General features: G+C 69.1%; 47 protein-coding genes and 1 tRNA gene. 30 read left to right on the top strand and 18 right to left on the bottom strand.

Features of this window, described 5'->3' with window-relative positions:
• Positions 1-178: 178 nt before the first annotated feature.
• The 15 genes from eno (at position 179) to AC507J_RS18955 (ending at position 12,807) form a co-directional block, all read left to right on the top strand.
• Positions 179-1,462 carry a phosphopyruvate hydratase gene (gene eno, locus AC507J_RS19025; RefSeq protein ID WP_496290510.1) on the top strand — a complete coding sequence of 428 codons (1,284 nt, stop codon included), beginning with the start codon at positions 179-181 and terminating at the stop codon, positions 1,460-1,462.
• 29 nt (positions 1,463-1,491) lie between these two features.
• Entirely contained in the window at positions 1,492-2,118 is a 627-nt protein-coding gene (locus AC507J_RS19020) for an FtsB family cell division protein (protein ID WP_496290509.1), read from the top strand.
• A 16-nt stretch (positions 2,119-2,134) separates the two neighbouring features.
• The gene (locus AC507J_RS19015) at positions 2,135-2,692 is read left to right on the top strand and encodes a DUF501 domain-containing protein (protein WP_496290508.1); all 558 of its coding nucleotides are present in this window, start codon (positions 2,135-2,137) and stop codon (positions 2,690-2,692) included.
• 26 nt (positions 2,693-2,718) lie between these two features.
• Positions 2,719-3,228, top strand: a complete 510-nt coding sequence (locus AC507J_RS19010; RefSeq protein WP_496290566.1) for an amino-acid N-acetyltransferase — start codon at positions 2,719-2,721, stop codon at positions 3,226-3,228.
• A gap of 35 nt (positions 3,229-3,263) precedes the next feature.
• The gene (locus AC507J_RS19005; RefSeq protein ID WP_496290565.1) at positions 3,264-4,202 is read left to right on the top strand and encodes a Ppx/GppA phosphatase family protein; all 939 of its coding nucleotides are present in this window, start codon (positions 3,264-3,266) and stop codon (positions 4,200-4,202) included.
• Positions 4,203-4,344: 142 nt separating this feature from the next.
• Entirely contained in the window at positions 4,345-4,866 is a 522-nt protein-coding gene (locus tag AC507J_RS19000) for an LppU/SCO3897 family protein (RefSeq protein ID WP_496290507.1), read from the top strand.
• A gap of 209 nt (positions 4,867-5,075) precedes the next feature.
• Complete coding sequence (locus AC507J_RS18995; protein ID WP_496290506.1) at positions 5,076-5,762, top strand: dienelactone hydrolase family protein; 687 nt, start codon at positions 5,076-5,078, stop codon at positions 5,760-5,762.
• A gap of 19 nt (positions 5,763-5,781) precedes the next feature.
• Complete coding sequence (locus tag AC507J_RS18990; protein WP_496290564.1) at positions 5,782-6,495, top strand: uracil-DNA glycosylase; 714 nt, start codon at positions 5,782-5,784, stop codon at positions 6,493-6,495.
• A gap of 82 nt (positions 6,496-6,577) precedes the next feature.
• Positions 6,578-7,306 (top strand): DUF4129 domain-containing protein, encoded by a 729-nt coding sequence (locus AC507J_RS18985; RefSeq protein ID WP_496290505.1) that lies wholly within the window; start codon positions 6,578-6,580, stop codon positions 7,304-7,306.
• Between the two features lie 58 nt (positions 7,307-7,364).
• Positions 7,365-7,952, top strand: coding sequence for a hypothetical protein (locus AC507J_RS18980; protein ID WP_496290504.1), 588 nt, complete (start codon positions 7,365-7,367; stop codon positions 7,950-7,952).
• Entirely contained in the window at positions 7,952-8,959 is a 1,008-nt protein-coding gene (locus tag AC507J_RS18975; protein WP_496290503.1) for an AAA family ATPase, read from the top strand. The genes AC507J_RS18980 and AC507J_RS18975 overlap by 1 nt, the downstream gene beginning before the upstream one ends.
• 169 nt (positions 8,960-9,128) lie before the next feature.
• Positions 9,129-10,448 carry a DUF58 domain-containing protein gene (locus AC507J_RS18970; protein ID WP_496290563.1) on the top strand — a complete coding sequence of 440 codons (1,320 nt, stop codon included), beginning with the start codon at positions 9,129-9,131 and terminating at the stop codon, positions 10,446-10,448.
• A gap of 58 nt (positions 10,449-10,506) precedes the next feature.
• A complete protein-coding gene (locus tag AC507J_RS18965) occupies positions 10,507-11,070 on the top strand; it encodes a hypothetical protein (protein ID WP_496290562.1) in 564 nt (187 codons plus the stop codon).
• A 188-nt stretch (positions 11,071-11,258) separates the two neighbouring features.
• Complete coding sequence (locus tag AC507J_RS18960) at positions 11,259-12,572, top strand: NAD(P)/FAD-dependent oxidoreductase (protein ID WP_496290502.1); 1,314 nt, start codon at positions 11,259-11,261, stop codon at positions 12,570-12,572.
• A gap of 154 nt (positions 12,573-12,726) precedes the next feature.
• Positions 12,727-12,807: transfer RNA gene (locus tag AC507J_RS18955), tRNA-Leu, on the top strand.
• On the opposite strand, the gene AC507J_RS18950 is transcribed toward AC507J_RS18955, so the two are convergent.
• The gene (locus tag AC507J_RS18950; protein ID WP_496290561.1) at positions 12,759-13,403 is read right to left on the bottom strand and encodes a TetR/AcrR family transcriptional regulator C-terminal domain-containing protein; all 645 of its coding nucleotides are present in this window, start codon (positions 13,401-13,403) and stop codon (positions 12,759-12,761) included. The genes AC507J_RS18955 and AC507J_RS18950 overlap by 49 nt on opposite strands.
• On the opposite strand from AC507J_RS18950, the gene AC507J_RS18945 reads away from it, so the two are divergent.
• Together AC507J_RS18945 and AC507J_RS18940 are read left to right on the top strand one after the other, a co-directional pair.
• Positions 13,372-13,506, top strand: a complete 135-nt coding sequence (locus AC507J_RS18945) for a hypothetical protein (RefSeq protein ID WP_496290501.1) — start codon at positions 13,372-13,374, stop codon at positions 13,504-13,506. The genes AC507J_RS18950 and AC507J_RS18945 overlap by 32 nt on opposite strands.
• A 116-nt stretch (positions 13,507-13,622) precedes the next feature.
• Positions 13,623-13,931 (top strand): hypothetical protein, encoded by a 309-nt coding sequence (locus AC507J_RS18940; RefSeq protein ID WP_496290500.1) that lies wholly within the window; start codon positions 13,623-13,625, stop codon positions 13,929-13,931.
• 21 nt (positions 13,932-13,952) lie between these two features.
• On the opposite strand, the gene AC507J_RS18935 is transcribed toward AC507J_RS18940, so the two are convergent.
• The 8 genes from AC507J_RS18935 to AC507J_RS18900 all read right to left on the bottom strand — a co-directional run bounded on the left by AC507J_RS18935 (position 13,953) and on the right by AC507J_RS18900 (position 23,039).
• Entirely contained in the window at positions 13,953-14,930 is a 978-nt protein-coding gene (locus AC507J_RS18935) for a fatty acid desaturase family protein (RefSeq protein ID WP_496290499.1), read from the bottom strand.
• A 120-nt stretch (positions 14,931-15,050) separates the two neighbouring features.
• Positions 15,051-16,316 carry a lysine N(6)-hydroxylase/L-ornithine N(5)-oxygenase family protein gene (locus tag AC507J_RS18930; RefSeq protein WP_496290498.1) on the bottom strand — a complete coding sequence of 422 codons (1,266 nt, stop codon included), beginning with the start codon at positions 16,314-16,316 and terminating at the stop codon, positions 15,051-15,053.
• Between the two features lie 69 nt (positions 16,317-16,385).
• Positions 16,386-17,594 (bottom strand): ATP-grasp domain-containing protein, encoded by a 1,209-nt coding sequence (locus tag AC507J_RS18925; protein ID WP_496290497.1) that lies wholly within the window; start codon positions 17,592-17,594, stop codon positions 16,386-16,388.
• Positions 17,591-18,301, bottom strand: coding sequence for a hypothetical protein (locus AC507J_RS18920; protein WP_496290496.1), 711 nt, complete (start codon positions 18,299-18,301; stop codon positions 17,591-17,593). Before AC507J_RS18920 ends, AC507J_RS18925 begins: the two co-directional genes overlap by 4 nt.
• A 32-nt stretch (positions 18,302-18,333) precedes the next feature.
• A complete protein-coding gene (locus AC507J_RS18915) occupies positions 18,334-19,557 on the bottom strand; it encodes an argininosuccinate synthase-related protein (protein ID WP_496290495.1) in 1,224 nt (407 codons plus the stop codon).
• 131 nt (positions 19,558-19,688) lie between these two features.
• A complete protein-coding gene (locus AC507J_RS18910; RefSeq protein WP_496290494.1) occupies positions 19,689-20,936 on the bottom strand; it encodes a hypothetical protein in 1,248 nt (415 codons plus the stop codon).
• 358 nt (positions 20,937-21,294) lie between these two features.
• Entirely contained in the window at positions 21,295-22,011 is a 717-nt protein-coding gene (locus tag AC507J_RS18905; protein ID WP_496290493.1) for a B3/B4 domain-containing protein, read from the bottom strand.
• A 101-nt stretch (positions 22,012-22,112) separates the two neighbouring features.
• Entirely contained in the window at positions 22,113-23,039 is a 927-nt protein-coding gene (locus AC507J_RS18900) for a 50S ribosomal protein L11 methyltransferase (protein ID WP_496290492.1), read from the bottom strand.
• Positions 23,040-23,292: 253 nt separating this feature from the next.
• Between AC507J_RS18900 and AC507J_RS18895 the strand changes: the two genes are divergently transcribed.
• On the top strand, positions 23,293-24,165 hold the full coding sequence (locus AC507J_RS18895) for a class I SAM-dependent methyltransferase (protein ID WP_496290491.1): 873 nt from the start codon (positions 23,293-23,295) through the stop codon (positions 24,163-24,165).
• Positions 24,166-24,169: 4 nt separating this feature from the next.
• Here AC507J_RS18895 and AC507J_RS18890 read toward each other — a convergent pair whose 3' ends face one another.
• Positions 24,170-24,631, bottom strand: coding sequence for an NUDIX hydrolase (locus AC507J_RS18890; RefSeq protein WP_496290490.1), 462 nt, complete (start codon positions 24,629-24,631; stop codon positions 24,170-24,172).
• Here AC507J_RS18890 and AC507J_RS18885 point away from each other — a divergent pair.
• The 6 genes from AC507J_RS18885 (at position 24,587) to AC507J_RS18860 (ending at position 31,777) form a co-directional block, all read left to right on the top strand.
• Positions 24,587-25,780 carry a zinc-binding dehydrogenase gene (locus tag AC507J_RS18885; protein WP_496290489.1) on the top strand — a complete coding sequence of 398 codons (1,194 nt, stop codon included), beginning with the start codon at positions 24,587-24,589 and terminating at the stop codon, positions 25,778-25,780. The genes AC507J_RS18890 and AC507J_RS18885 overlap by 45 nt on opposite strands.
• A 98-nt stretch (positions 25,781-25,878) precedes the next feature.
• Positions 25,879-27,078, top strand: a complete 1,200-nt coding sequence (locus tag AC507J_RS18880; protein ID WP_496290488.1) for an aminotransferase class I/II-fold pyridoxal phosphate-dependent enzyme — start codon at positions 25,879-25,881, stop codon at positions 27,076-27,078.
• A gap of 46 nt (positions 27,079-27,124) precedes the next feature.
• Complete coding sequence (locus AC507J_RS18875; RefSeq protein ID WP_496290487.1) at positions 27,125-28,021, top strand: hypothetical protein; 897 nt, start codon at positions 27,125-27,127, stop codon at positions 28,019-28,021.
• Positions 28,018-29,058, top strand: coding sequence for a scyllo-inosamine-4-phosphate amidinotransferase (locus AC507J_RS18870; RefSeq protein WP_496290486.1), 1,041 nt, complete (start codon positions 28,018-28,020; stop codon positions 29,056-29,058). The genes AC507J_RS18875 and AC507J_RS18870 overlap by 4 nt, the downstream gene beginning before the upstream one ends.
• Positions 29,055-30,707, top strand: coding sequence for a thiamine pyrophosphate-binding protein (locus tag AC507J_RS18865; protein ID WP_496290485.1), 1,653 nt, complete (start codon positions 29,055-29,057; stop codon positions 30,705-30,707). The genes AC507J_RS18870 and AC507J_RS18865 overlap by 4 nt, the downstream gene beginning before the upstream one ends.
• Positions 30,708-30,964: 257 nt before the next feature.
• Positions 30,965-31,777, top strand: coding sequence for a fatty acid desaturase (locus AC507J_RS18860; RefSeq protein WP_496290484.1), 813 nt, complete (start codon positions 30,965-30,967; stop codon positions 31,775-31,777).
• A gap of 18 nt (positions 31,778-31,795) precedes the next feature.
• On the opposite strand, the gene AC507J_RS18855 is transcribed toward AC507J_RS18860, so the two are convergent.
• On the bottom strand, positions 31,796-32,632 hold the full coding sequence (locus tag AC507J_RS18855) for a hypothetical protein (protein ID WP_496290483.1): 837 nt from the start codon (positions 32,630-32,632) through the stop codon (positions 31,796-31,798).
• Positions 32,633-32,904: 272 nt separating this feature from the next.
• Here AC507J_RS18855 and AC507J_RS18850 point away from each other — a divergent pair, with 272 nt between their 5' ends.
• Complete coding sequence (locus AC507J_RS18850) at positions 32,905-34,671, top strand: carbamoyltransferase family protein (RefSeq protein WP_496290482.1); 1,767 nt, start codon at positions 32,905-32,907, stop codon at positions 34,669-34,671.
• Positions 34,672-34,687: 16 nt separating this feature from the next.
• Here AC507J_RS18850 and AC507J_RS18845 read toward each other — a convergent pair whose 3' ends face one another.
• The gene (locus AC507J_RS18845; protein WP_496290481.1) at positions 34,688-36,028 is read right to left on the bottom strand and encodes a phosphotransferase; all 1,341 of its coding nucleotides are present in this window, start codon (positions 36,026-36,028) and stop codon (positions 34,688-34,690) included.
• A 40-nt stretch (positions 36,029-36,068) separates the two neighbouring features.
• On the opposite strand from AC507J_RS18845, the gene AC507J_RS18840 reads away from it, so the two are divergent.
• Positions 36,069-37,397, top strand: a complete 1,329-nt coding sequence (locus AC507J_RS18840) for an MFS transporter (protein ID WP_496290480.1) — start codon at positions 36,069-36,071, stop codon at positions 37,395-37,397.
• 9 nt (positions 37,398-37,406) lie between these two features.
• On the opposite strand, the gene AC507J_RS18835 is transcribed toward AC507J_RS18840, so the two are convergent.
• The 3 genes from AC507J_RS18835 to AC507J_RS18825 all read right to left on the bottom strand — a co-directional run bounded on the left by AC507J_RS18835 (position 37,407) and on the right by AC507J_RS18825 (position 50,771).
• The gene (locus tag AC507J_RS18835; protein WP_496290479.1) at positions 37,407-38,378 is read right to left on the bottom strand and encodes a hypothetical protein; all 972 of its coding nucleotides are present in this window, start codon (positions 38,376-38,378) and stop codon (positions 37,407-37,409) included.
• A complete protein-coding gene (locus tag AC507J_RS18830) occupies positions 38,365-49,167 on the bottom strand; it encodes an amino acid adenylation domain-containing protein (protein WP_496290478.1) in 10,803 nt (3,600 codons plus the stop codon). The genes AC507J_RS18835 and AC507J_RS18830 overlap by 14 nt, the downstream gene beginning before the upstream one ends.
• 1,283 nt (positions 49,168-50,450) lie before the next feature.
• Entirely contained in the window at positions 50,451-50,771 is a 321-nt protein-coding gene (locus AC507J_RS18825) for a LysR family transcriptional regulator (RefSeq protein WP_496290560.1), read from the bottom strand.
• Between the two features lie 284 nt (positions 50,772-51,055).
• On the opposite strand from AC507J_RS18825, the gene AC507J_RS18820 reads away from it, so the two are divergent.
• On the top strand, positions 51,056-51,889 hold the full coding sequence (locus tag AC507J_RS18820) for a Bax inhibitor-1/YccA family protein (RefSeq protein ID WP_496290477.1): 834 nt from the start codon (positions 51,056-51,058) through the stop codon (positions 51,887-51,889).
• A 189-nt stretch (positions 51,890-52,078) separates the two neighbouring features.
• Complete coding sequence (locus AC507J_RS18815) at positions 52,079-52,399, top strand: hypothetical protein (RefSeq protein ID WP_496290476.1); 321 nt, start codon at positions 52,079-52,081, stop codon at positions 52,397-52,399.
• A 13-nt stretch (positions 52,400-52,412) separates the two neighbouring features.
• Here AC507J_RS18815 and AC507J_RS18810 read toward each other — a convergent pair whose 3' ends face one another.
• From AC507J_RS18810 to AC507J_RS18800, 3 genes are read right to left on the bottom strand one after another with little or no spacing between them, the layout of a single operon-like run.
• On the bottom strand, positions 52,413-53,672 hold the full coding sequence (locus AC507J_RS18810) for an acetyl-CoA C-acetyltransferase (protein ID WP_496290475.1): 1,260 nt from the start codon (positions 53,670-53,672) through the stop codon (positions 52,413-52,415).
• A 57-nt stretch (positions 53,673-53,729) separates the two neighbouring features.
• A complete protein-coding gene (locus tag AC507J_RS18805; RefSeq protein WP_496290474.1) occupies positions 53,730-54,533 on the bottom strand; it encodes an SGNH/GDSL hydrolase family protein in 804 nt (267 codons plus the stop codon).
• A gap of 49 nt (positions 54,534-54,582) precedes the next feature.
• A complete protein-coding gene (locus tag AC507J_RS18800) occupies positions 54,583-55,635 on the bottom strand; it encodes an SGNH/GDSL hydrolase family protein (RefSeq protein ID WP_496290473.1) in 1,053 nt (350 codons plus the stop codon).
• 140 nt (positions 55,636-55,775) lie between these two features.
• Here AC507J_RS18800 and AC507J_RS18795 point away from each other — a divergent pair, with 140 nt between their 5' ends.
• Together AC507J_RS18795 and AC507J_RS18790 are read left to right on the top strand one after the other, a co-directional pair.
• Positions 55,776-56,132 (top strand): YkvA family protein, encoded by a 357-nt coding sequence (locus AC507J_RS18795; protein ID WP_496290472.1) that lies wholly within the window; start codon positions 55,776-55,778, stop codon positions 56,130-56,132.
• 83 nt (positions 56,133-56,215) lie between these two features.
• Complete coding sequence (locus AC507J_RS18790; RefSeq protein WP_496290471.1) at positions 56,216-57,586, top strand: cystathionine beta-synthase; 1,371 nt, start codon at positions 56,216-56,218, stop codon at positions 57,584-57,586.
• Positions 57,587-57,671: the final 85 nt, after the last annotated feature.

The raw sequence follows: 57,671 nt of genomic DNA, 5'->3' as shown, positions 1-57,671 counted from the left end.
GCCGGTTGACGCACGAGAATCCGGGAATGTCCGACCTGCCGGCGACCGGAGGGTGGGCGGTCAGCGAGCCCGGTCGCCGTGCGTAGGGGCGGGGACCGATACGCTGCGTTCAACACCTGCCTCAGCCGCACCGTCGCGGCCCAGACCGGACGAGAGCACACGAACGAGGAGCGACTCAGTGGCAACCATCGAGGTAATCGAGGCTCGGGAGATCCTGGACTCGCGGGGCAACCCGACGGTCGAGGTCGAGGTTGGGCTCGACGACGGCACCATCTCCCGGGCGGCGGTGCCCTCCGGCGCCTCCACCGGCGCCTTCGAGGCGATCGAACTGCGCGACGGTGACAAGGGCCGCTACCTGGGCAAGGGAGTGGAGAAGGCGGTCGCCAACATCGAGGACCGGATCGTCGACCAGCTGATCGGGTACGAGGCCAGCGAGCAGCGGGTCATCGACCAGAAGATGCTCGACATCGACGGCACCGACAACAAGGCCGAGCTGGGCGCGAACGCCATCCTCGGGGTCTCGTTGGCGGTGGCCAAGGCCGCGGCCGGCAGCGCCGACCTGAGCCTCTTCCGCTACCTGGGCGGCCCGAACGCGCACCTGCTGCCGGTGCCGATGATGAACATCCTCAACGGTGGGGCGCACGCGGACAGCAACGTCGACATCCAGGAATTCATGATTGCGCCGATCGGCGCGCCCAGCTTCCGGGAGGCGCTGCGCTCGGGCGCCGAGGTGTACCACGCGCTGAAGTCGGTGCTGAAGAAGAAGGACCTGTCGACCGGGCTCGGTGACGAGGGTGGCTTCGCGCCGAACCTGCCGACCAACGCCGCCGCCCTGGACCTGATCGCCGAGGCGGTGGAGAAGGCCGGCTACCGGCTCGGCACCGACATCGTCTTCGCTCTGGACGTGGCGGCCACCGAGTTCTTCGCCGACGGCCGGTACACCTTCGAGGGGGTCGCCAAGACCGCCGAGGAGATGAGCGAGTACTACACCAAGCTCGCCGACGCGTACCCGATCGTGTCAATCGAGGACCCGCTGGCCGAGGACGACTGGACCGGCTGGCAGACGCTCACCGCCGCGATCGGCGACCGGGTCCAGATCGTCGGTGACGACCTCTTCGTCACCAACCCGCAGCGCATCGCCCGGGGCATCGCCGAGCAGGCGGCGAACGCCGTGCTGGTCAAGGTCAACCAGATCGGTTCGCTGACCGAGACCCTTGACGCGGTGGAGCTGGCCCACCGGGCCGGCTTCAAGTGCATGATGAGCCACCGCTCCGGCGAGACCGAGGACACCACAATCGCCGACCTGGCGGTGGCCACCGGGTGCGGTCAGATCAAGACCGGTGCGCCGGCCCGGTCGGACCGGGTGGCGAAGTACAACCAGCTGCTGCGCATCGAGGAGGAGCTGGCCGACGCGGCGCGCTACGCCGGGGCGGGCGCCTTCCCGCGCTACCGTTCCGCCTGACGGATACGAGACCTCGGGGGAGGGGTGTGATGCAGCAGCGCCGTACGCCGGGTGGTCAGCGCCCGGCCCGCCGGCCGGGGCAGACCGGCCGGCCCGGCGTGGGTCGGGGCACCGTCCGCGACGGCGGCGTCCGGGCCACCCCGCGCACCGCCGCCGGCCGTACGCCCTCGGCCGCCCGCGGTGCCGAATCGGTACGTTCCGCCAAACGGCCCGCCGCTGCCCGGCGTACCACGGCCGGCGGCGGGGCCATCCGGCGCACCGCATCCTCATCCCGAGGTCTCACCGGGCGGGCCACCGTGCTGTTCGCGGTGCTGATCGCGCTCGCCCTCGCCTACACCTATCCCGTCCGGGTCTACCTCGACCAGCAGGCCGACATCGAACGGATGGAGGCCGCGCAGGAGGCCCAGCGCAGGCTGATCGCCGACCTGACCACCGAGGCAGAGAAGTGGCAGGACGACGCGTACATCGAGACCAAGGCCCGGGAACGGTTCTTCATGCGCCGGCCGGGCGAGAAGATGGTGATCCTGCTCCCGCCGCCGGAGACCGGCGAGACCGGCGATCCCGACGCGCCGGCGACGGCCGCCGGGCCGGACGCCTGGTACGACACCCTCTGGTCGAGCGTACGGGCCGCCGACGCCAACCAGACCGACGAGTGAACGAGGACAGCGCACCGTGACCGTCGTACCCCCGCAGGAGCCGGCGGCGGCTTCCGTACCTCCACCGAAGCGGGAACCGGCCACCGAGGCCGACCTGGCCGCGGTGGCCGCGCAGCTCGGCCGCCCGCCCCGGGGGACCCGTGCGGTGGCCCACCGCTGCCCGTGCGGGCTGCCCGACGTGGTGGAGACGACGCCCCGGCTGGCCGACGGCACCCCCTTTCCGACGCTGTTCTACCTGACCTGTCCCCGGGCCACCGCCGCGTGCAGCCGGCTGGAGTCGGCCGGGCTGATGCGCGAGATGGCGGACCGGCTGGCCACCGACCCGGAGCTGGCGGCCGACTACCGCGCCGCGCACGAGGACTACCTGACCCGCCGGGAGGCGATCGCCGAGGTGCCCGAGATCGCCGGCATCTCGGCCGGCGGCATGCCCGGCCGGGTCAAGTGCCTGCACGTCCATCTTGGCCACGCGCTCGCTGCCGGGCCGGGGGTCAACCCGTTCGGCGACGAGGTCCTGGCGCTTGTCGAGCCCTGGTGGACGGCCGGCAGCTGCGTCGACGTGCCGGAGCCTGAGTGACCGAGGAGGCAGCCCCGAGCGCCGTCGTGCCGGAGGACTTCGTGATCCGGCGGGCCCGGACGGCGGACGTGCGGGCGATCCGACGGCTGGTCGACACCTACACCGACGATCGCCGGCTGCTCAGCAAGGCGACCGTGACGCTCTACGAGGACGTGCAGGAGTTCCGGGTGGCCAGCCGGGTCGCCGACGGTGCGGTGGTGGGCTGCGGCGCCTTGCACGTGATGTGGGAGGACCTGGCGGAGATCCGTACCGTCGCGGTCGACCCGGCCTGCCGGGGGGAGCGGATCGGGCACCGGATCGTTGCCGAGCTGATCGAGGCGGCGCGGGAGTTGGGGGTGGCCCGGATCTTCGTGCTGACCTTCGAGACCCGTTTCTTCGGCTCGTTCGGCTTCACCGAGATCGACGGCGCTCCGGTGCCGCATCCGGTCTACGAGCAACTGCTGCGCTCGTACGACGAGGGCGTCGCCGAGTTCCTCGACCTGGAGCGGGTCAAGCCGAACACCCTGGGCAACACCCGGATGCTGCTGCGGCTCTGACCGGCGGCGGTAGGGTGGCCCGCGTGACGACGCGTGTGGCCGCCATCGACTGCGGCACCAACTCGATCCGGCTGCTGATCGCCGATCTGCCCGACCCGTCGGCCGGGCTGTCCGCGCCCCTGGTCGACGTGCGCCGGCGGATGGAGATCGTCCGGTTGGGGCAGGGGGTGGACCAGACTGGGCGGCTGGCCCCGGAGGCCATCGAGCGGACCCGGGTGGCGCTTGCCGACTTCGCCGTCGACATCGAGAAGTCGGGTGCCGAGCGGGTGCGGATGTGCGCCACCTCGGCCAGCCGCGACGCCGAGAACGCGGCCGACTTCCGGGCCATGGTGGAGCGGACCCTGGGCGTGGCGCCGGAGGTGGTCAGCGGCGACGAGGAGGCCCGCCTCTCCTTCGTCGGCGCGGTGCGGGGGTTGCCCGCCGACGCGGAGTCGCCCTATCTGGTGCTCGACATCGGTGGCGGCTCGACCGAGTTCGTGGTCGGCGACCGCGAGCGTGGTGTGGACGCGGCGATCTCGATGGACATCGGCTGTGTCCGGATGACCGAACGGCACCTGCACGGTGACCCGCCCGGCCTGGACGAGATCGCCGCCGCGCGGGCCGACATCACGGTGGCGGTGGACCGGGCGCTGGAGGTCGTACCGGGCCGCGAGGCGGCCACCCTGATCGGGCTCGCCGGGTCGGTCACCACCGTGGTCGCGATCGCCGCCGGGCTCACCGGGTACGACCGGGCCCGTATCCACCACACCCGGGTGTCGTACCACCGGGTGGCGGAGGTGACCGCGGAGCTGTTGGCGATGAGCCGCGCGCAGCGCCTGGCGCTGCCGGTGATGCACCCCGGCCGGGCCGACGTGATCGGTGCCGGGGCGCTCGTGCTCCAGGTGAGCATGGAGCGGGCGGGCGCGGACACGGTGGTCGCCTCGGAGCACGACATTCTCGACGGCATCGCCTGGAGCCTCGCGCCGGGAGCCTGACCCTCCGGGGGAGCTGCGGGCTGGGCGACGCTGCGCAAGCCAGCCTGGGAAATGGCTGAACGGATGAGGTCGGCGGGACAGCGGGTGCCGTCGATGATCGCTACGGTGTCGTCTGCTCATTCATCCCTCGGAAGGAAAACCCGTGTCAGAGCAGGCAGCCCCGCCGTCCACTTCGGACGCCCAGCAGACCCCGCCGGGCGCGCCGGCACCGCCCGCGGCGGGCGTGCAGCCACCCGCACCGGACGCGCAGCCATCCGCACCGGACGAGCCGGAGCAGCGCTCCGGCGGTGGCAAGAAGAAGCTGCTCGGCATCGTCGGGGCGGTCGTCGCCTTCGCGGTCGTCGCGGGGCTGAAGTTCGGCCTGGGCGGCCTGCTCAACCGCGACGAGGCGGCCGAGGCGAAGGTCGGCGACTGCATCGCCGAACTCTCCGCGAGCAACGTCGGTGAGCAGGAGACCGAGGTCGACGGGGCGAAGGTGGTCGACTGCACCGACGGCAAGGCGGCCTACAACGTCGTCGGCCGGGTCGACGGGCAGACCGAGGCACAGGCCAGCTCCGGCGAGGCGTGCAATCAGTACTTCACCGAGACCGACGACGGCTACGTCTTCTACTCCATCAAGCCGGGCAGCACCGGCTACCTGCTCTGCCTGACCAAGCGGGCCTGAGCGGACCTCAGCAGCATCCCCACCACGGTCGACGGCGGCGCGGCGGACCCCGCGCCGCCGTCGGCGTCTGCGGGCCACCGGGACGCGAACGGGAGGTGAATGCCACTCTCCCACCGTCTTCCCGGGGCGGTCACGGCGTGGCAGGCTACCCGCACGTATCACCACTGGGCGACCAGCCAACGATGACTGACCGCTAGGAGGACGGGCCGATGGGTGAAATGGTTACCTACCGTGTCAACGGAGGGAACGGGGCGGGGTACCTCGCGATACCCTCGACCGGTGCGGCCAGCCCTGCGGTCATCGTCATCCAGGACTGGTGGGGCCTGGCGCCCCACGTGCGGGCCGTGGTGGACCGCTTCGCCGAGGCGGGCTTCGTCGCCCTGGCGCCCGACTTCCGGCACGGCGGCCCGGCGAGCAAGCCGAGCGAGCCTCGGCTGATGTTGAACAGCACGCAGATGGACGAGGCCGCCGCCGACATCGCCGCCGCCGCCGACTACCTCGCCGGCCGTGGTGAGGTCACCGGAAAGGCCGGCTGCGCCGGTTTCTGCGCGGGCGCCAGCCTGGCGCTCTGGGCGGCGAGTCACACCGAGCGGATCGTCGCGACCGCCGCGTTCTACCCCCGGCTGCCGTGGGAGGGCATGCGCAGCGAGTGGCCGGACTACGCGGGCAAGGCGGCGCTCATCCACTGCTCCGAGGCCGACGGCACGTCCAGCGAGCCGGGCGTGCAGGCCGTACGCCGGGCCATCGAGAACGCGGGCGGCAGCTGCCAGCTGCACGACTACCCGGGCACCGAGCACGCCTTCTTCAACGAGGACCGGCCGGAGAAATTCGACCAGCGCGCCGCCAGCAGCGCCTGGGCCCGTACCCTCGAACTCTTCCGGGCCAAGCTTGGCTGAACCGCGTAACCCCGCCGAGGTGGTCGTCCGCGCGACGCGGGCGACCGATCTGGCCGACCTTGACGCGGCGGTCAGCGACTGCTTCGCCTGTCCACGGCTGGTGGACTGGCGGGAGGAGGTGGCCCGCACCCGCCGCGCCGCCTTCCGCGACCAGGAGTACTGGGGACGGCCGGTGCCCGGCTTCGGTGATCCGGCCGCCCGGATCGCCATCCTCGGCCTGGCCCCTGCCGCGCACGGCGGCAACCGCACCGGTCGGATCTTCACCGGTGACCGCTCGGGCGACGTGCTCTTCGCCGCGCTGCACCGCGCCGGGCTGGCCAACCAGTCGACAAGTGTCGCCGCCGACGACGGACTGGCCCTGCGGGAGACGCGGATCTTCGCCGCGGTGCGCTGCGCACCGCCGGACAACAAGCCCACGCCGGCTGAGCGGGACACCTGCGCGCCCTGGCTGCACCGGGAGGTCGCGCTGGTACGGCCGACCCTACGGGTGGTGGTCGCGCTGGGGGCCTTCGCCTGGGCTGCCTGGTGGCCGGCGTTGCGTCAGGTTTACGGCTTCCGTCCGCCCAGCCCGCGACCGTCGTTTGGCCATGGGGCACACTGGTCCGGCACGGCCGTACCGGAACTGCTCGGTTGTTATCACGTCAGCCAGCAGAACACTTTCACCGGACGGTTGACACCAGGGATGCTGGACGACGTGTTCGCCCGGGCGAAACGATTGGCCGGAGTGGACTGAGGCTGCGGGGCGGTGGCAATGGCGATGACGGACAGTGAGCGCGGTGCTCGACCGTACGCCTCGGTGGCCCGGAGGTAGCCGGATGGAGGTCCTGCGCCGGTGGTGGCCGCTCGCGATGGTGGTCGGCCTGCTCGCGGCAGTCACCCTGGCGGCCGCGAACTCGTCGATCGGCGCGAGCCGGGTCCCGCCCGTAGCCAGGGATGCCCCGTTCGTCCTGGAGTACCCGTCGGAGGATCCCCGCCCGTCGATCCCGGTCGAGCCGCGGGAAGCCGCCGAGCAGACCCGTACCGAGATCCCGTCCTGGCTCGGCACGGCCGCGTTGGCGGTGCTCGGTGCGGCGCTGCTCGCCGCCTTCGGTTACCTGCTCTGGACGCTGGCGCGTACGGCGGCTCGCCGGGTCACCCGACGGCTGCCCGCGCGCCCGGCCCGGCGCAGCGCCGAGGGCACGGCGCTTGAGGTGGTCGCCGCCGTCGACGCCGGCCTGGTCGACCTGGACGACCGGTCCACCGACCCACGGACCGCGGTGATCGCCTGCTGGGTCCGGCTCGAAGAGGCCGCCTCGGCTGCCGGCGTGCCCCGGCTCACCGGCGACACCCCCACCGACCTGGTCACCCGCCTGCTGCGCGGCGACCCGTCCGCCGGGGTGCCGGCGATCGTCAGCGCCGACGTGCTGGCCGAGTTCGCGCACGTCTACCGCGAGGCCCGGTACGCCACCCGGCCGGTCGACGAACGGACCCGGGACCAGGCACGCGCGGCGCTGCGCCGGTTGCGCGGCGAACTCACCGCCACGGTCGAGCAGGTGACGACGTGAGCGTGCGGAGGCGAGCGCACCGGCGGCCCGGCGCGCCGGCCGGTGCCGAGGTGACGTCGTGAGCCGGGCCAGCATCGACGACCTGCTCAGATTCGAGGAGGAGCGGCCGGTCCGGACCGAACGGCGCGAGGGCGGGCGGCTGCGGGCCGTGGCCGGGGTCCTCGGCGTCACTGCGGCCGTGACCGTCGTGCTCGTCGCCGGGCTGCGGGTCGTCGGGTTGCGGGTGTCACTGGTGGTGCTGGTCGCCGCGGTGCTCACGCTGCTGCTGGTACGCCGGATCGTGGCCGTGCTCGCGCCGCCGCCGAAGCCCCCCCGCCTCGCGGACGCGTCCCGGGGCGGCGAGGAGGACGGCATGTACAACTGGGCGTCCCAGGACGCGTTGCGCGCCGCGGTCAACGGTTGGGCGACCCCGTTGGAGTGGTCCAAGACCAAACCCGAACGCTTCACCGGGATGGTGCTGCCCCGCCTCGCCGAACTGGCCGACGAGCGGTTGCGCCTGAAACACGGCGTGACCCGTGAGTCGGATCCGGGCCGGGCCCGGGCTCTGCTGGGCGACCGGCTGTCGAAGTTCCTGGAGACACCGCCCCGCCGCACCCCCTCGCCGCGCGACCTCGCGGCGATCGTCGCCGAACTGGAGAAGATCTGATGAACGACGTCGGCCGGACCATGCCCCCCACCGAGGTCGGCCACCTCGCCCGGTCGGTACTGGACGCGGTGGGCCAGGTCGTGGTCGGCAAGCGGGACGCCCTGGAGTTGGTCCTGGCCGGCATCCTGGCCGGCGGGCACGTGCTGCTGGAGGATCTGCCCGGCCTGGGCAAGACGCTTACCGCCCGGTCCTTCGCCCAGGCCCTCGGGCTGGACTTCCGTCGTCTCCAGTTCACGCCGGACCTGTTGCCCGCCGATGTCACCGGTTCGTTCCTCTACGACCAGCGCAGCGGCGATTTCGCGTTCCGGGCCGGTCCGGTCTTCACCAACCTGCTGCTCGCCGACGAGATCAACCGGACTCCGCCGAAGACCCAGTCGGCCCTGCTGGAGGCGATGCAGGAGAAGCAGGTCTCGGTGGAGGGCGTGACGTACCGGCTGGACGAGCCGTTCCACGTCCTCGCCACCGCCAACCCCATCGAGTACGAGGGCACCTATCCGCTGCCGGAGGCGCAACTGGACCGGTTCCTGCTGCGGGTGTCGTTCGGCTACCCCGAGCAGGAGGAGGAGTGGGAGGTGCTGCGGCGGCGGATGGCCCGCCGCCGCGAGGAGGCCGAGATCAAGCCGGTCGTCGACGCCGCCACGCTGCGCGCCATGCAGGCGGCGCTGGAGGACGTCGTGGTGGAGGACTCGGTCGGCCGTTACATCGTGGCGCTTACCGCAGCCACCCGGGAACACCCGTCGGTGCTGGTCGGCGCCTCGCCGCGGGGCTCGTTGGCGCTGTTGCTGCTGGCCCGGGTCCGGGCGGTGCTCAACGGCCGCGACTACGTGGTGCCGGAGGACGTGAAGGACGTCGCGACGCCGGCACTGGCGCACCGGATCACGCTGCGGCCGGAGATGTGGCTGCGCCGGGTCGACCCGTCGTTCGTGGTCGGCGAGGTCCTCGACGGGACACCGGCGCCGGCCAGCGGTGCGCTGCCCAGTTACGCCGGCGGGCACCAGGGGCACTGAACGCGTGGTGACCAGTCAGGACCGATCGGCACCGGCCAGCAGGGGACCCGGCCGGGTTCTGCTGCGCCCCGCCGCGCCGCCGGACGGCCGGGGCAGCCGACCCGGCGGGACCGAACAGGATCGATCGGCACCGGAACGCTGGACGCCCACCCCGGCGCTCGGCCGGGCGGTGCTGCTCACCGGCCTGCTCCTGGTCGCCGGGGTGCTGCTGGGTCGGGTGGACCTGGTCGTGCTGGCCGCCCCGTTCGCGCTGGGCACCGCGTACGCGTTGCACCGTCGCCCCGCCGAGCTGCCTGAGGTGCTGGTGAGCGACGACGACGGACACCTGGTGGAGGGTGGCGAGCTGGCCGGCACGATAAGCGTCGGCAACCCCGACGCGGTGTCGTACGACGTGGCGGTGCTGCGTACCCGGGTCTCGCCCTGGCTGCGGGTCGAACGGGCGACGCTTGCCGGTGGCACGGTCGCCGGGCGGAGCCGCGCCGGTGCCAGCACGACGGTCGCGGACCGCCCGTTCGTCACCTCGGTCGCCCCGCAGACCGCGGTCGACCTGGAGCTGAGCGGCACCGCGCTGCGGTGGGGCCGGCACCTGCTCGGCCCGGCCGGTGCCCGGGTGGCCGCGGCACAGGGGCTGTTGATCTCGCGGGCGGTGATTGCCGAGCCGGTCCGCTCGAAGGTGTACCCGAAGACCGAGCCCTTCGAGGCGGTGGAGGCGATGCCCCGGGCGGCCGGGCTGGTCGGCGCCCACCACTCGCGCCGTCCCGGCGAGGGCGGCGAGCTGGCCGGGGTCCGGGTCTTCGCGCCGGGTGACCGGCTGCGCCGGATCGACTGGCGGGTGTCGCTGCGGACCCGGCAGCTGCACGTGGCGGCCACCCTCTCCGACCGGGACGCCGAGGTGGTGGTGCTGCTCGACGTGCTCGCCGAGGCGGGCCGCTCCGGCGGCATCGCCGGCACGGCATCGGTGCTGGACACCACGGTCCGGGCCGCTGCCGCCATCGCCGAGCACTACCTGCACCGGGGCGATCGGGTGTCGCTGCTGGAGTACGGTCCGAGCGCCCGCCGGCTGCGGCCGGCCACCGGGCGGCGGCAGTATCTGACGGCCCTGGAGTGGCTCTTGGAGGTGAAGGCGCAACCTTCCCCGGAGGCGGTGGACGACCACGCCTTCGGCCCACAGTTGCTCTCCGCCGACGCGCTGGTGGTGGTGCTCACTCCGCTGTTGCAGGAGCGGTCGGCACAGATGCTGGCCCGGTTGGCCCGTTCGGGGAGGTTCGTGGTGGCCGTGGACACCCTGCCGGCCGACCTGCCGCCACCGAAGGGACAGGGATGGGCCGAGGCGGCGTACCGGCTGTGGCGGCTGGACCGGGACACAATGATCATGCAGCTGCGCGAGCACGGGGTGCCCGTGGTGCCGTGGGTCGGTGCGGGCAGCCTCGACCAGGTGTTGCGCGACGTGGCCCGGCTGGCCACCGCACCCCGGGTGGGCAACCGATGATTGCGCGTGACGTGGCGCGGCGGATCACCGTGCCGCGGGACGGAGGGCGAGCCCGATGATCGCCTCGTGGGCCGGCCGGGTCCGGACGCTGGGCACGGCGGCGAAACGGATCACCCTGATTCCGGTGCTGATCCGTTTCGGCATCTTCCTCAGCACGCTTGTCGGCCTGCTGCTGGCGTACCCCGCTGAGGTGATCGCGGAACAGGCACTCGGCGCGTTGGTCCTGGTCGCGGTGCTCCCCGCGGTGGTGCCGCACCGGTTCTGGCCGACCTTCGCGGCCCTGGTCACCGTCGCCGGCTGGCTGCTGGCCACCGACGGGTACGACCGGCCGATCGCGCTGTGGCGGCTGATGGCGGTGGCGGTCGCGCTCTACCTGACGCACACGCTCTGCGCGCTGGCCGCGCTGCTGCCGTACGACGCGGTCGTGGATCCGGACCTGACCGTGCGTTGGCTCACCCGGGCGGCGGGCGTGTTGCTCGCCACGTCGGTGCTCGGGGTGTTGCTGCTCGAACTGGCCCGTATGGGCGGGCGTGGGAACGGTTGGCAGGCCGTCACGATTGTCGGTCTGCTGATCGCGGTCGCGGTGACCGCCCTGCTCGCCTGGCTGCTGCGCCGACGCTGAAACCGCTGGTCCGGCCGCTGCGCCGGGGTGCGCGAAGGAGGCCACCGAGGCGGAAGTGAAGCCGGTTGCGCAGGTGGTCCTTGTGTCGCGAGCAGCCGGAGTTGTCCGGGTCACAGTGGGGTTGTGCTCGGTCACAGAAGGGGACCGGGATCGGGATTAGCGTCGCCGGTGGGGGAAAGATGGTAGACGTGAATCCGAAGCGGATCCTTGTGGTGGGCGCCGGGCACGTCGGTCTCTACGCGGCGCTGCGCCTGTCGAAGAAGCTCAGCTCCCGTGAGGCTGAGGTCATCGTCGTCGACCCCCAGCCGCACATGACGTACCAGCCGTTCCTGCCCGAGGCATCGGCGGGAAACATCTCCCCGCGGCACTCCGTGGTGCCGCTGCGTCGCGAGTTGCGCCGCTGCACGGTGGTGGCCGGCGCGGTGACCCGGGTCGAGCACGACCGCAAGACCGCCACCATCCAGCCGATCGTCGGCCCGACCCGGGAGATCAGGTACGACCACATCGTGGTCGCCCCGGGCTCGGTGTCCCGGACCCTGCCGATTCCGGGCCTGCACGAGCAGGGCATCGGGTTCAAGACCATTGGTGAGGCCATCTACCTGCGCAACCACGTGTTGGAGCAGCTGGACGTGGCCGCCGCGACGACCGACCCGGAGGTGCGCCGCCGGGCGCTGACCTTCGTCTTCGTCGGCGGCGGATACGCCGGCATCGAGGCACTTGCCGAGATGGAGGACATGGCCCGGGACGCGCTGCGGTACTACCCGGAGCTGAACACGTCGGACATGCGGTGGGTGCTGGTCGAGGCCACCCAGCGGGTGCTGCCCGAGGTCGACCGGGACATGGGCGCCTACACGGTGCAGCAGTTGCTGAAGCGGGACATGGACATCCGGCTGGACACCCGGCTGGAGTCCTGCGTCGACGGGGTGGTCAAGCTCTCGGACGGGGACAGCTTCACCGCGAACACGATCGTCTGGACCGCAGGTGTGAAGCCGTCGCCGATGCTGGACGCGACCGATTTCCCCCGCGACGACCGGCGTCGGGTCACCTGCCTGCCCACCCTCCAGGTGGTCGACGGTGACCGGGTGATCGAGGGTGCCTGGAGCGCCGGTGACTGCGCTGCCGTCCCGGACCTGACCAAGGCGCCGGGCAACTACTGCTCGCCGAGCGCGCAGCACGCGGTGCGCCAGGCCCAGCGGATGGCCGACAACATCGTCGCTGTGATCCGTGGACGGGAGCCGGTCGACTACAAGCACAAGCACGCCGGCAGCGTGGCCAGCCTCGGCCTGCACAAGGGCGTGGCCCAGGTCTACGGCATCAAGATGACCGGCTGGCCGGCGTGGTTCATGCACCGGACGTACCACATGAGCCGGATCCCCTCGTTCAACCGCAAGGTCCGGGTGGTGGTCGACTGGACGCTGGCGTTCGTCCTCAAGCGTGAGGTTGTCGCCCTCGGCCAACTGCACGACCCCCGCGAGGAGTTCGCCGAAGCCTCCCGCAAGTAGGTGCAAGGAAGGGCCCCTTCTTAACGCCTCAGGTAGAGGAGGGGCCCCTTATTAACAGATCCGAGGTTCAGGGGTAGCCGCGCGGGACGCCGCGCCGGCCGCGAAACCGCTACCGTGGCACTGCACCGCGCGTCTCGGCGCGTCGGATTCACCCGCCCGGGTGGTGGAACGGTAGACACGGCCGCCTTAAAAGCGGCTGCCGCAAGGCATGCGGGTTCGACCCCCGCCCCGGGCACCCAGGCCGGCCGCAGCGCCGCCCGCGAGTTCCACCAGGCCCGTCCTACCCCGTGTTGTCGAGCGTGCTGCGAGGATCGTCTCGATGCCGCGCTCGAACAGCTCGTCGTCACTGCACTCTTCGTCGCCGAGGTATCCGGACGCGACGAGGGTGGGATAGGCGGTGGCGTTCGCCACGATCTGTCGTCGGGCCGCTGCCCGCGCCTCGGGTACGGCGGTCTGCCGCCAGGTGGCTTCGGTGAGCGCGGCACCGATCACGTAGTTGGCGATCAGGCGGACGGTAACGGCCAGCCAGGAGCCGGTGAAACCACCACGGACCAGCGCCGATTGCAGGAACTCGGTTCGTGCCAGCACGTTGGGCCCGAGCATCGGCCGTCCGACGAGGCTGGGTGCCCATGGATGTCGAAGCATGACCGTACGCCACTGGCGCGTCAACGCCCGTACGTCGTCCCGCCAGTCTCCTCCGGCGCGCGAGGGCGGGAGCGGCTCCTCGGCGAAGATCTCGTCGACGGCCAGGTCCAGCACGTCGTCCTTTGTCGCGACGTGCCAGTAGAGCGCGGTCGGGGTGACCGCGAGGCGATCGGCCAGCCGCCGCATCGGCCGTACCCCCGCCGCCGAGCCCGTCTTCGTCGGCATCACCAATGGCGAGCCCGTCCGGCTCATCTACGACGTGGAGGTCTGCCTGGACATAGCCCGCTGAAGCCGGCCGCCCTCATCCGCAGCCTCGCCCTCCCGGCGCCTCGCCGCAGGGCGACCGGCCACCGCGAAGCGGGTCACCACACCGGCCGCACGTACGCAGTGCAGCGCCTCCTGCAAATGGAGACGCTGACTGCCGTTCGGGACGTTGCGGGCGCGACAGAGGTGTACGCCCGCCTCCAGCAGGGCACTCAACGCGTCACCCAGCTCGTCGGAGCGGACATCGACCCCGTTCATGATTTCGCTGGCCTGGGTGAGCAGGCGATGAACCTCTTCCCACGCCGCCTGCTGACGATCGGTGGCGGCGACGGTCAGGTCGGCACGCTGCTCATCGTCGCCGGCCCGAATCCCCGTCATTGCCGGGTCTGCACGCATGAGTCTCCCTCTGCCCTTCGCGTGATGAATCAATCCACGCTGTTCACCTGTTGAACGCGACCCGGTCGTGCCGACTCAGTCGGGCCTTCGCTCCCGGTCAGTTGCCTTGAGGGCCAACTCGCGAGGCAGGCGATGCCGCTTTCCGTTTCGACGCGCCTCGCGGATGACCTTCAGGTAGAAGCTGAGGTAGGTCTCCTCCACATGCCTCGCATGCCGTTTGGTCATCGAGTGACGTTCGGCCAGCCGGTTGATCGGAACGACCATGGCCGCGTGGTGCTCGACGTGGAAGTTGTTTCCGTTGGTGAACCACTGGCTGAGCCAGCTTCCGCTGATTGTCCTGGTGTTACGCATGACATCCGTGCTGTCGTTGTCACAGAGCACGTGCTCCGGCAGCTCCAGGAGGAAATGGATCGGGATGGAGATCAGGAGCGGCGCGACCCACAGCAGCAGGACGATGTGGCCGTAGCCGAGGACCGAGAGAGTCACCGCGGCCAGCACCCAGAGAGCGAAGATCCGGTACTCGGCGACAACGTGTTGCCTCGAACGGGCGCCGATCGTCCCCATGGTGTAGTTCCAGGTTCCTCGGACCGCCTTGATGATGTCCACGCTGACCTGGAGTAGTCGGGTGGGGAGGAACATTCCCCGCAACAGTGCCGACCAGGTGAGTGGGGCGCGGGTGTCGAACCCGAAGAACTCGGAGTCCTGAGGCGTGCCGAGGAACTTGTGGTGTTGCAGGTGCTGCACCCGGTAGTGGCTGTACGCCGAGAGTGATGGCAGGCCGAGTAGGAAACCGATGGGACGGTGTGCCCCACTACGACGGAACGCGGAATGGTGCAGGCACTGATGTTGCAGCTCCACCATGTGCGTGTACATCAGAGCGAGCAGGACGACACCCAGCGAGGTGCCGAGCCATCCCTGGGTCAGGGTGAGAACTCCGCCGAAAATGGTGAGAAGCAGGGCGACGGACAATTTGATGAGGAACACCGTCTCGTCCTGGCGGGAAACCCTGACCCGGCTGAAGATCGCCTCCACTGCGTCATTGCTGTCGTTCACGCTTCCCTCCGTGATTTCAGATCAGCGGCTACGGTCGGCGCCAAAACGCCCCAACCCGCGAGGTCATCGATGCCCGGAGCCGGCGGACTGATGTCGCTGCCCGGTGTCGGCTGCCGCTCGCTACTCCCAGGCCACCGTGGTGTCACCCGCGTCGACCCGGTACACCTCGCGGCCGGCTATCGAATTGATGATGCGGGCGCTGCGCCAAGCCGCCAGGCTCAGCAGGGTGTCACTGATGCCATGACTGCTCTCCGCGAATCCCTGCGCGAAAATGCGACCGTCGACGGTGGTGTCCAGCATCAGGGAATAATCGGATTCCAGCTGGAGTGAGTCGCCGTCGCTGAGCAGTCGATCCCGGACGGGCTTCAGGTACTCCGGAATGCAACTGCGATAACCCGTGCAGAAGATGACGAGATCCACGGCGATCCGGTCGACCGTACCCAGGTTCATGTCGTGCAGGTCGACCACGACGTCGGCACCGTTCTGGTTCATGTCGACCGCACGCCGGCACGGGAGCAGGCGGTGGCGCATGGCCGACCCCAGAACATGGTCCAGGTAGTAGAGCCGACGGTAGATTGCGCCGAGCAGGGCGTCCGTGATGCCGTCGCCACCGGCATTGCGTTGTTGTCGCAAGATATCCGTACGGCGGGCTGCTGGCAGGCGGTTGAAGTAGCTGACGAAATTCGCGGAGAACCACTCGTTGGTGAATGGTGAGTCGTCCAACGGTTGGAAGCCGATGCCGGTGGACGTCCAGGTCAGCGCCGCCGGAAGAGAGCCCGCGTCGCTAAGCAACTGGTTCACCACCTCGGCACCGCTCTGTCCCGCCCCGACGACCAGCACCCGGCGGCCCTTCCACTGTGGGCGGACCACCGTCATGTCGCTGGAATGCAGCACCCGGCCGGTCGGGAACGCCTTTGCGAAGGTGGGCAGGCGGGGCTCCGACCCCGACCCGAGGACCAGGTTCCGAGCGGTGACCGACTCGCCCTCGCCGTAGGTGACCCGGAAGCCGTCTTCGGTGAGGTTGACAGACTCGACTCGCTTACCCCATTGAATGGAAGGCAGTTGCCGCGCCGCCCACCGGTAGTACTGCTCGAATTCCAGCCGGGAGGGAACGAGACCGTTGGCCTCCAGGAACCGGAAAGCCCTACCCTCCTGAACGAGAAAGTTGATGAACGTGTACCTGCTCGTGGGGTCGACGAGCGTGACGAGATCTCGGAAGAAGGTCACCGTCAGCTGGGAGTCGGGAAGCATGAGGCCCGGATGCCAACGGAACTCCGACCGCGCGTCCAGGAATCGTGTCCGCATCTCGGCAAGAGGATCAGCCAATGCTGCCAGGCTCAGGTTCGCGGGTCCTACGCCGATCCCTAGCAGATCAAATTCGGGCATTACTATCTTCCCTCCGGGTATCCGAGCGCCACCGTTGCGTCCCGTCGCACCAGGGCAGCGGCAACAGTGTCAACACCAGTACTCGTCCTGGACGCGGTTGATCTGGCGCATCAGGGCGTCCTGGTCGGGTGCCTTGACCACGTACGAATCAAGAAAGTCTGTGGAGTGCCGGACGCCGCCCCGGCCATCTCCCGCGCCCTGGTGCGCGATGTGTTCCACGACGCCGAGACTGCGGTGGCGCTCGGCCGGCACTCCTCTGCGCTCGCCGTCACCGGGGTAGAACGCGATGAAGCCGCAGGTGCCCTCGACGGTCGGGCTTGGACGCCCGAGCGAGACGGGCAACCCCGCATCGAGTCGGATCTGCGCCTCGACGATGTCGAGCCCGTACTGCCACTTGATGACCGGAGGTATGACGCCGCCCGGTGGCCTGCCCGCGACCTCGCAGAAGATGAGTTCGTCGCTCGGCGTTCGAAACAGCTCCAGATGGGAGGTGCCGGCCCGCATGCCGAGGGCGGCGAGGACCCGGCCGTTCAGCTCGGTGATCCGGGCGACCAACTTCTCGTCCTGGACGAGGGCCGTGCCGAAGAAGCCACCCGGGACGAAACTCGCGGGATCCGCGAGATACCTTCCGACACTACTGAACCTGACTTCGCCGTCCTGGACCACGGAGTCGCAGTGGTAGATCTGCCCGGTGACGAACTCCTCGATCTCGTAGTGCGAGTCCGAGAGATCCAGCCCGGTGAGAAGGTGCCGTGCCTCCGCGAGGGTGTCCACGACGAAGAGGTCCTTCGCGGCCAGGCTCCAGCGGCTCTTGATGACCTTGTGACCGGTGCTCCAGTCAAGCTTCCCGAGGTCGTCCACGCTGTCGAGCGCGGAGAAGTCCGGGACGGCCGCGGCGCCGGCCGCCCGAACCGTCTCCTTCATCCTGACCTTGTCGCGGAACCGGACGGCGGTCTCGTGGTCCATGCCGGGCAGGCCGAACTTCGTACGCATCTCGCCGGCCAAAAGCACGGCGTGTTCGTGCAGCGCGATGACGCGGCTGATCGGGTGGTTCCGGATCATCCACTCGCAGACGTCCCGCCATCTGTCGTCCTCCCAGGGATCACAGACGGCGACGTGACTGATCGGGTGCTCGTGCAGACCCGCGACCCCACCGTAGGCCTCTGTCCGGGTAACCATGTGGATCTTCAGGTCGGAGGTCGGCAGCAGGCAGGTGCCGCCACGGCTGAAATACGAGTACGGGTGATGGTTGATGAAGAGCGCCTCGGTCTTCGTCACAGTTCGCCCTCTCCTTGGTGAGAGTGGGATTCGCCGCGATGCGTTTCGAGCGGCCATTCGAGTGCGGCTCGGGTCAGGTCGACACCGGTGAGTCGTCGGATGACCCGGGTATGAGGCTCGTCCCCCGGGGTGTGATCGGCTCCGACGATCCGTACCGCGTCGTCGTCGGACATCAGCAGGCGTACGCGGGTCGGCCCGTTCTCCAAACCGGCGGCGTCCAGGAAGTCCGTGACAGCGGCATGCAGGGCGCGAGACGCCCGGGGCGCCAGGCTGTCGACCGACGTCACGCGGCTGGGCAGGGTCGCCGGCGGGCCGGCAGCCACGGCGGCCAGCAGGCGATGCGTCCCGTTGGTGGTGAGCGTGTGTACGGTCAGCTTCCGATCCCCGGCTTCGCCGCTTCCGGGCTGGGGGCGGGCAGTGAGCCGCTCAAGCACGGTCGGCGGGGTACCGGGCGTGCCGAGCAGCGCGTTGGCGACGGCAGCCGCCCGGATGCCCGCGGTGCTGAGGGAGACCACCGCCGCCGGCATGAGCGGGGCGATCACCTGCTCGACGAATCCGGTGAAGGCATCCCCCTCGAAGTCGACCGTGTAGAACCCCGAGTCGGTGTCGACCAGGTGCTCGACGGGCCCCGCCGGTCGCTGCACGAAGACGGTGCGGCATCCCAGCGTGTGTGCGACCTCCGCCGTACCGATGTCGGCATCGATCACGACGAGCGGGGGACCGGTCCGACGGGAGTGCGCTACCACTGTCGGTCCCAGACTCCGTCGGCGGCTTCTCCACCGAGAACCGCGATCTCTCTGCCGATCGAGGCTTGCTCCCAGGCCTCCCTGCTGCGGACGTAACGGGGATTGGCCGCCACGATCGAGGTGGTGGAGGTCCGTCCGCCCGCCAGCCGCCAGCGGACCGTTCCGGTGATCGGAGCGGCAAGTTCAGAGATGAACGCCTGGGACGCGGCCCGAAGTTCGCCGAACCATCGGCCTTCGAGTGCCTCGCGTACCCAGATCTGCTCGACATGCAGCTTCTCCCTGAGCGCCTCGGCGTCGAGGACCGCGGTCTCAAGGCGTCGGCGGGTGGACAGGAGCAGCCAGGCAGCGGGCATCTCGCGTACCTCGAGCACCTTGATGCCGCCGGGCAGATGTTCCAGGCCGGTGTATCGGCCCAAGCCGTGGGCTCCGGCCGCCCAGTTCAGTTCTTCGATGAGCTGGACGAGGGGAAGCTCGTGGCCGTCGATCGCAACCGGTGCCCCGGCCCGGAAGGTCACCTCGACGAACCCTTCCTCCGGTGCCCTGCCGCGCGAGGTCCAGCGGTAGTAGTCCTCAGGAACCTCATGGTCTTCCGGGTTGTCGATAACTCCCGACTCGAACTCTCGGCACCACAGGTTGGAGTCGCCGCTGGCGGATCGATCCGCCATCTGGTCCAGCCCGACGGACTTCAGCTCTTTGATCTTCTGTTCACGGTCCACCGGCTCGAGGTCGTACGGACTGCCGAACCATCCCTCGAATCCCAGCTGATCGAGTGCGCCGTTGAGCCTGCGCAGGGTGTTCTGGGAGCGGTTGGCGGTGTGCAGGATGACCGAGGAGCCCAGCTCACGCGCCACCTCCATGGCGGTGCGGGCGATCAGCGGACGGCTCAGCGACGAGCTGATGGGATGCGTGTCGAGGTAGACGGCGTGCGCGGCGATCGCGGGCCGGACGAACTCCTCGACGAAGGCGCTCATCTTGTCGATCACGTGCAGCCGTACCCCGAGCAGCTGTGCGATCGAGCGCATCTGCTCGACCTCTTCGTCACCACCGACCCCGACGCTGACGGCGTGCACATTTGTGGCGTTTGCCTCCCGGAGTCGGTAGAGCAGGTAGGAGCTGTCTAGGCCGCCGCTGAACAGGGTCACGATCGGGCTTTCCAAATCAGCGTCACCATGGGCCATGTCGCGGAAGGAGCGAATGTTTCTTCGACTTTTCTTCACACCGAATTTCCTCACGGTTCAAGTGTTCTCACGATTGCGGGCGCGGTTCTTGTTGCCGTCCTTGCTTCAGCAGGCGGCAACGCGCAAGTTCAATGAGAAATCGAAAGTCGCCCGGGCTCGCGGCCCGCGATCTACGCGTGCTCTCGCAGGAAGGCCAGCTTGGAGTAGAAGCCCCGGCTGGTGGCGATGCCGCGCTTGGTCAGGTGCGCCTCGACGAGTTCGGTCAGCCGACTCAGTTCGGCGTCTATCGAGGTAGCGCTCATGTCCGAGTGCCACCAGGTCTGAAGGTACTCCATCTCGACCTGGCGTAGCTTGCGTTCACTCCCGTCGACGAGAGTCACCTCGTCCGTCTCGATACCGAAGCAGTGCCCGGTGGTGACCGAGTGCACGTTGATGTCGAATCTGGTACGCAGAAAAGTCGGCAAGCGTCGGAATTTCAGGTCGGGAAACTCGTGGGCCAGGTAACTATCGAAATCATCGCCCGAGACCTCGACCTGGCGGAACGCCTCAGCGCGCCGAAGCGCGTCCGCTGCGAAGTTCTTCATTCTCAGGTAGTACCCGCCATCCGGGTTGTCCAGGAACGAGTAATGACCCTGGCTGCCGTCCGAACCGACCACCTCGAAATTGTGCTGCACAAAGTGCCAGCGGGTCAGCTCGTATCCGGGATCGGGGATGAAGTCAGGGAACTCCCCGTGCTCGACGGCCGTCCAGATGTCCGTGGTGAGGGCCCAGATCGAGAGATCTTCGGAGAGCGTGATCTTCTCCTCGATCTCCACGCCTTTCTCGTAGGTGTGATAAGCGTTACCTTCGGTGAGAACGCGATTCTGAAGGTGGCCGGCCTTCCGGAATCCTTCGATCACCCGCTCGGCCAGGCCAGCGGATTTGGCATGCGCGAACTCGCCGACCTTGACGAAGAGAGTGCCGATCGTGCGTACGCGCGCGCACATCAGCACCTCGGTGTAGGGCCGGTCAGCAGCCGCATGGGTACGCAGCAACATCACCGGCCCAAGGCAGGAAAGGTCGCGGGGGGTGAGTTCGGGTGTTCCGTCCGCAGCCGCGCTGACGGACCGCAGATAGGCCCCGAACTCTTTTGTCAATTCACTGTGTGACCAGGCCGCCATGGGCTGGCTCGGCGGTTCGAGGAAGATAGCCGTGCCTTCCGCGCCAAGCATCGCCACGCTGTGCACGGTCGAAAGCTCGGACTTCAGAAATTCCAAGGATCGCCGCGCACTGTCGGGCCGTTCGGCGAGTTGCGCTACCAGCACGGGCGCACCTACGGAAGGCGTAAGCGGATACTGACGACCCATGTCCGCGATGACGAGATGCCTGGTAACGGTCGGGCCGGAAATCCCGTTGGTTGAGGTCAGATGTGCTGACAATCTGGCTCCTAGCTCCTATTGGCGGCGCTCGGGCACGGACAAGCGCGTGGATACGACACGGGCATCCCGGAGCCGAGCAATGAATTCCGCGCCAAAGCTGGCGGAGCGAGCGAAAGACCAAGCTGATACCCCGTGATGCTGATCAATAAATTAGGCTAGACATCATTCATGCTCTTTGTCAACCGAAACCCTCTCTCGCACTCATGCACCGCCCGGTTGCTTTCGGTAATTTGCCCGTAATCTCTGGTTTGTCGTTCAGCGGCCCACCTGCGGGCGACGGCCGGTTCGTGCGGGTGGTCCGAAGACGCCGACGCCGGGGCGTGCGGGCAGGTGCCCGTACGCCCCGGCGGGACGCGGATCAGAGCGCCGCGGAAGGAGACTCGCTGTGGATGGTGGCGACCGTCACAGTGTCCGCGTGCGCGGACAGGAGATCGGACAGGTCCTGCTGAGCCTCCTCCATGATCTTGTCTGGAACGGCCTCGACGGAGATGCGCTCCAGGATGAAAACCGCACTCGTCGTCGTCACGTCCACCCTGGTCAGGTCGCTGTCCCGATGGTTCCAGTGCCGGGTGAGAACCGTGGAACCCATGGCGTAGACGACCTCGCCGGCCTTGGCCTGTTCGGTTGTCTCCGGCTCTCCCAACGGCGTGAAGCTGTCCGCCTCAGTGGCGTACCGGATCCGGATGTCGCCGTCGAGTCGATCGAGGTCGAAGCCGCCGGCCGGTAGGCCGTACGCCACCGACACGGAGTTGTAGGCATCCACCGCCCCGTTGATTCGGGGTAGGCGGGCGCTCTTGGCGAGCCGCCGCCCCAGGGCGTCCACGCTGGGCCGCAACCGGCGCGGGTTCGTGCCGAACCTGCGATACGCCTCGTGCCAGGAGGCGATTGCCGGATGTTGCTCGTCCAACGGTCGCCACTGGCCGGTGCTGACCTGCCGTTCCAGACCGCTGAGACGCTCAGTCGCGGCGTCCCAGGATGGAGTGTTGCGCAGTCCTCGGCTGACGACCAGCCGAATCTGCGCGGCCGGAAACGCTTGCAGCACGTCTTCGGCAATCTCGAAAGTTACCGCCACCATCAATGCCCTTTCGGCTGGTCTCCATTCGCGCTTCGGAGGCTAGCAGGCATTGTCGGTCCCGATAATCAGGCGAGGACCGCGGGCAGGGGCGAAATGGCTCGTCAGTGCAGGACGAGGTCCACGCCGGACTGTTTCCCGGGCACCCGGTAGCGGTAGGTGAGGGCCAGCTCGGTGCCCGGCTCCACCGTGACCGGCTCGGGCAGGACCACGGTGTACTTCCAGCTGTTGTCCGGGCTGACCCGCTCCGGATGCGTGGTGAAGACGCTGTCCGGCGACAGCAACAGGTCGAACGAGACCAGGATCGCGTTGACGGTGCCGGGCCGCTCGACCTTGACGGTGGCCGACTGCTCGACGAACCGCTCGACGGCTCGGGCGAAGTCGACAAAAGCCACCTCGACCGGAGCACCCAGCCGGGGCCAGCCGAGCACCGTGCGCCCTGGCTTGAACATCACCCGTGGCACCGAGGAGGTGGCCAGTGGAGTGAAGTCCATGTCATACCACTGCCGCAGTCTGTCGGTGGTCGCCTCGGTGAAGTGAACCCGGTCGAGCTCCGCCGGCGGTATCTCGACCGGCGTTGCGTGGATCGACAGGGCGTGCGGGATGAGGATGCCATCGGGCTTGAGCAGCCTCTCCCGCGCGTCGATGGAAAGTTCCAGCGCGAACTGCTCGAGCGGCTCGCGCCCGATCGTCTCGCTGACCAGGATGTCGGCACGTTCTGGCAGGTCCAGGTCGAAGGCGTTGCCGCGCAGCAGGGTGATCCGATCGGCCATGCCGTTACCAGCGAAGAGGGCCTCGGCCGCGTCCGCCATGCGTCCGACCTCGAAGGCGTAGACATGCCGGGCACCCGCCTTGGCCGCAGCCAGGGCCAGCACGCCGGACCCGGTCCCGATGTCGATGACGACCGAATCTGGTCGCACCAACTGGCGCAACGCGTCGAAGTAGCGCAGGGTGCGGGTCCGGTCGTTGAGCATCTTCAAATGCGATACCGGCAGGTCGAAGACCGGATGTAGCGGTCGGATCCCCGTCATGAAATCACCTCTCGTCGCGGTGGTGTCAATTCCGCAGCCAAATGCCCCCGTGCTCGCCGAAGCGAGCCACGCCTACGCGCGCGATACGGGCGGAGTCGCGCCGGAAGCCCGAGCGGAGCCCGGTCACCGGGCAGTGAGCCGCACGGCTCCGGTCATCGGGAGGCGCTGCGATCCGCTGGGATGCACGAAAGGTTGCCATACTCGTCAAGCCTGTGTCTATAGTAGTGGCTCGATCCAACGGGGGAGTTGATGTATGGCTCTGATCGATGCTGCTGCCGACCTTCGTCACCTGCAACTACGCGAGCTGCTCCTGAGTATCGAAGGATTGGCGCTGCTCAGAGGCATGAGTGACGGCACCGACAAGAACGTCGAAGATCGTGTTGACGAGGTTCGTCGGTTGGTCGATGCGGAAAACACCAAGTTCGACGAGCGCACTCCGGTGCGTGAGTTGGATGTCAAAGAGTTGTACCAAGCCTGGGCGGAGACCTACGACGAGTCCAGCCGGCCGATTCGCCCTATTGAAGAGCCGGTCGTTTGGTCCCTATTGGAAGAAGAATCGCCGGGGCGTGCTTTGGACGCGGCCTGCGGAACCGGCCGGCACGCCCGGAGACTGGTTGATCTCGGCCATCAGGTAACGGGCGTCGATCTTTCCCCGGAAATGCTGGCCAAAGCTCAGGAGCAGCTGCCCGGGGTGGAGTTCCGCACTGGCGAGTTGGAGAATCTCCCATTCGACTCGGAGACTTTCGACCTCGTCGTCTGCGGCTTGGCGCTGGATCATTGTCCCTCGCTGACGGAGCCCCTGACCGAGCTGGCCCGGGTCACTCGGCCGGGTGGCCGCGTCATCGTGTCGGACATCAACCCGCTCATGTCCATCCTCGGCGGTGCGGCACACGTCAAGCTGGACCAGGGCGAACGCGGGTTCGCGCGCAACCACGCCCATCTGCACAGTGACTTCCTGACCGCGTTCCACGCGGCCGGCCTCGAGGTGCAGCGGTTGCACGAACCGCGCTACGAGGCAGACCACGTGGCACTCAAGCGGACCGCGATGTCGTTGATACCTGAGGCGACCTTGGCTGCCTATGTCGGCTTGCCGGCGGTCGTGGTCTGGGATCTCCGCCGCCGGTGAATGGTCACGACCACAGCTCGAACGGTTCGTCAATCTCCTGACCGGCCAGGAACCTGGTCAACAATTGCGGGAGGCTTCGCGGATAGAACTGTTCGGAACTGGCCACCACGTCGGCGATCGGCCACCAGCGATAGTCGAAGTAGTCCTCGCGCTCGTAGTCGAAGCGCCCAGCTTCGTCGATTGCCTCGCCTTTGTGATCGAGGCGTACGGCGACGACGACCTCGTGCTGGAGGTGCCGGCGATCCCGATGTCGGAAGGACGCGGTCCGCCGCCAGGTTGGTGCCCCGACCTGCTCGGGCGAAATCGAGATGCCCGTTTCTTCGCGGAGTTCCCGGAGGGCGGTCTCCAGGTATGTCTCGCCCTCGTCGATTCCGCCACCGGGTAGCTCCCACCACTGGCCCAGTTCCGGCGCGGTGATCTCGTGAGTGTGAAAAAGCAAGATGCGGTCAGCTGCGTCGCGGAGCACGATGCGGACCACGTCTCGCTCAAAAATCGGCAGGTCCTGAGGGATCTCGGTCATAAAGAACCTCTCGTTTTTAGGGACGACCGGTTCAGCGTAAACGAAGGAGTGCTCCGGATGCGTGCGGCGGTGTTCGACAAGATCGGGTCGGTGCGTCTCGACGAGGTCGACGACCCGGTTCTCGAGCAGTCCACCGACGCGGTGGTGCGAATCGTGGCCGCCGGAGTCTGTGGATCTGACTTGTGGTGCTTCCGGGGAGCCGACCCGGTGGAATCCGGTGCTCGCCTCGGCCACGAGTTCGTCGGCGTCGTGCAGCAGGTCGGGATCCAGGTCCGGGACCTCCAGGTCGGCGACCCGGTGGTCGCGCCATTCACGTACGCCGACGGCACCTGCCCTGCGTGCCGGCGTGGCTGGCCGACGTCGTGCCCGGAGGGCAGTTTCTGGGGATCGGACGCGGCACCGGGTGGCGCTCAGGCCGAGGCCATCCGGGTTCCGTACGCCGATGCCAACCTGGTCCGGCTGCCCGCCACGTCCGACCCTCGGCACCTCGCCCGATACCTGCTCGCTGCGGATGTGCTTCCGACCGGCTGTCACGCGGTGGCCAACGGCGGGGTCTCCGGGGAATCCTCGGTGGCGATCGTCGGCGATGGTCCGATCGGGCTCGCCACGGTGCTGATGGCGCGCAGAGCAGGTGCCGGAAGCATCATGGTGGTCGGTCACCATGATGCCCGGCTGGATGTCGCCTCCTCCTTCGGGGCGACCCACGTGCTGCGTGCGGACGATGACCCGATGCTTACCGGGGCGACGATGCGGCGGGTCGCCGGTGAGATCACCACGGCGATCGACTGCGTCGGCACCCAAGCCGCCGTCGACACCGCCCTGGCAAGTGTGCGCGACGGAGGAACGTTCTCCTGGGTGGGGCTACCCATCGGCGGTGCCAACATTTCCCTGCTCGACGTGTTCGATCGGAATCTGACCATCCGGGGCGGTGTCACCCCGGCTCGGCGCTACCTCCCAGAGATCATTGAGTCGATGTCGAACGAGATCGATCTCATGGCCACGGTGCTGGATCTCTCATTCAGCCTCGAAGACATTCAGGCGGCCTATCAAGCGATGGAGCAGCGGCAGGTCATCAAGTCCGCGATCATGGCTTGACATCGATCTTGCCGAATGATAATGTTGCACCGTAAAGTTGAATATATGGATATTTGCCCTCTTTGGGGCAGCGCTTCGCAAACGGGGGTGAGGCGATAGTGCGCGAAATTTCCTATCGAGCCGTGTCGGCGCCGGGTCCGGATATATATGTCGAGATCATGGTGCTCGCCGACGAGTTGGGTGCCATTAATCTCGCCCAGGGTTTTCCGCAGGATGACCACAATTCGGTTGTCGCCGCACGGGCGATCGACCAAAGCCTGCTACAGCACACGCAATACACTTCGCTGTTCGGTCTCGCTCAGCTGCGCGAAGTCCTGGCGGAGCGGGCCGCGGCTCGTGGCCTGCACTACGATCCCTCCACCGAGATCACGGTGACGATCGGATGCACCGAGGCGGTAGCCGCGGCGCTGCTCGCGGTCGCGCCGGCGGGATCCGAGGTCCTGACACCCGAGCCCTTCTACGACAGCTATCCCGGAGTGGCCCGGTTGGCTGAGGCGAGACTTGTCGCGGTCCCGATGGTGCAGCAGGGCGGCGCCTTCGAGCTCGACATCGAGGGGATGCGGCGCGCGGTGACCCCGAAGACCCGGGCCATCCTGCTGAACACGCCGCACAACCCGACCGGCTACATCCTTTCCGAGTACGCCGCGGAGCAGCTCGCGCGGTTGGCGATCGAGCACGACCTCTACGTGGTCAGCGACGAGGTCTACGAGGAGCACGCCTACGACGGCCCGCACCGCCTCATCGCGGCCTATCCGGGCATGCGCGAGCGGACCGTGGTCTGTTCGTCGGCCTCCAAGATGCTGGCGGTCGGTGGATGGCGGATCGGCTGGGCCCTGGCGCCGCAGCCGATCAGCGACGCGATCCAACACCATCACCGGCACATCGCCTTCGCCGCACCGACACCGCTGCAGGCAGGTGTCGCCGAGGGCCTGCGATGGGCTGATCGGTCCGGGCACTTCGCCCGGCTGCGGGACGATTATCGGCAGCGCCGTGACGTGCTCTGTGCGGCCTTGACCGAGGCGGGCCTGGCGCCGCGGTCCGCGCCGGGTGGCTTCTTCGTGGTCGCCGACGTGGCCCCGTGGGGCGCCGTGCCAACCGAGATGGGTCCCTTCGCCAAACAACTGATCCGTGGAGCCAATGTCGCGGCATTGCCGTTGGGTGATTTCTTTGTCGAGCCGAAGCAGGCCGGCACGCTGATGCGCTTCGCGTTCTGTAAGCCGCCTTCGGTGCTTCGTGAGGGAGCGCGGCGGCTCGTCGAGCATTTCGGGTCGGGGCGGGCGCCGGCACCCAGCGGCTGATTGCTCCGAGTCGACGCTGACATTTGCACGGGGGAGGACTGCGTACGTGTTGAATCCTGGTCTACATGTCGCCATGCTCGGCATCGACGGGACCGGCAAGACGACAATGGCCGAGATGTTGGCCGACGTGCTCACCGACGGTGGGCACACCGTAAAACGGCTCAGCTACCGTGGTGAGCTTGTCGAGGCTCGACGTACCAACACCCGGCACGCCCTCCAGGAACTGTGGGTGGAATCGCTGCGCCTGCTGTATCTCGGCGTCGACGAGCTGGTTCCACCGCCGTCGTACGCCGAATTCGAGGCGGACAACTGGGAACGGCGACTGCGGGATGCGCGGGTAACCGCCAATGTGCCGGCCGGTCCGCTCGCCGCAGCCTGGCTGGAGTGGGTGGGCCAGGTGCTGCTCCGGCACGAGTGCGTGCTCCCACACCTGCGAGCCGGTGTGCACGTCCTGGAGGAGAGCTTCGGGCTCAAGACCGCGTTTCGGGAACTCCTGCTTGCCGCCAGGCTGACCGGGGATCCGGAGATGAGCAGGGAGATCAGCACGGCGAAGGCGACCCTCAGCGATCTCTTCGCAACCTGTCAACCGGACGTCGGTCTGCTCATCACCTCTCCTGTGGAGCAGGCGCATCGATGGCGCATGCGCCAGAACGGCGCCCTCGGCGTCCTGGAGTCCATGGCACCCGCTGGCGGTGATCCGGGTTTCGACGGATTCGGCGAGATCCAGTCCCGGTGTGACGCCTATTTCCGGGAGTTCGCCGGGGCAGCCGGTTGGACGGTCTTCGAAATGCACGACCTGCCTCCGCAGGACAACTTCGACCGACTGCTCGACGTGCTGCGTACGCATCCCGCGATGGGACCGCTGCTGACCACACCACCGGACCCGCCCGAGCAACTCGCCGCTGTCAAGCCTGTCGACCAGACCGGAGGAGATGACCGATGAGCCTTGTCAGTGCGTACAACGAGTGGGATCCGCTCGATGAGGTGATTGTCGGATCGGCGATCGGCGCACGGGTGCCCCGCGCCGAGCGCAGCATTCTCTCGATCGACTACGCCGAACTCGGCGATGCGGCCCTGTTGCCCTCCGGGCCGTACCCGAAGGACATCGTCGAGCAGACCGAGGAGGAGTTGGAGCGGTTCTGCGAGACCCTCCGGGGACTGGGCATCACGGTACGACGGCCCGCGCCGGTCGATCCGGAGGCCGTGCTGCGCACCGAGCTGTGGGAGACCGACGGCTACTACGATCACGCGCCGCGTGACTGTGTGCTGGTCGTCGGCGATCTGCTCATCGAGGCACCCATGGTCGTCCGAGGGCGTGCCCTCAAGCAGGCGCTCTACCGACCGCTCATGCTTGAGTACTTCCGCAGCGGCGCGCGCTGGATCTCCGCGCCGCGACCTCGGCTGGCTGATGACACCTATCGCCCGGAGTTGCCGGAGGGGCAGCGGCTCGCCGATCTCGAACCGATCTTCGACGCGGCCAACGTGCTGCGCCTCGGTACCGATCTGCTCTACCTCGTTTCCGACGGGGGTAACGAGTTGGGCGCCCGATGGCTGCAGGAGGCGGTCGGGCCGCAGTACACGGTGCACGCGTGCCGCGACCTCTACACCGCGGCGCACGTCGACACCACCATCGTGCCGTTGCGCCCGGGCCTGGTGCTGTTGAATCCCGAACGGGTCACCGAGGACAACCTGCCCGAGATCTTCTCCTCGTGGGACAAGATCTGGTGTCCCGATCTGGTGGATATCGGCTACTCCGGGCCGGCGTCGGTCAACTCCATCTGGATCGGCATGAACCTGCTCAGCCTGAGCCCCGACACGGTGGTGGTGGACGAGCGGCAGACCGCGCTGATCAAGGCGCTGGAGGCGAAGGGCATCGAAGCGGTGCCGCTGCCGCTCAGCCACGCCCGTACCTTCGGTGGCGGCTTCCACTGCGCCACACTCGACGTACGCCGCCGTGGAACGCTTGAGACGTATCGATGAACGGAGCGGAGATCCTCGTCGAGGTGCTACGCGACGAGGGCGTTCGGCACGTCTTCGGCAATCCCGGCACGACGGAACTGCCCCTGATCGCCGCGCTGTCGCATACCGCTGAGCCCTCGTACGTGCTTGGCCTGCACGAGGGCGTCGTCGTCGGGATGGCCGACGGGTACGCCCAGGCCACGCGGCGGCCCGCCTTCATGAACGTGCACGCGATGGCGGGACTCGGCAATGCCCTGGGCAACCTGACGAACGCCCAGGTGCAGGGCACGCCCCTGGTCGTCACCGCTGGCCAGGCCGATCAGCGACATCTGGTCTGCGACCCGCTGCTCTCCGGCGACCTCACCGGTCTCGCCGCACCGGTGAGCAAGTGGGCGTACGAGGTACGACGGGTCGAGGATCTCGAGGTGGTGTTGCGTCGCGCGTTCCGCGACGCGGCGTCGGCGCCCCGGGGCCCGGTCTTCCTCTCCCTGCCGACAGACGTGTTGCAGGCGGACACGTCGACCGAGACCGGGCTCAGGACGCCGGCCTCGTCGGTGCGGCGGGACAGCACGGCAGGAAGTGTGGACGAGCTGCTCGACCTTCTGATCGGCACCCGACCGGACCGGCTTCTCCTGGTCGCCGGTGACGATGTCGCCACCGGCGGTGCGGTCGAGAACCTGGTGGAACTCGCCGAGGCGTTGGGTGCCGCCGTACGCGGATCATCGCTGTACGGCATGACCGTCTTCCCGACCGCGCATCCGCTCTGGGCCGGCGAGGTCGGCCTGACGGCCGATGACGTCCGGCAGGCGCTCGACGACTACGACCGGGTGCTGGTGCTGGGCGGTCGCGTCTTCATGGCGTACGGCTATCGCCCTGGCTCGATGGTTCCGTCCGGTGTCGAGCTGCTTCAGATCGCGGAGGATCCGCACCAGGTCGCCCGGGTCTTCCCGGTCCGCCTCGGTGTCGTCGGTGGCCTGCGAGCCACTCTCCGCGAGCTGGCCGCCGGAGTGCGCAGGCGCGGCGACGTTCACCGGGCCGTCGCGAGCGCGGCGGACATCGCCGAGATCCATCGCAAGGACCGCGACGATCGTGAGGCGGCGGCGCTGGAGCGTTACGCCGGGTCGCCGACCGCGCCGCAGGCGGCAGTGCACGCCCTGCTGCGGGCATTGCCCGACGACATCGCGGTCGTGGACGAATCCATGACCTGCGACGAGTACGTCCGTGGATTCCACCGGACCAACGGCCCCGGACGCTACTTCGCGGCACGTGGTGGCGGACTCGGGTGGGCGATGCCCGCAGCGCTCGGAGTCTGCCTGGCGCGCGATCGTGAGCCGGTGTTGTGCGTCGTGGGCGACGGTTCCGCGATGTACAGCCCGCAGGCGCTGTGGACGGCCGTCCACGAGCGGCTGCCCGTGCTCTTCGCGATCGTCAACAACACGCAGTACCTCATGCTCAAGCAGAATCTGTACCGCACGATGGGGGTCGACGCCGGAGCGTCCCTCGTCGGCATGGACGTCCGCGATCCGGTTGTGGACTTCCTCGCCTTGGCGCAGTCGATGGGTGTGCGGTCCTGCCGGGCGGAGAGCCCGGCAGATGTGGCGAACGCGGCCGAGGCGGCCTGGGCCGCCGGCCAACCGTACGTGATCGACATCCCCATCGGACCACCCTGATCAGCCGGCACCACCGGCTGAGCCCGTCCGACATTCGCAGAGGAAACCCCATGTCCTCCACAGTGTGCAGGGACGCATCATCAGAGGTAAGCACCGACGATCTACCCGAGAAGCCTTACCACCGTGGGTATTCGCCTCCGGGCGCACTTCGACCCGCCATCGCCGCCGCCCATCGGAGTCGCACCTGGCTCACGGTCGCCGCCGCGCTCGCCGACCATCTCGTCATCTATCTCGCTCTGGCGGCGGCCGTGTGGGCGATGACGCGTGGGCCGTGGCAGTTGGCGCTGCTCGCTGTTCCGATCGCGGTCGTCGTGGTCGGGCGCAGTGTGCGCGCGCTGGAGTGCCTGATCCACGAGGGCTCCCACTTCAACTGGAGCCGTGCTCGGCGCCGGGCCAACGACGTGCTGACGTTTCTTCTCTCCGGATTGCCCGCTGGAATCCACCTCGGCGATTACCGCGCCTCGCATCTGCGGCACCACGGGCGGTTCGGGACGGCGGACGACCCGGACCGACGCCGCTACATCGAGCTCGCCCTGGAGTCGATGCCGCGGGACGGCTGGCGGGTCTTCCTGCCCGGGCTGGTCCGCCGTATGCCGCGCTACCAACTCGGCTGGCTTCGGGAGATCGGTGGACGCCGGCTTCAGCTGGCAATGGCGGTGGGCTGGGGCCTGGTGGCTGTCGGATTGCCGTTCTGGGCATTCGGCGGGCCGCGTGAGTCGATCCTGGCGGTGGCCGTCTGGTCGGCCGGATACCTGGTGGCGCTTCCGGTGATCCGGTTCCTGGGCGAGTCGTCCGAGCACGTCTACTCACGGACCGACACCGTGTTCGACGCGACGGTGTCGAATCTCGGCTGGGCGCAGCGCCTCCTGCTCCATCCGCACAACGACGGCTATCACACCGTGCATCACATGTGGCCCGGCGTACCGCATCACGCGGTGCGCCGGCTGCACGAGTTGCTGTTGGCCGAGGACCCTGTCGGTTACGGCGGGCGGTTGCGCTACCGCCGACGCTTCATGCAGGCGCCGCAGCGTCGGCTGGCGGCGCCCGCCGAGCGGTGCCGGGCCGCGTGAGGCGACGCCGTGTACGCCCTACGAGCCCAACAACGGACCGAGGCGGGGGTGGTCGACGAGCAACGCACGCAGCCGATCGAAGTTGGTCGCCGCCGGCGCATCCGCCATCTCCAACAGCACCCAGCCCGGTTGTTGCTCAGCGAACTCGCGGAAGAACGAGTCGCACGCCTGCTGAAGGTGCAGAAAACCGTCGCGTCCGCGGGCGCCGGTGGCCGCGCCCAGATCCTCAAGGCTGCCCAGTGCGCCTTCCTGCCGAATGCGCCACCGATATGCCTGTTCCACCGACGGGCTACTGATGACGATGCCGGCATCCGGAGCGGTGGACCTGAACAACTCCGTGAGGATGTCCCGAGCCCGCTGGATCTCTGCGGTCACGGCCGGATCGGAGTTGAGCAGATCTGCGATCAGTAACTCTTTGTACGCCATTTTGAGGCTGAAGCTTTCGTCGATGACGTGAATTCCGCGTGCGCGGTGGGGGTTGACGATTTCGTGCATCATCAGCGTCTGGCCGACCCATTCCAGCCACGCTGCGGCAAGCGGTCCGCCGGCCACGTTGTCGGAGAAGGAGGAGGTGCTGTAGAGCTTTTCCCACTTCTGCTCGTGGAATTCCTCGTAGGAGGCCGGCGCGGGGGGTAGGTCGACCCCGAGGTGAACCAGTCGAAGCGACTCCACCCAGAGTTGCCGAAGGGATTCGCGGGTATTCGCCCGTTCTGCGTTGGCCAATTCCTCCCTCCAGCTGAGCTGCTTTACCTTATGTCCATTTCGCTCCAGCTCGTCGGCGAGAAGCCGGGTCATCGTGGTCTTTCCGGTGCCGTCGATCCCCAGCATGGTGATGTAGAACCCGGTCTCAGGCATGTCCTGTGTCCTTTGATTCGGTGGCCCGACTGGCCTTGTCTATCACTCACCGATGTGGGTCAGCAACAGTCACCGAAAAAGTCAAGAACGCGGAGTTGAAGGGAGTGCTACATTCAGGTATCGTGATGTGACGCGTCTCGGGGTGGCGGCTGGCGACGTCGACCAAAGCCTATTCTCACGGGTTGATGTGCCTGGGCCGATAGTCGGCTACGTGGCGGAATTTCTCATCAACGGATGTCCTGCTGACCTGATCGGGAGGATTCGGTGCCGCAGTGTGGGTGAAGATTGCCTGCGGTGCCGGATGCGACACTGGGGAGTTTACTTTGAAAGAGAATCCCATCGTTCTCGGTATCAATAGCGTCTACCACGAATCCTCGGTCTGTGTGGTCCGTGGCAGCGAGGTGCTCGCGTTCGCCGAGGAGGAGCGCTTCAACCGGCGCAAGCATGCGAAGCCCGCCGACATCGAGACGGTTGACGAGATCCCCACCGCGGCACTGCGAGCCTGCCTGGAGCGTGCCGGCATCATCCCGAGCGACATCGACTACGTGGCGACATCCTTCGACCCCGGGCTCCGTCGTCCACCGACGGATGAGCCGACCACGGCCGGATCCTGGGGGCATCCCGACGGTGAACGGCTGCTGCTCAGCCGACTCAACGGCATCCCCGACGAGGTGTCCAAGGCGCTCGGTGAGGACATCCGCGACCGCTGGGTGTGGGTGCCGCACGAGATGAGCCACGCGGCCAGTGCCTATCTCGCCGCACCGTTCGACGACGCCGCGATCCTGAGCATCGACGGCATCGGGGAGCATTCGACCGCCCTGCTGGCGCATGGGCGCGACGGTGAGATCGAGTCGCTGGACACGATCGTCTATCCCGACTCGCTCGGCTTCGTCTGGGAGAAGTTCGCGAAGTTCACCGGTCTCGACGAGTACTCCGCGCCGAAGCTGATGGCGCTGGCCGCCTTCGCGCCGGCCGATCGCTACCGCGGTGGCTTCCAGAAGATCGTTCCTCGCGGTCCGCGCGGGTTCAGCGTCGACCTGGACACTCTCCGGTTCCGGGTGGAGGATTACGAGCCGCTTGAGGAGTTGTTCGGCAAGCGCCGGACCGGTGGACCGGGCACCCCCTTCGAGTACCGGTACGCCGAGGTCGCCGCGAGCCTGCAGGAGATGACCGAGGACGTGCTGCTCACGCTCGCCGCGCGGCTCAAGGAGATGACCGGCTCGACCAACCTCTGCGTGGCCGGCGGTGTCGCGCTCAACTGCGTGGGCATGGGACGCCTGCTCAACCACGGGCCGTTCGACGGCGTCTTCGTCCAGCCGCTCGCGCACGACGGGGGCACCGCCCTCGGCGCCGCGCTCTGGGTGGCTCGCCGTCAGGGCCGGGTCACCGGTCGCTTCGTGATGGCGGACCCGTACTTCGGGTCAGTGGCGGCCACCGCCGCGCAGGTCGAGGCCGCGGTCGCCGATGCCCCGGTCACTGCCACGCGGCTTGCTGACGCACCGCGGACCGCGGCGGAGCTCGTCGCCGCCGGCAAGGTTCTCGGTTGGTTCCAGGGAGCTGCGGAAGTTGGCCCGCGGGCGCTCGGTAACCGTTCGATCATCGGCGACCCGCGCAACGCGTCGATCAAGGACCGCATCAACGTGCAGGTCAAGCATCGGGAATACTTCCGGCCGTTCGCACCGTCCGTGCTCGAGGGCGATGCGGCGGAGTGGTTCGAGTTCAGCCGGCCGTCGCTGTCGACCAGGTTCATGTCGTTCGCGCTACCGGTGCGAGCCGAGAAGCGGGCGACCGTCCCGGCCATCGTGCACGTTGACGGCACCGCCCGGATGCAGACCGTCTCCGCCGAGGTCAACCCCCGCTACCACGCTCTGATCAGCGAGTTCAAGGCGCTGACCGGGGTGCCGTTGGTGCTCAACACCTCGTTCAACACCTACGACGAGCCCATCGTCTACACGCCGGCGGACGCCATCCGGACCTTCCTACGCACCGGCATGGACGCCCTGATCATCGATGACCACCTCATCGAACGTACGCCGTAACAGCGGGCGGCTGCGATCAGCCGCGCAGGTCACCGACGCGGTCGAGGGCCTGCTCGAGACGTCGCAACCACCATGCGACCGTTGCGCCGGACGGCTTGACGAAGCCGTCCGGCTGCAGGTGCGCCTCGGCCATGACGAAGGCGAGTTCACCCATCACCGCGTGGAACATGTAGGCCAGATCCATGATTCGCGTCGTGTGACCGTTGCCGGTGCTCCGCTGCCACACGGCCTCGAAGTGGGCTCGCTCGTCGTCGTCGGCCCAGGCGGTGTTGGACAGGAACCACACGAAGTCCAACTCGGCGGGACCGTGACAGGCCAGGCCCCAGTCGAGAGCCACCACGACATCGCCGTCGACACCGAGGTTGGACGGCCGATAGTCGCCGTGCAGGAGGGTGGCCGGGGCTGCCGCGCGCAACGCCCGCAGGAGACCGTTCGGATCCATGACCATGCTCAGGACCGCCTCGGCGACCGCCGCGTCGGCGTGATCGACGAAGCATTCCCAGGAGGTCGTCACGGTCTTGGGAAGCAGGTCGGGGTTGCGGCGCTCGATCAGCGGTCGCACCGGAGAGAAGAGTCGCAGGCGATCCTCGACGGTGCACAGCGCCGGGTCCGGACGTACGCCCGCGAAGGCGCGGTGCATCGCCGTCACGGTGGTGAGCAACCGCTCGCCGGTCATCAGTGGAGCGCCGAGCCGCACGCGGTCCAGGGCGTCCGACACGTCGCGCATCACGACCAGCCAACCGTCCTCGGTGCGGGCCGCGTCGACGACCGGGCTCTCGATGCCCGCAGGCAGCTTGCGGTGGACGCCGTTGAGCCAGAGCAGCGCCTCCCGGCCCGGATCACGGCTGGCCCGGGCCAACCAGTCGTTCGCCGGCCGGATGTGTTTGATGATCAGTGGCTCGCCCGTGGCCGAGCGGGCTCGCAGCAGGCTCGCGCCGGAGAAGCCCTGATGCGTCAGCGCTTCCAGGTGGCTGTCCAACTGTGTGGAGAGGGTCCCCGCCGGCAGGGTGAAGGTGGCCCGGGGCAGCGCGGGATGCACGATGTGTCGCTCGACGCGGCCGTCCACCAGGTGCAGGCGATGCACCTGCCGGACCGGCCGCGAGCCGTCGGCCAGGCTGTGCTGAACGTCGACATCGTAGCCACCCGGGCTCTGCTCGACCGTGACGTGGCTCGCCCGACCTCCGCCTCTGGAAACCCTGGGCCAGGCCAGGGCGAGGCCGGAAGGGCCGGTGACCACGCTCCGGTGCCCGTCGAGGTGAAGCTCCAGAGTGGAGTCCGGGCCGTACCAGGCCACCAGCGCCGCGGCATCGTTCCGGGTCAGTGCGTGGCGCAAAGCGCTTACGACGTCAGCAGTCACCGTCTCGTCCTCCCGTTATCCCCAGGTCCGACAGAAGTGTATGAACCATGTCAATTGGTATCCGTCTCGCCGATGGCGACCGGTGCCCGTATCTTCGACTCGCGCAGCATCACTACGGAGGCAGGCCTTGACTGAGCGAAACGACGTGGTGGCGGACGACGACGGTGGTCAGAAGCCCGAAAGGTCCATGCGCGTCGTCATCACGGCGTCGGTCCTGTCCAAAGTGGCCGACTGGCAGCTCGGCATCGTCGTGCCCCTCGCCGTGCTCGCGGCGACCGGATCGGTGGCCCTGACCCTGGTGTCGTTCGCGCTGCGGCTGGTGCCCTTCGCCGCTTCGCCGGTGGTCGGCTCCGTCATCGATCGACACGACAGTCGGACCGTCTTCGTCTGGGCCCAGGTCATGCAGGCGGTCTGCATGGTCGGCATCGCGGTGTTCCAGGACCACCGGCTGGCTGTCGCCGTGTTGCTGTTCATCTCCGGATTCGGAGCGGTGTCCGTCAGCATCACCGGGCAGTTCGTTCTCATTCCAAAGCTGATCCACCCCGACCGGCGGGCCCACGCGGTGGCGCGGCTGTTGGCGGCGATCGAGCTCTCGAAAGTCGCCGGCCTGCTGCTCGGTGGCCTCTTCGTGGCGGTACGGGGCCCGCGGTTCGCGGTCTGGGTGATCGCCACGCTCTACCTCACTGCCGGGCTGGTCGCCCTGCTGCTGCCCCGAATGCCCGCGACGGGGTCCCGCACCACACTTCGCCAGGACCTCGCGATCGGCCTCGGTTGGTTGGTGAAGCGGGACATCATCTGGCTCGTTGTGACGATGTCCACGGTGAACCTGGCGGTCGGCGATCTGGAGACCGTGCTCGTGGCGATCTTCGGTGATCAGGGGATGCAGCCTGCGGTGATCTCACTGGTCCTGGCCCTGGGCCTGTTCTTCGGGGCGGTGGGCAGCCGCATCTCGCCCAACGTGTTGCCGCGCTGGTCGACCGAGCGACGGATCCTCGGCTTCCAGGTGCTGGCCCTGGCTGGGCTGTTCGTGGTCGCGCTGCCGCAGACCGTCGCCACCGTGATCGGCTTCTCCGTGACCTCCTTTGCCATCGCGGGCAGCAACGTGGCGTCCATCATCTACCGGCAGCGCGCGATCCCGGTCGAGTACGCCGGCCGCGTCAACGCCACCATCCGGATGTTCATGATCGGAGCGGTCCCGCTCTCCGGATTCCTGTACGCCTGGGCGTCGGCCCAGCTGCCAAGTGGCTGGTTCTGGGTGCCGGCGCTCATCCTCGCCGTGCTCGCCGTCGTCGTCTGGGCCGCCTACACCCGCTCTGTCGAGCGGCCGAAGGCGCAGCACAACGAGATGTCCGCGGCCCCAACGGACTGAACCACCGCCTCAGGGCAGGGCCGGCCCCGAAGGCACCGCCGTCATCCGGGTCTCCCGGCAAGCGGTGGTGCGGTAGAAGGCAGCGAGCTTCTCGTCCGGATCGGAGGAGAGGACCAGCAGGTCGCACCCGGGCGCCTCGGCCACCTCCGGCCAGCTGGGTGACGTCCCCCGGTGGCGCCCCCAGGTCACCACGAGGGCCGGGTCGGAGAGGGCCCGGAGGGTGAGGAACATGTCCGCGTACTCGCCGGCGAACGCGGGGTTGAGCGCTTGGGCGGGCACCGGCGCGAAACCGAACCGGCTCTTGAAGGTGAAGAGACCCGGCTGCACCACGTGCCCGAAGAGAGAGGGGTCGTTGCCGAGGGAAACGGACGCGAGACCGTTCTCCCGCGCGTACCGGAGCGCTTCGGCGTACGCGACCCGCATCATCCCGCGGGACCGCGCATCGGCGACCGCCGCGGAGAATCTCATCTGCAACACCGACTCCTCGGGGCGGACCCACCAGATGGAACCGGTGACCATGACGTGGCCCGCGTACACACTGACGGCGATGTACTCGTCGGCCGCCCCGAGGAGGCGCTCCCGCCGGCTACGGGCGAAGTTCCGGCCGCGCGGCATCTCCGCGATCTGCTTGTCGTACACCACCAGGAACTCGTCCATCAGCTCCGCGGTCAGTCCCACCTGTACGGCGACGCGGAGCCCGTCGTCCTGAAGCGCTCGACGGCCGAGACGTAGCGCCCTGCGTTCGGTCGCGGACATCCGGGCGACGAACTCGTCCTCCGATCCGCCGGCTGCCGCGATCCAGTTGACCCAGCACGGTCGTGCCACGAAGCCCAGCTCGGCCAGGACTGTCTCGGCAAGCTCCTCGGAGTCGGTGAGCCGGACGATGTCGACAGGTGTCTCGGCCTGTCGCCAGGACTGCTTCGCGGCCTCCTCCCGATCCACCGAGGCGACGACGAGCTGGTCCTGCTCACTGATCTGCATGTCCCGATCCCTCCGATCCGCCGGTGCGGAGTTCCTCGTACGGCGCGCTCGCCACCTTGCCGAGTAGCTCGACGAAGTCCGCCTGCCACCGCTGGACGGTGTGTTCGTCGAACAGATCCGTGGCGTACTCGAAGGTTGCCACAATGCGATCTTCGGTGGGCATCAGCACGACGTACAGCTCGGTGCGGGCCACCCCGGTCACCGGCAGGCTCCGCACCTCGGCCGTGACGCCCGGAAGATCGAGGCCCGGCGGTGGGGTGGTGACGACGGTGAACAGCACCTGTGGCGTGGCCTCGTCCGCGCCGAGGGCCCGCGCGATCTCACTGAGCCCGAGCGCATGGTGGTCGAGGGCGACGAGCGCCCGCTCCGTCACGGCGTGGACCAGTTCGTCGAACCGCTGGCCGGCACGGAGCGTGATCCGGACCGGCAGTGCCTCGCCCACCGGCCCGACGATGTCGGCGTGCTCGGGGCGGAGCCGGTTCGCGCTGGAGAGCGGCACCACCAGATCGCGCTGATCACACAGGTCGGCCATCCAGACCGCGAAGGCGGCGGTGAGCACCGCGGCCGGCGTGCTACCGATCTGCGGCGCGACCGACTGCACGAGCCCGACAACCTCCGTGGGGATCTCGAACCGGTGCAGCGCCCCACGGCCGGACAACTCACCGGACCGGGGCCGGTCGTACGGGAGGTCGAAGCGCAGCGGCGCGCCGTCCAGTTCGGTGCGCCAGAACGCGATCAGCTCGGCCCGGCGGTCACCTTCCAGCTGCGCCGCCCGCCAACGTGCGTAGTCCGGGTATCCCGCCGCGTCCGGCAGCGCGGAGGCGGCGTGGTGCACCGTCTCCGCGTAGATCGCGGAGAGCTCCCGCCAGATGACGCCCATCGACCACCCGTCGCAGATCAGATGGTGCAACACCAGCACGAGCACCCACCGGCGCTCGCCGACCCGGCCCAGCCGGGCCCGCCACAGCGGGGCCTGCTCCGGTGCGAAGACCTCCTCCGCCACGTCCTGGCACCAGCGGCCCACCTCTGCCGGATCGCCGGTCAGGTCGGTGCCGGGCAGCTGGACGGGAACCTCGGCCAGGACCTCCTGGAGCAGCTGGCCGTCGGTGCGGACGAACCGGGTCCGCAGGGCGGGGTGCCGGTCGACCAGCACGGCCAGCGCCTTGTGCAGGGCCGATACGTCGAGATCGCCCCCGAGTTGCACGCGGTGCGCCACGTTGTAGACGGCCGGTAGCGGGTTGCTGTGGTGCATCCGCCAGGCCCGCTGCTGGATGCCCGTCGTGGGCGGGGTGTCCGCCACGGCCAGGGTCCCGAGCTGCCGGGCCAGGGAGCGGATGGTGGGCGACCGGAACAGGTCGGCCACCCGCAGCTCGACGTCAAGCCCGTCGCGGATCCGGTTGACCAGCTCGACCGCCGTCAGTGAGTGCCCGCCGAGCGAGAAGAAGGACGCGTCGACAGGTACGCGCGCCAGCCCGAGCTGGGCACACCAGAGCCCGTGCAGGGAGCGCTCAAGATCGGTGGCGGGTTCCGCGCCGAGCCGATCGCGCCAGTCCGGCTCCGGCAGCCGGCCCCGATCCAGCTTGCCGCTGGCGTTGACCGGTAGTTCGTCCACCCGGACCAGCCACGCCGGAACCAGGTACCCGGGGAGTGTCGTGGCCAGCCGCTCGGCGAGGTGGTCGACGAACGCCGCGGATATTCCTGCGGCCAGCACGACGTATCCGACCAGGCAGGTCTCACCACGCGGATCGCGGGCCGCCAACACCACGGCGTCGCGGATCTCCTCCAGCGCCAGCAGGGCCCGCTGCGTCTCCTCCGGCTCCACCCGATAGCCACGGATCTTGACCTGGTCGTCGACCCGGCCGAGGTACCGCAGGCTGCCGTCGGGCAGCCATCGCCCCAGGTCACGGGTCCGATAGAGGGATGCCCCCGGCCTGGCCGGATCGGGTACGAACGCGTCCGCGGTCTCCTCGGGGCGGCCGACGTACCCCCGTGCCGGGCCGGCACCGCCCAGGTAGATCTCGCCGACGGCACCGACCGGCACCGGGCGAATGGTCCCGTCGAGGAGCCGGACCTCGACGTTGTCCACCGGGCGTCCGATGGGCGGCTTGTCACCCGCGGCCGGGTCGACGCGCTGGATGGTGGCGATGATGGACCCCTCGGTCGGCCCGTACTCGTTGTAGAGCGCGCACTCCGGATGCGCCGCGAGGAACCGGCGCAGCGCCGGAGTCAGCGTCAGCTCCTCGCCGGCCGAGACCAGCTCGCGCAGCGACGGCATCGTCGGCGCCGTCTCCATCAGGTACTTCAGCGGCGTGAACGGCATGAACAACCGCTCGACCCGGTGTCGCCGGACGATCTCCGTCACCGCCTCCGGCTCGTAACGTGTCTCGTCGGGAATCAGCACCAGCGTGGCGCCGGAGGCGAGCGTGGTGAAGATCTCCTGGACGCTCACATCGAAGCCCACCGACGTCCATTGCAGGGTGCGCAGCGCCGGCCGGTGCCGCAGGTACGAGCGGACCAGGTTCGCCGGTCCGCGGTGCGGCACGGCGACCCCCTTGGGACGGCCGGTCGAGCCCGAGGTGTAGATGCAGTACGCGAGGCTGTCCGGGTCGGTCCCGGTCGGTGGTGGCCGGTGCGCCCGCGGGTCGGCGTGCGCCACGGAGAGCGCCGGCACACCGAGCCGGGAGGCGAGCTTGTCGTCCTCCGTGACCAGCAGAACCGCCCCGCTGTCGCTCGCCATGAAGGAGAGACGGGACTCGGGCAGGCTGCGGTCCAGTGGCAGGTAGGCGGCACCCGCCTTGTGCACTCCGAGGAGCGTCGCGATGAGATCCACCCCGCGGGACAGGCACACCGCGACGAACTCCTCCTGCCGTACTCCGCGATCCCGCAGCTGCCACGCCACCGTGTTCGCCCGCCGGTCCAGCTCGCGGTACGAGACGCGGGTCGCACCGTCGAGCAGCGCGACCGCGTCGGGCGTACGCGCCACCTGCTGCTCGACCAGCTCGTGCAGGCAGCTCGGCGGGAGATCGCGGAACGTGCCGGACCATTGCCCGATCGCCTCCCGATCCCGATCGGTAAGCGTGGTCAACGCGGGCAGCTCCAGTTCGGGCGAGGCGCACGCGCGTCGAAGGACGGTCTCGACGTACTCGAGCAGCCGGCGTACGGACGTCTCGTCGAACAGGTCGATGTTGTACTCGACGACACACTCGATGTGATCGCCGTGGTGCACCAGATAGAGGGTCAGGTCCAAGGGTGCCCGGTTGGTCGGCACGTCGAGCAGGGTGGCGTTCACCGCGGGCGGATCGAAGTCGACGCTCGCCGCCGTCTCGTACTCGACCAGCACCTGGAAGATCGGGTTGCGGGTCGGGTCGCGTTCCGGATTGACCGCCTCGACCAGTTCGTCGAAGCCGATGCCCGCGTGGTCGAAGGCCGCGGTGCTGGTGTCCCGGATCCGTTCCAGGACCTGGCGGAAGGTCGGCGGCCCGGACAGGTCGACGCGCAGCGGCACCGAGTCGATGAACAGGCCGACCAGATGCTCCGTACCGGGCGGCCGGTTGGTGAGCACCGTGCCCAACAGCACGTCGTCCTGGCCGCTGAACCGGCCGAGCACGATTGCGATACCGCCGAGCAGGGTCATGAACGGCGTGACCCGCTGCTGCTGACCGAACCGCTGGATGGCGGTGGTCAGCTCGCCATCGAGATGGTGCACGAGCGAGGCGCCCCGGCCGGTCATGACGGGCGGTCGCGGCCGGTCGGTCGGGAGCCGTAGCGTCGGCGCCCCGCTCAGCACGGACTGCCAGTAGGCGCGGTGTCGCTCTCGCTCGTCACTTCCGGCGTGCCGGGTGCGGACATGGTCCGGGTAGCTGACCGGCAGCGGGGCGAGCGGCTGCCCGTCCGGCCCGGCACGGTAGTAGGCGGCGAGGTCCCGGACGAGGACCGCCGTGGAGAAGGAGTCGAAGACGATGTGGTGCGCGACGAGCACCAGTACGTGATCGTCCTGACCGAGCCGGATCAACCCGGCCCGCAGCAGGGGCCCGGTGGCCAGGTCGATCGGTTCGGCGGTGAGTTCCTCCACGGTCCGCCGGATGGCCTCCTCCGCCGGGGTGCCCGACTCCTCCCGCAGCGGACAATCGACCGGCATCGACGGTAGGACGAGTTGCCGCGGCTCGCCGTCGACCTCGCGGATCACCGTACGCAGCGGGGCGTGCCGCTCGATCACCTTCGTCAGCGCCCAACGGAGGGTGGTGACGTCCAGCCCGCCGGTCAACCGGATCGCCTTGGGTTCGTGGTGGATCGGACGCCCCGGGTGTAGTTGCTCCACGAACCACATGCCGCGCTGAGCGGCCGACAGCGGCGCATGTCCGTCGTCGGCGTCGCGCCGCCGGTGGCGGGTACGAGCCGCGTCGATGTGGCGCAGGCTGCGTAGCATCTGCTCGGCGGTCACGCCGAAGTCGATGAAGCAGGCGATCTCGTCGGCACCGGCCGCCACGAGCCGGTCGACGATTGCGGCGGTGCTCTCCACCGTCCCGATCAGGGCGCGCTCCGCGCAGTAGCGGGCGTAGGCCCGCTCGAGCAGGAAGTCGAGATCCTCCTCCGGGGTGTCGCGGTCGATGCGCAGGCCGAGGCTGTTGGCGACGCCGCCGAGCAGGGACAGCGACGACCGTAGGTAGTCGCAGAACGGTTGGAACGCCTCCGCGCGGGCGCGTCGCACCTCGCTGCCCAGATAGGTGTGCACCAGGACCGTCACCCGCCCGCCGTCCGGGTCCAACCCGTGCTCCTGCCGGGTCCGGCGATAGAGCGCCACGTTCTCAACCAACTGATCGATCGACTGCATCATGAGGTTGGTGACCACCCCTAGGCCCTGGGCGGCGGCGGCTCGGTAGGTCTCCGGGTTGGCGACCGCGGCGACGAACATGGGCGGCATGTCCTGTAGCGGACGCGGGAAGCTCTGCACGTCGATCGGCTCACCGGTGCCGGACCGGACGGGCACTGAGGCGCCGCTCCAAAGGGCACGGACGGTTGCCAGGTGTTCGTACATCAACTCGCGATGCCGGCCGAACGCGTCCGGTTTGAGGGCGAAGTCGTTCGCGTGCCACCCGCTCGCGACGCAGAGCCCGACCCGGCCGCCGGACAGGTTGTCCACCACGGACCACTCCTCGGCGACCCGGATCGGGTCGTGCAGCGGCAGCACCACAGATCCGGCGTTGATCCTGATCCGCGAGGTCTCCCGGGCGACCGCGGCCGCGAGCACGACCGGATTCGGAAACAGCCCACCGAAGGCGTGGAAATGGCGTTCCGGGAACCACACACCGTGGAACCCGTGCTCGTCTGCGAACCGGGCCGCTTCGAGGATGGCGCCGTACTTGTCCTGCTGGCTCTGATCCGGATAGCTCCCGAAGAAATACAGGCTGAAGTCGCAGGTGCCCTTCCTCTGGTGCGCCGGCACCACGACGGGTGGCGGTGTGGAGGGCATCGGTTCGGCCGGTGACGGCTGGATCGAGGGCGTCCGGGCCGACGGATCCCGATCGGAGAGGGGTGCCGGTGGCAGCGCCGTCGAGGTGGGCGTGGACGCCGGGAGCGGCTCCGCTGCCGGCCCCGGGTGCTCTCCGGCGAGCAGGGTCAACTGTTGGTGGAGGACGCCGGTGACCTGCTCGACGAGTTCGCCGGTGAGACGGAGTTGCCGGTCGATGAGGTCGATCACGTCCTTGGCCGGTGTGGTCGCCGCCCCGGCAGGTGCTGCCGGGACCGCTTCGGGCCTTGCCGCTTCGGGCCTTGCCGCTTCGGGCGCCGTCGGGGCCATCCGATCGGCGATCAACGCGGCCAACCGCGCCGGCGTGTCCGCCTCGGTGAACAACTCCCGTGCCGCGAGCGCGACCCCGAACAACTGCCGCACCTCCCGTACGACCCGCAGCATGCCGAGGGAGTCCGCGCCGAGTTCCAGGAACGTCCGGTCCGGGTGGACCTCGTCGGCCGTGGTGCCCAGTTGGTAGGCGGTCAGGTCACGGATCGCAACGAGTACGTCCGCCGGCGGCGCGGTCGGGCCAGTGGCCGACGAAGCGTCCGTAGCGGCCATCCCGACCGCCGCGCCGGCCGCAGGGGCCATCCCGACCGTCGCGCCGGCCGCGGGGGTCATCCCGACCGCCGCGCCGGGACCGCTGTCGGTCGGCGGAAGCTCGACGGCTCGGTCGACCGTACGAGGGCGTCCCTCGATCCAGTACCGCTGGCGTCGGAACGGATAACTCGGCAGCGGCACCCGCCCGCCACCGCTGGCGACGGCTGCCCAGTCCAGCGAGCCGCCGTGGCGATAAAGCTCCGAGGCCGCCTGCTCCGTCGCTCGTACCGAGGGCGTGCCGCGCCGTTGTCCGGGCACCCACCTGCTGCCCGGTCCGGCCCGCCGTCCCATCCCGCTGAGTACCGCGTCCGGGCCGATTTCGAGGAACAGCCGGCATCCCTCGGCGGTAACCGCGTCGAGTGCGTCGGCGAAGAGGACCGGCTGCCTGATCTGACGGACCAGGTGATCGACTCCCAGCACGGTGCCCGGTGGGTGGAGCCGACCGGTCACGGTGCTCGCCAGGGCGCTTGTGGTCGGTTTCATCGTCACCGCCGCCGCACGACGGGCGAAAGAACCGATGATCGGCGCGAGCCCGGCGCTGTGGAAGGCGCGGTCGACCGGTAGCCGCCGCCATCCGATGGTCCGCCGGTCGAGCCAGGCGGTCGCCTGTCCGACCGCGGCTTCCGGTCCTGAGAGGACGAACTCCTCGGGCCCGTTGACGGCGGCCAGGTCGACGTCGACCTCGCGGAGCAGCTCGTCGACGGTGGCCCGGTCGGTGAGCAACCCGATCATGGCACCGGCCGGCACCCCGTGCTGCATCAACCTTCCGCGCCACATGGTCAGACGCATGCCGTCGGCGATCGTGAGCGCACCGGCGGCACAGAGCGCCGCGTACTCGCCGATGCTGTGGCCCACCAGGTAGTCCGGCTCGACGCCGAAGGTTCGCCAGAGCTCGGTGAGGCCGACCTGGAACGCGAACAGCGCGGGCTGGGCGATGTCCGTCGACCAGACCTCCCGCTGGTGCTGGCCGCGCAACAGCGTGAGCAGGCTCTCGTCCTGCTCCTCGGTGTACACCCGCTCGCATTCGTCGAGCACGCGGGCAAAGGTGGGAAACGCGTCGTACAGCTCGCCGGCCATGCCGGGACGGGCGGCGCCCTGACCGGTGAAGGCGAAGGTCACGGTGGCCGTTCCGGTGGTGGGTGCCTCACCGACCGGTGCCACCTCCAGGGCGTCGGCGAGTTCGGCGGTGGTGTCGCCGACCACCGCGACGCGGTACCGGTGGTGCGGCCGGCCGAGAGCGGCGGACGTGACCAGGTCCGGAAGCGGCAGATCCGGGTACGCGCGCAGGTGCTCACGCATCCGGCCGGTCAACTCGCCGAGGGCCTGCGGGTCAGCGGCGGAGAGCGGAAGGACGCGCAGTACGGGCGGAGTGGTTCGCCGTTCCGGCAGGGCTGGTGCCTCTTCGAGGATGACGTGGGCGTTGGTGCCGCCGACGCCGAGGGCGGTCACCCCGGCCCGGCGTGGCGTGTCATCGGTATCCCAGTGCCTCAGCTCGGTGCCCAGCACGAACGGGCTGCCGTCGAGTTCGAGATCCGGGTTCGGCCGACGCAGGTTCGGCAGCGGCACGAGGGTGCGGTGCGAGAGCATCAGCACGGTCTTGATCAGCCCGGCCATGCCGGCGCAGCTGTCCAGGTGCCCGATGTTGGGCTTGACGGACCCGACCGTACAGAAACCCGTCCGGTCGGTCCGGTTTCGTAGGGCCTGGGCCGCCGCGCGGAGCTCCACCGGGTCGCCGAGTGGCGTCCCGGTGCCGTGGGCCTCGAGGTACCCGATGCTCTCGGCCGGCACGCCCGCCTGGTCGAGCGCCTGCTCGATGACGCCGACCTGCCCGGAGACGCTCGGCGCGGTAAACCCGATCTTGTCTTGCCCGTCGTTGTTGACCGCCGAGCCGAGGATCACCGCGTGGATCGTGTCGCCGTCCGCCAGCGCGCGGTCGAGGCGCTTGAGCAGTACGGCCGCGACCCCGTTGCCGCCCACTGTGCCGTCCGCGTCGGCATCGAAGGCCCGGCACTGCCCGGTCGGCGACAGGATCGAGCCCGGATACGCGCGGTAGCCGTTGACCTGCGGCACGTGGACCGCCGCGGCGCCGGCCAGCGCGAGGTCGGCCTCGCCGTTACGTAGCGCCTGGCACGCCAGGTGAACGGCGACCAGCGAGGTCGAGCAGGCGGTCTGTACGCCGATCGCGGGGCCGGTCAACCCCAGTCGGTACGCCACCCGGGTCGCCAGGAAGTCGGGTTGGGTGCCGATGGCGGTGTGGATGGACCCGAGCGCGTCCTCCTCAGTCCCGAGCAGGTTGTTTAGCAGGTAGCTCTGGTGCGGGTAGAGGTTCATGCCGCTGCCGGCGTAGATTCCGATCCGTTCGCGTCCCGTGGCACCGGCATACCCGCCGTGTTCCAACGCGTGGTGACAACACTCGAGAAACAGCCGGTGAGCGGGATCTGTCGATGCCGCCTCCGCGGCGCTGATGCCGAAGAACCCGGCATCGAACGCGTCGACGTCGGTGAGCGCACCGGTGACCGGCACGAAGTCGTCCGTGACGGGCGTGCCGGCCGCGGCCAGTTCGTCCGCGTCGAACCGCCGGACACTTACCACGCCCCCGGTCAGGTTGGCCCAGAAGTCGTCCAGATTCTCCGCGCCGGGCAGCCGGGCGGCCATGCCGACGACCGCGATCCGCTCGTCGACGGGGGCAGCGGCGTCGCCGGCGGTGCTCGGCTGCCGGGTGGGAGCCGCGCCGAGCGCACTCAGGTGGCTGGTGAGTGCGGCGACTGACGGATGCTCGAACATCGCCAGCTTGCTGAAGGTGAGGCCGAGTTCCTGCTCTAGCCGGGCATGGAGACGGGCCAGCGTCACGGACTCGATGCCCAGCTCGTGGAAGGGGAGCCGGTCGTCGACGTCGGTCTCCAGGATCGCGTGGAAAACCGCGCGTACCCTATTCGCCAGCCCGCCCGAGGTCCGGGTGGCGGTGTGCGGGGCCGGACTCTCCAAGGCGCCGTCGAGCAGTCGTTTGCGCAGGACCGAGCGCTGGATCTTGCCACTCGGCGTCCTGGGAAACGTGGCGAGCGGTACGGCGACCACCCGCCCGGTCAGCCGGGACCGGGCGAAGAGCACACGTTGGATCTCGGGAATCGGGTTGCCGGGCATGGCGGCGTCGGTGCCGAAGAACACCACCAACTCTTCGGTACCGCTGCGCGCGTTCGGTACGCCGCACGCGGCTACCGCCCCCGGTACCACGCCGGGCACCGTGGCGACGAGCTCCTCGATATCGTGCGCGTAGAAGTTCTGTCCGTTGAGGACGATGCGGTCGTCGCCCCGTCCGGCGATGACAATCTGACCGTCCCTGCCGAAGGCCAGGTCACCGGTGTCCAGCCAGACCTCGCCGGAGTTCTCGTCGGTGACGAACGCGGCCCGGTCCGCCGCCGGATTCCCGTAGTAACCCGGCGTGACCCGGGCCGAGCGCACCTGAAGGCGCCCGACGGTTCCCTCCGGCAGGACGGCGTTGTCGTCGCCGACCACCCGCACCGTCGCACCCGGCGCGGGGGAACCAGCGGCCACGAATGTGACCCAGTCGTCCGGATCGGTGTCGTCGGCGGCCCGCTCCAGGCTGTCGTCCGGCGTGGATCTGCGGATCCGATGCACGTTCGGCGTCAGGCCGGGACGGGCGAAGGTGATCGCCGTCACCGTCTCGGTCATTCCCCAGGCAGGCACGAAGGTCTCTGGCCGGATGCCGAACGGCGCGGTGGCGCGCAGAAACTCGGTCATCACCGGGACCGTGATCTGTTCCCCGCCGTTGACCATCGTCGAGATCGACGACAGATCCCAGTGTCCGTCCGGTCGCGCCGCCAGCGCCCGGTTGACCAGCTGGTAACCGAAGTTGGGCGACCAGATGTGATTGACCCGGTGCTCGGCGATCAGATCGAGCCAACGTAGCGGCTCGGCGAGGATCAGGTCTGTTGCCGCCTGCACGTTCGTGCTGCCGACGAAGACCCCGAGCAGGTGATACAGCAGAAACGAGGCGCTGTGGTCCAGTGGTAGCCAGTTCAGCGTGGTGTCACCGGGGCGGATCGGCAGCAGCGCGGGTGTGCCGGCCGCGAACTCCAGCAGCCCGCGCGACGTCAGCTGGATGAGCTTCGGCTTGCCGGTGCTACCGCTGGACATCATCAGCAGCGCGACGTCCTCCGGGTCGGGCTGATGCGAGCCGGGTGCCGGTGCCTGTTCGGCACAGGTGGTGATGTCCAGCGCGAGCATCTCGCTGGGAAGTTCGCCCGGCCGGGCGCCGTCACAGAGAACGACGGGCCCGCCGAGCAGCCCTGCCCCGTGCCGCAGCCGGTCGGCGATGGCGGCACGTGCGACCGGATCGGTGGGACGGGTCAGCAGGAGTGGACGGAATCCGCCGAGCGCGCAGGCCCAGAACATGGTGAAGAGGTGCAGCGGCTGGGCGGCGTACAGGATGACGTGGTCGCCTGCCGCCAGGTTCTGCTGTCGTAGCCCGGTCAGGAGGCGCCGAGCCCGATCGAGCAGCACCGGGTAGGCGACGAATTCGGCGCGATTATCTGCCGAGATAGCGACTGTGCCGGCCTCGGGAAATCGTTCCGCGGCGCGTTCAAGTGCTGCGGCAAGTGACTGCGGAAAATCATAAGGAATTTCCAAACACGGGCCGTCGTAGCTAGCTGACCTCTCCACAGTTCCCCCGCTGGTGTCGAGTTGTCCGGACCGGTGTCACCGCGAAATGAGAGCCGCCGATGACAATTGGCCCGCCGTGTCCCTTCGAATTGCCCTGCCCGGGGTGTGTCGGCATTCAGCCGTGCGTCACGCGCCGGTCCGGTCACCTGGCCAGGTGATCGGTTGTCGGCATTGGCGGTGAAATGGGCAGAGCTGATGGTCGGCAAAATTCCACATCGAGCCATCGCGCAATCGCAAGCGAATCTGTGGCCGGGATCAAGGGTCGGCGCGTCCGATCGCCGGTAATTGCGGCGCGGCGATCGTCAATGGGCGAAGATAGGCCCGCGGTCTGTCATGAAATTCTCCCCCGTTTTGCGACCCGAGACGGCTGCCAAAATTGCTGGCCCAGCGATCAGATAATGTGGGTGCGCAGGTAACTTTCCTTACAAAATCGAATCTTTCCCGTAATGTTGATCGATGTCAACCGATGCTAACGTGACGTACGTCACTCGTGCAAATGTGTTTTTGTCTCGGCGGCCGAGTCACTAGTGCGTGCGCTGCGGATTGTCGGCCGGTCATCGCGGTGGCGGGTCGCCCGTCGGGCGAAGTGTGCGGCGCATTGGTTCGCGGGTCTCGTCGATGGGCTTGAGGGCACTGGACGCGGCGCGCCGCACCGCCGTGGTGGGTGCCCGCAGCACCGCGAAGTCCAGGCGCCAGCACTGCCAGTGGAGTGGGATGTCGAGCTGGCTACCGGGCGCGAGCTGGATATATCGACTATTCTCGAAATCTTTGTGTGCGAGTGCCTCCGGTAACAGCGCCAAGCCGAGTCCGAGCCGGACCGCCTCGTGAGCGCCCATGTCGATGGCACGTAATGCGCGGGCATCCGGGCTGGCTCGTTGGCCAGCGTGCGGACGAACCGGTGTTGCAGCTTGTCCTTGAGGGTGAAAGCGATCGCCGGGGCCTTCGCGAGTGCCTTCGCGACAATGGCGGCACTCGCGGCTTCGAGAGCGGCTTTTCCCAGGTGTTGCCCCACGAACTCCGGAGCGGCGATGGCTATGTGCCGCATGGCGCCCAAGGGCTCCGCGTGACACCCTTGCACGGCGGTGTCCCATGCGGTCACGGCAGCCATCACCGAACCGTTCCGCGGCAGATCGAGGCTGTGCTCCCGGCCATCCTGACGGATGTCGAATGCCAGCGGAGGAATGTGTCCGGCGTGTGCGGCCTCGGCCGGCGTGGCCAGCGCCGGGAGGAACCAGGTGGCGAGTGAATCCGCGTTGACCGCCACTGCTATCCGGACGCGCAACTCATTGTCGCCAGCCGGGGAGGCATAGGAGTTGTGCGCCGCGCGCAGGGCTTCCGCTCCAACAGCGATAGCTGCTCAGCGAAGCGAAGCAGGGGCTGGCCGGCTCCGGTGCCTGACACGGCTTGCTGCGTTGTACGAGTATCTGTCCGACCGTACGCTCCAGAGCCTTGATGCGCTGGCTGACCGATGACGGCGTCACGTGCAACGACCGGGCGGCTGCCTCGAAGCTGCGCTCGGCTACGACCGTGGCGAAGGTGGCGAACTGAGTCGAGTCCAAGGTCAGGTCTGCGCCTTCGCGTATTCGTATTGGATGTGACTCCATCTCTCCAACCCGAGACCAGATCACCCTGACCGCCGGCGTCATCGCCGATACCGTCATCGACCTGGTCGGCGTCATCGGCGAACGCGTCCCGGTCGGGCGGGGCGGGCCGGGCATCCGGAGTTGGCTCCGGAGGGGCCCTGAGCGGCCCGCCGACATTGTCGCGCAACCCTCCTGGCGGGCACTCTCAGCGTTCCCTCAGCTTTCCGATGACCACCGGGCTGGCCGGGACGTTTACTCTTATAGCGCGCGTTGACGCGCCACGACCGCCCTAGGGAGGCCTGACAGTGAAGACTTCGAACCCGGTACTCGCTCGGCTTGGCCAAGCGGCCGAGCGGGAGCGTGCCGCCGGGTACGCCCCGACCGGGCCGTACGGACAGCCCGGCTCCCCCCAGCAGTACCCGCCGCAGGCCGGTTACCCCGGCGCGCCGGGCTTCCCGTCCGCTCCGCCCGCGGTCACCCCGATGTCGATCGACGACGTGGTGGTCAAGACGGTCACGCTCCTGGCCATCGTCGGCGTCGCCGGCACAGCAGCCTGGATGCTGATCCCGGATTCGCTGCTCGGCGTCGCGTGGATCGGCGCGGCCGTCGTGGGCCTGGTCCTCGGCATGATCATCTCGTTCTCGCGGATGGCGAACCCGGCGCTGATCGTCGCGTACGCCGTCGTCGAGGGTGTGCTGGTCGGCGCGCTCAGCAAGTTCTACGAGTCGCTGTACGACGGCATCGTGCTCCAGGCGGTGACCGCCACCTTCGGCGTCTTCTTCGTGATGGCCATGCTCTACCGGGCGCGGGTCATCCGGGCCACGCCGAAATTCACCAAGGGCCTGATCGCGGTGATGGCGGGTCTCTTCGCCGTCATGCTGATCAACCTGGTGCTGGCGATGTTCGGCGTCAACACCGGTCTGCGCGACGGTAGCCCGCTGGCCATCGGGTTCAGCCTGGTCTGCATCGTGGTCGCCGCGCTGAGCTTCGTGCTCAGCTTCAAGGAGGTCGAGGACGGCGTCCGGATGGGGCTGCCGCAGCGCTACTCCTGGGTGGCCGCGTTCGGCATCCTGGTCAGCCTGATCTGGCTCTACATCGAGCTGCTGCGGCTGCTGAGCTACTTCCAGGGCGACGACTGACAACGACCGCCCAGACGACCGACCGGCGCTCGCTCCCAGCTGGGAACGGGCGCCGTCGTCATTCCACCCTCCGCCCCAGCCAGCGTCGATCTTGCACTTCTGGTCGCGGAATAAGCCTCAGAAGGGATGAATCGGCGACATCAACTGCATGATCGGCGGCCGTTGGGGTGGGTGCGTAGAGTGCGCGGGGTGAGGGAGACGGAACTCGGGCGGGGAGTCGAGTTGCTGGTGCGGCAGGTGGGGCACTGGCAACAACCGCGCTGGTCGGCCATCGCCTCGACCGGCAACGTGCCCCGGGCGAACCTGGTGCACCGGCTGGTGCAGGAGATCGCCGACCTCGCCGCCGACGCGGAGGGGCAGCCACGGCGGAACGTACCCCGGCTCGACAACGACCTGGCCCTGGCCGACCAGCTTCGGGTGGTGGCTGCCGACCTGCTCGCCGCCGGCCCGTCCGACGAGGTGCTGGCCCGAGCGGCGGCCCAGGTGAGCGCCACCCGGGCCGCGCTCTAGCTCCAGCCCGCCGTCAGTTGAGGCGTTCGAGGACCATCGCCATGCCCTGCCCGCCGCCGACGCACATGGTCTCCAGGCCGATGGTCTTGTCGTGCCACTGGAGGGCGTTGAGCAGCGTGCCGGTGATGCGGGCGCCGGTCATGCCGAACGGATGACCGACGGCGATGGCCCCGCCCATCACGTTGAGCTTCTCCTCGGGGATGCCGAGCTGGCGGTACGACGGGATCACCTGGGCGGCGAACGCCTCGTTGATCTCGACCAGGTCGACGTCGTCGATGGTCATGCCGGCGCGCCTGAGTGCCTGCCGGCTCGCCTCCACCGGGCCCAGCCCCATGATCTCCGGCGAGAGCGCGGTGACCCCGGTGGAGACGATCCGGGCCAGCGGGGTGACGCCCAGTTCCTCGGCCCGCTGGGCGCTCATCACCACCACGGCGGCGGCCCCGTCGTTGAGCGGGCAGCAGTTGCCGGCGGTGATCCGGCCGTCCGGACGGAAGACCGGTTTGAGGGCGGAGACCGCCTCCAGGGTCACCCCCGCGCGTGGGCCGTCGTCGGTACTCACCACCGTGCCGTCTGGCGTGCTGACCGGGGTGATCTCGCGGGCCCAGAAACCGTCCGCGATCGCCTGCTCGGCGAGGTTCTGGCTGCGTACGCCGAACGCGTCCATGTCGGCGCGGGACACGTCGTACACCTGGGCCAGGTTCTCTGCGGTCTGTCCCATGGCCAGGTAGACGTCGGGCAGCGCGTCCTGCTCACGCGGGTCGGTCCAGACCGGGGCGTCCGCCTCGGCGCGGGCCTCGGAGCGTGCCTGCGCCTCGGCGAAACGCGGGTTCTCCCAGCGGCCGATCAGCTCCTGCGCCTCCGAGGGCAGCCGGTCGGAGCTGCCCCGCGCGTAGCGGGAAACGGCCTCCACTCCGGCGGAGACGAAGACGTCGCCCTCGCCGGCCCGGATGGCGTGCATCGCCATCCGGGTGGTCTGCAACGAGGATGCGCAGTAGCGGGTGAGGGTGGCACCGGGCAGACCGTCGAGACCCATCAGTACGGCGACCACGCGGGCCATGTTGAAGCCCTGCTCGCCGCCGGGCAGGCCGCAACCGAGGTACAGGTCGTCGATGTCCCGTGGATCGAGCTGGGGGACCTTGCCCAGCGCGGACTGCACGATGGTGGCGGCGAGGTCGTCCGGGCGGAGGTCACGGAGGGACCCCTTGTGGGCCCGGCCGATGGGGGAGCGGGCGGTGGCGACGATCACGGCATCGCGGGGCGACTCAATCGGCATGCCGCAACGTTAACCCGTCAGTAACATGTCCCGGAAGCTACCCGGCGGCGGGAGATCTCAGCGACGCTGGGCGACCGCCGCGGCGGCGGCCACGGCGGGCAGCAGAGCGTGTGCCCAGACCCGGTACCCGTCGGCGGAGGGGTGGTAACCGTCCGGGCAGAAGGTGTTGGCGTCGGCACGGAACACCGGCCCGGTCTCGGCGGCCAGGTCGACCACTGTCCCGCCCGCGTCGAGCACCGCGCTCGTCTGGGCCCGGCCGACCCGGCGGCCCACCCAGCCGACGATCTGACGCAGCGGTGGCGCGATGGCCCGTACCGCGCCGAGATCCGGGCAGGTGCCGACCACGACCTCGACCCCGGCCTGGCGCAACCGGTGCACCGCCGCGCCGAGGTAGGCGGCGGCCTCGGCCGGCCGGCGCAGGCCGGTGGCGTCGTTCGCGCCGACCAGGACGACCGCGACGTCCGGCCGCTCGCCGAGCAGCGCCCGGGCCACCTGGGTGGCCAGGTCGGTGGAGCGTGAGCCGGAGACGCCGACGCTGGAGAGGTGCACCAGCCGCCCGGCCGGTCCTTCGGCGAGGAGTTCGGCCAGTTGTCCGCCGATGGTGTCGCCGAGGCGGTCGACTCCGACACCGAGGGCAGAGGAATCGCCCAGCAGCACCAGTCGTAGCGGCGAGGCGCCGATCCGACCGACCATCGCCCGGAGCGCCAGACCCAGCTCGGGCTGGGCGTAGCGGCGGTTGCGCGCCACCACGGCCTGGCCGGCGAGCACGGCCGCGCCACCGAGCGCACCGGCGAGCAGCGAGACACCGGCGGCGCGGGCCAGCTGCGCGGCGGCCCGGGTGCCGGGGGACAGGCTGCTCATGTCGCCGCCCCAGGGGTGCCGACGCCGTACGGGCGCCTGATCCGCTCGATCATGTGCGTCCCTCCACTGCCTGTGATTCGGTGATGGGAGTCGACTGCGGTGCCGTGGTGGCACCGAAGAACCCCCGGCGGCGCAGTCGAGCCCAACGGCCAGCCGGACCGGCGTCGCTGCCATGAACCTGCGTGCCGCTGACCTCCGTCCCGGGATGCCGGGCCGCTTCCTGAGCCGCCTTCGGCAATGACCGTACGCCTTCGAGCCGGATCGGCGAAGGCCTCCGTTCCCCGCCGGCCCCCAGCGCGGCGAGCATCGTGGGTAGCAGCGCGGCGGCGGCTGCGGCGTAACCCTCGGCGGAAGGGTGGAACCGGTCCCAGGCGAACATCCGCCCCGGCTCGGCGTCGAACCGTGGCCCGAGCAGGTCGCCGAGGGAGACCGTCCAGCCGCCGGCCGAGACGACGGCGACCGTCTGGGCGGCGGCGAGCTGCCGGCTCCACCGGCGGGCCAGCCAGCGCAGCGGCGGCTGGATGGGGCGGATCGCGCCGAGGTCGGGGCAGGTGCCGACGACCACCTCGGCGCCGGTGGCGCGCAGGGCTCGGACCCCCTCGACGAGGTAGCGCACGGCCAGGGCCGGCGGGGTCCGGTTGGTGACGTCGTTGCCGCCGATCAGGATCACCGCGACGTCGGGCCGGCACTCCAGGGCGGCCTCGACCTGGAACCTGAGGGCGGCCGAGATGGCACCGACGACGGCGAAGCGGTGCAGCCGCACCGGCCGTTGCAGCCGGCGGGACAGACCGGTCGCCAGCAGCGCGCCGGGCGTCTCCCGGCGGCGGTGCACGCCGTAGCCGGCGGCCGTGGAGTCGCCGAGGATGACCATGGTGACCGTCGGACCGGGAAACTTCGCGCCGTAGACGCCGTCGCAGCGCGGTGGTGGGGCCTCGGCCATCGGAATGGTGCGCCGGGCCTGGCGGGCCTGACCGAAGAGCAGGCCGGTGGTCGCCGCCGCAGCGGCTACCGTGGCACTCGTGCCGATCGCCGCCAGGCGGGCCACCCGCCACGCGCGCGACCAGCGCGAGCGATCCCGTACGGCGGAACTGTCGACCCCCACACCGCGACACTAGCGCGCCGGTACGACGGTCCGCTGTCGTCACGGCGGCGCCCCCGGTGCCTGGAAAACGACTCCGTTGGGTACTTGAATATCGAGTGTTGCGCCGGGTCGTCACGCTGCACGTGGAGAGGAGCACGACGATGGCTAAGACGTTGAAGCGGGGTGCGGCGTTCGTGGCGCTGGGCCGGGCGCTGACGGCCGGTGCCCGAGGCGGCCCGTCGCTCGGCACGCGGATCGGTGCGCTGCCCAGGATGATCGCGGCCACCGCCCGTGGCCAGTACGACGGCGGTCTGCGGCTGGCCATGATGACGGCGGCGACGGCGTACATCGTCTCCCCGATCGACGCGGTGCCCGAAATGTTCCTCACGGTGTTCGGGCTGATCGACGACGCGGTGATGGTCACCTGGCTGGCCGGCGCGGTGCTCGCCGAGACCGAGCGGTTCCTGGAGTGGGAGGCGCGTCGCAGCTCGGTCATCCCCGGGCACGCGGTGCCCTGACCCGACGTACCCTGGGCGCGGGATCACCGAGAGCAACCCGCCCGGCCTGCGGCGCCGGTGCCGGAGGAGAAGGGCACAACGAGGTGCAGTACTACGACAACGTCGTCGAAATGATCGGCAACACCCCGCTGGTACGGCTGCGTAACGTCGCCGAGGGCATCCAGGCGACCGTGCTGGCGAAGGTGGAGTACCTCAACCCCGGTGGCTCGGTCAAGGACCGGATCGCGCTGCGCATGGTCGAGGATGCCGAGGCGGCGGGCATCCTCCGGCCGGGTGGCACCATCGTCGAGCCGACCAGCGGCAACACCGGCGTTGGGCTGGCCCTGGTGGCGCAGCTGCGGGGCTACCGCTGCGTCTTCGTCTGCCCGGACAAGGTCAGCCAGGACAAGCAGGACGTGCTGCGGGCGTACGGCGCGGAGGTGGTGGTCTGCCCGACCGCAGTCGCGCCGGAGGACCCCCGCTCGTACTACAACGTCTCCGACCGGCTGGCCCGGGAGATCCCCGGCGCCTGGAAGCCCAACCAGTACGCCAACCCGGCGAACCCCCGTTCGCACTACGAGACCACCGGCCCGGAGCTGTGGAAGCAGACCGAGGGGCGGATCACCCACTTCGTCGCCGGGGTGGGCACCGGTGGCACGATCTCCGGCATCGGGCGGTACCTGAAGGAGGCGTCCGGCGGCACGGTCAAGATCATCGGTGCGGATCCGGAGGGCTCGGTCTACTCCGGCGGCACCGGCCGGCCGTACCTGGTCGAGGGGGTCGGCGAGGACTTCTGGCCGGAGACGTACGACCGGGAGGTGGCCGACGAGATCATCGAGGTTTCCGACAAGCAGTCCTTCGAGATGACCCGGCGGCTGGCCCGCGAGGAGGGGCTGCTCGTCGGTGGCTCCTGCGGCATGGCGGCGGTGGCCGCCCTGGAGGTGGCCCGCTCCGCCAGGCCGGACGACGTGGTCGTGGTGCTGCTGCCCGACGGCGGCCGGGGCTACCTTTCCAAGATCTTCAACGATGCCTGGATGGCCCGGTACGGCTTCCTCGACAACTCCGGCACCGAGCCGACCGTGGCGGAGGCCCTGGCCGGCAAGCCGGGCGGACTGCCCGAACTGGTGCACGTGCACCCGACCGAGACGGTCCGGGACGCGGTCGACTACATGCGCGAGTACGGCGTCTCGCAGTTGCCGGTGCTCAAGGCCGAGCCGCCGGTGGTGACCGGTGAGGTGGCCGGCTCGATCGCGGAGAAGGACCTGCTCGACGCGCTCTTCACCGGCCAGGCGCAGCTGCACGACACGATCGAGCGGCACATGGCGCCGCCGCTGCCGATGGTCGGTGGCGGCCAGCCGGTCAGCGAGGCGGTGAGCCTGCTGGAGAAGTCCGACGCCGCGCTGGTGCTGATCGACGGGAAGCCCAAGGGCGTACTCACCCGTCAGGACCTGCTCGCCCACCTCGGCGCCCGCTGAGCGATAAGGAAGGGCCCCTTTTTAACGCCTCGTGCATAGCAGGGGCCCCTTGTTAACACCGGCGGCGAAATCAGCAGATCGCGTG

It is taken from the genome of Micromonospora sp. PRAS1, from assembly GCF_059553435.1.
The sequence above is the reverse complement of the archived record's forward strand: the minus strand, read 5'-3'. Positions and strand labels throughout refer to the sequence as shown.

Excerpts from the sequence above, each read along its gene's own strand:
- AC507J_RS18855 (WP_496290483.1), bottom strand. The coding sequence starts at position 32,632 with ATGCCTGAGACCGGGTTCTACATCACCATGCTGGGGATCGACGGCACC.
- AC507J_RS18865 (WP_496290485.1), top strand. The coding sequence starts at position 29,055 with ATGAACGGAGCGGAGATCCTCGTCGAGGTGCTACGCGACGAGGGCGTT.
- AC507J_RS19020 (WP_496290509.1), top strand. The coding sequence starts at position 1,492 with ATGCAGCAGCGCCGTACGCCGGGTGGTCAGCGCCCGGCCCGCCGGCCG.
- AC507J_RS18835 (WP_496290479.1), bottom strand. The coding sequence starts at position 38,378 with ATGCAGATCAGTGAGCAGGACCAGCTCGTCGTCGCCTCGGTGGATCGG.
- AC507J_RS18860 (WP_496290484.1), top strand. The coding sequence starts at position 30,965 with ATGACGCGTGGGCCGTGGCAGTTGGCGCTGCTCGCTGTTCCGATCGCG.
- AC507J_RS18895 (WP_496290491.1), top strand. The coding sequence starts at position 23,293 with ATGGCTCTGATCGATGCTGCTGCCGACCTTCGTCACCTGCAACTACGC.
- AC507J_RS18940 (WP_496290500.1), top strand. The coding sequence starts at position 13,623 with ATGGAGACGCTGACTGCCGTTCGGGACGTTGCGGGCGCGACAGAGGTG.
- AC507J_RS18870 (WP_496290486.1), top strand. The coding sequence starts at position 28,018 with ATGAGCCTTGTCAGTGCGTACAACGAGTGGGATCCGCTCGATGAGGTG.
- AC507J_RS18985 (WP_496290505.1), top strand. The coding sequence starts at position 6,578 with ATGGAGGTCCTGCGCCGGTGGTGGCCGCTCGCGATGGTGGTCGGCCTG.
- AC507J_RS18805 (WP_496290474.1), bottom strand. The coding sequence starts at position 54,533 with ATGAGCAGCCTGTCCCCCGGCACCCGGGCCGCCGCGCAGCTGGCCCGC.
- AC507J_RS18825 (WP_496290560.1), bottom strand. The coding sequence starts at position 50,771 with ATGGAGTCACATCCAATACGAATACGCGAAGGCGCAGACCTGACCTTG.
- AC507J_RS18975 (WP_496290503.1), top strand. The coding sequence starts at position 7,952 with ATGAACGACGTCGGCCGGACCATGCCCCCCACCGAGGTCGGCCACCTC.
- AC507J_RS18930 (WP_496290498.1), bottom strand. The coding sequence starts at position 16,316 with ATGCCCGAATTTGATCTGCTAGGGATCGGCGTAGGACCCGCGAACCTG.
- AC507J_RS18900 (WP_496290492.1), bottom strand. The coding sequence starts at position 23,039 with ATGACGGGGATCCGACCGCTACATCCGGTCTTCGACCTGCCGGTATCG.
- AC507J_RS18950 (WP_496290561.1), bottom strand. The coding sequence starts at position 13,403 with ATGCGGCGGCTGGCCGATCGCCTCGCGGTCACCCCGACCGCGCTCTAC.
- AC507J_RS18795 (WP_496290472.1), top strand. The coding sequence starts at position 55,776 with ATGGCTAAGACGTTGAAGCGGGGTGCGGCGTTCGTGGCGCTGGGCCGG.
- AC507J_RS18995 (WP_496290506.1), top strand. The coding sequence starts at position 5,076 with ATGGGTGAAATGGTTACCTACCGTGTCAACGGAGGGAACGGGGCGGGG.
- AC507J_RS18840 (WP_496290480.1), top strand. The coding sequence starts at position 36,069 with ATGAACCATGTCAATTGGTATCCGTCTCGCCGATGGCGACCGGTGCCC.
- AC507J_RS18905 (WP_496290493.1), bottom strand. The coding sequence starts at position 22,011 with ATGGTGGCGGTAACTTTCGAGATTGCCGAAGACGTGCTGCAAGCGTTT.
- AC507J_RS18810 (WP_496290475.1), bottom strand. The coding sequence starts at position 53,672 with ATGCCGATTGAGTCGCCCCGCGATGCCGTGATCGTCGCCACCGCCCGC.